Origin of the sequence: Pseudomonas sp. ANT_H12B, assembly GCF_008369325.1 — a bacterium.
Taxonomy (GTDB): Bacteria; Pseudomonadota; Gammaproteobacteria; order Pseudomonadales; family Pseudomonadaceae; genus Aquipseudomonas.
The window spans coordinates 169,834-227,504 of record NZ_VOBI01000006.1 but is presented as its reverse complement, the minus strand read 5'-3'; the positions used below and the strand labels follow the sequence as shown (position 1 = coordinate 227,504).

The 57,671-nt window shown below is 56.3% G+C and carries 46 protein-coding genes and 2 pseudogenes (1 of these 48 running past the window's edge); 31 read left to right on the top strand and 17 right to left on the bottom strand.

What is annotated here, in order from left to right; translation table 11 throughout:
- Window positions 1-116: 116 nt before the first annotated feature.
- The 3 genes from ngg to mnmC all read right to left on the bottom strand — a co-directional run bounded on the left by ngg (window position 117) and on the right by mnmC (window position 5,744).
- A complete protein-coding gene (ngg, locus tag FQ185_RS12130) occupies window positions 117-1,862 on the bottom strand; it encodes an N-acetylglutaminylglutamine synthetase (protein ID WP_149417645.1) in 1,746 nt (581 codons plus the stop codon).
- A gap of 3 nt (window positions 1,863-1,865) precedes the next feature.
- Complete coding sequence (locus tag FQ185_RS12125; RefSeq protein WP_149417644.1) at window positions 1,866-3,638, bottom strand: N-acetylglutaminylglutamine amidotransferase; 1,773 nt, start codon at window positions 3,636-3,638, stop codon at window positions 1,866-1,868.
- Between the two features lie 123 nt (window positions 3,639-3,761).
- The gene (mnmC, locus tag FQ185_RS12120; RefSeq protein WP_149417643.1) at window positions 3,762-5,744 is read right to left on the bottom strand and encodes a bifunctional tRNA (5-methylaminomethyl-2-thiouridine)(34)-methyltransferase MnmD/FAD-dependent 5-carboxymethylaminomethyl-2-thiouridine(34) oxidoreductase MnmC; all 1,983 of its coding nucleotides are present in this window, start codon (window positions 5,742-5,744) and stop codon (window positions 3,762-3,764) included.
- Between the two features lie 131 nt (window positions 5,745-5,875).
- On the opposite strand from mnmC, the gene pap reads away from it, so the two are divergent.
- Both pap and FQ185_RS12110 read left to right on the top strand, forming a co-directional pair.
- Window positions 5,876-7,396 (top strand): polyphosphate:AMP phosphotransferase, encoded by a 1,521-nt coding sequence (gene pap / locus FQ185_RS12115; RefSeq protein ID WP_149417642.1) that lies wholly within the window; start codon window positions 5,876-5,878, stop codon window positions 7,394-7,396.
- A 105-nt stretch (window positions 7,397-7,501) separates the two neighbouring features.
- Complete coding sequence (locus FQ185_RS12110) at window positions 7,502-8,686, top strand: thiolase family protein (RefSeq protein WP_149417641.1); 1,185 nt, start codon at window positions 7,502-7,504, stop codon at window positions 8,684-8,686.
- 139 nt (window positions 8,687-8,825) lie between these two features.
- Here the strand turns inward: FQ185_RS12110 and FQ185_RS12105 are convergent, their stop codons facing one another.
- Window positions 8,826-9,020 carry a DUF6316 family protein gene (locus FQ185_RS12105; protein ID WP_149417640.1) on the bottom strand — a complete coding sequence of 65 codons (195 nt, stop codon included), beginning with the start codon at window positions 9,018-9,020 and terminating at the stop codon, window positions 8,826-8,828.
- A 211-nt stretch (window positions 9,021-9,231) separates the two neighbouring features.
- Here FQ185_RS12105 and FQ185_RS12100 point away from each other — a divergent pair, with 211 nt between their 5' ends.
- Complete coding sequence (locus FQ185_RS12100) at window positions 9,232-10,191, top strand: DMT family transporter (RefSeq protein ID WP_149417639.1); 960 nt, start codon at window positions 9,232-9,234, stop codon at window positions 10,189-10,191.
- A gap of 119 nt (window positions 10,192-10,310) precedes the next feature.
- Here the strand turns inward: FQ185_RS12100 and FQ185_RS12095 are convergent, their stop codons facing one another.
- Window positions 10,311-11,705: a class II fumarate hydratase gene (locus tag FQ185_RS12095; RefSeq protein WP_149417638.1), complete on the bottom strand. Its 1,395-nt coding sequence runs from the start codon at window positions 11,703-11,705 to the stop codon at window positions 10,311-10,313.
- A gap of 191 nt (window positions 11,706-11,896) precedes the next feature.
- On the opposite strand from FQ185_RS12095, the gene FQ185_RS12090 reads away from it, so the two are divergent.
- The 7 genes from FQ185_RS12090 (at window position 11,897) to FQ185_RS12060 (ending at window position 19,650) form a co-directional block, all read left to right on the top strand.
- Complete coding sequence (locus FQ185_RS12090; RefSeq protein WP_064676461.1) at window positions 11,897-12,418, top strand: DUF2059 domain-containing protein; 522 nt, start codon at window positions 11,897-11,899, stop codon at window positions 12,416-12,418.
- 12 nt (window positions 12,419-12,430) lie between these two features.
- Window positions 12,431-12,730 (top strand): BolA family transcriptional regulator, encoded by a 300-nt coding sequence (locus FQ185_RS12085; protein WP_149417637.1) that lies wholly within the window; start codon window positions 12,431-12,433, stop codon window positions 12,728-12,730.
- Window positions 12,731-12,832: 102 nt separating this feature from the next.
- Complete coding sequence (locus FQ185_RS12080) at window positions 12,833-13,774, top strand: rhodanese-related sulfurtransferase (protein WP_149417636.1); 942 nt, start codon at window positions 12,833-12,835, stop codon at window positions 13,772-13,774.
- A 39-nt stretch (window positions 13,775-13,813) separates the two neighbouring features.
- On the top strand, window positions 13,814-14,416 hold the full coding sequence (locus FQ185_RS12075) for a DsbA family protein (RefSeq protein WP_178113530.1): 603 nt from the start codon (window positions 13,814-13,816) through the stop codon (window positions 14,414-14,416).
- Window positions 14,409-16,226 carry an ABC transporter ATP-binding protein gene (locus FQ185_RS12070; protein WP_149417634.1) on the top strand — a complete coding sequence of 606 codons (1,818 nt, stop codon included), beginning with the start codon at window positions 14,409-14,411 and terminating at the stop codon, window positions 16,224-16,226. Before FQ185_RS12075 ends, FQ185_RS12070 begins: the two co-directional genes overlap by 8 nt.
- 124 nt (window positions 16,227-16,350) lie before the next feature.
- Window positions 16,351-18,810, top strand: coding sequence for an EAL domain-containing protein (locus FQ185_RS12065; protein WP_149417633.1), 2,460 nt, complete (start codon window positions 16,351-16,353; stop codon window positions 18,808-18,810).
- 78 nt (window positions 18,811-18,888) lie between these two features.
- Window positions 18,889-19,650, top strand: a complete 762-nt coding sequence (locus FQ185_RS12060) for a TenA family transcriptional regulator (RefSeq protein ID WP_371926613.1) — start codon at window positions 18,889-18,891, stop codon at window positions 19,648-19,650.
- A gap of 595 nt (window positions 19,651-20,245) precedes the next feature.
- Here FQ185_RS12060 and FQ185_RS12055 read toward each other — a convergent pair.
- The 4 genes from FQ185_RS12055 to FQ185_RS12040 all read right to left on the bottom strand — a co-directional run bounded on the left by FQ185_RS12055 (window position 20,246) and on the right by FQ185_RS12040 (window position 23,857).
- The gene (locus tag FQ185_RS12055) at window positions 20,246-20,986 is read right to left on the bottom strand and encodes a YciK family oxidoreductase (RefSeq protein WP_149417631.1); all 741 of its coding nucleotides are present in this window, start codon (window positions 20,984-20,986) and stop codon (window positions 20,246-20,248) included.
- 105 nt (window positions 20,987-21,091) lie between these two features.
- Window positions 21,092-21,763 carry an N-acetylmuramic acid 6-phosphate phosphatase MupP gene (gene mupP / locus FQ185_RS12050; RefSeq protein ID WP_149417630.1) on the bottom strand — a complete coding sequence of 224 codons (672 nt, stop codon included), beginning with the start codon at window positions 21,761-21,763 and terminating at the stop codon, window positions 21,092-21,094.
- A 4-nt stretch (window positions 21,764-21,767) separates the two neighbouring features.
- The gene (ubiG, locus tag FQ185_RS12045) at window positions 21,768-22,466 is read right to left on the bottom strand and encodes a bifunctional 2-polyprenyl-6-hydroxyphenol methylase/3-demethylubiquinol 3-O-methyltransferase UbiG (protein WP_033055822.1); all 699 of its coding nucleotides are present in this window, start codon (window positions 22,464-22,466) and stop codon (window positions 21,768-21,770) included.
- A gap of 56 nt (window positions 22,467-22,522) precedes the next feature.
- Window positions 22,523-23,857 (bottom strand): TRZ/ATZ family hydrolase, encoded by a 1,335-nt coding sequence (locus tag FQ185_RS12040; RefSeq protein ID WP_149417629.1) that lies wholly within the window; start codon window positions 23,855-23,857, stop codon window positions 22,523-22,525.
- Window positions 23,858-23,965: 108 nt separating this feature from the next.
- Here FQ185_RS12040 and mtnA point away from each other — a divergent pair, with 108 nt between their 5' ends.
- The 21 genes from mtnA (at window position 23,966) to FQ185_RS11930 (ending at window position 48,158) form a co-directional block, all read left to right on the top strand.
- Window positions 23,966-25,042 carry an S-methyl-5-thioribose-1-phosphate isomerase gene (mtnA, locus tag FQ185_RS12035; protein ID WP_149417628.1) on the top strand — a complete coding sequence of 359 codons (1,077 nt, stop codon included), beginning with the start codon at window positions 23,966-23,968 and terminating at the stop codon, window positions 25,040-25,042.
- 425 nt (window positions 25,043-25,467) lie between these two features.
- A complete protein-coding gene (gyrA, locus tag FQ185_RS12030) occupies window positions 25,468-28,125 on the top strand; it encodes a DNA gyrase subunit A (protein WP_149417627.1) in 2,658 nt (885 codons plus the stop codon).
- A gap of 248 nt (window positions 28,126-28,373) precedes the next feature.
- On the top strand, window positions 28,374-29,459 hold the full coding sequence (gene serC / locus FQ185_RS12020) for a 3-phosphoserine/phosphohydroxythreonine transaminase (RefSeq protein WP_149417626.1): 1,086 nt from the start codon (window positions 28,374-28,376) through the stop codon (window positions 29,457-29,459).
- Window positions 29,459-30,553 carry a prephenate dehydratase gene (pheA, locus tag FQ185_RS12015; protein WP_029298704.1) on the top strand — a complete coding sequence of 365 codons (1,095 nt, stop codon included), beginning with the start codon at window positions 29,459-29,461 and terminating at the stop codon, window positions 30,551-30,553. The genes serC and pheA overlap by 1 nt, the downstream gene beginning before the upstream one ends.
- 12 nt (window positions 30,554-30,565) lie before the next feature.
- Window positions 30,566-31,678 carry a histidinol-phosphate transaminase gene (gene hisC / locus FQ185_RS12010; RefSeq protein WP_149417625.1) on the top strand — a complete coding sequence of 371 codons (1,113 nt, stop codon included), beginning with the start codon at window positions 30,566-30,568 and terminating at the stop codon, window positions 31,676-31,678.
- Window positions 31,679-31,706: 28 nt separating this feature from the next.
- Window positions 31,707-33,914 carry a bifunctional prephenate dehydrogenase/3-phosphoshikimate 1-carboxyvinyltransferase gene (locus FQ185_RS12005; protein ID WP_256730404.1) on the top strand — a complete coding sequence of 736 codons (2,208 nt, stop codon included), beginning with the start codon at window positions 31,707-31,709 and terminating at the stop codon, window positions 33,912-33,914.
- The gene (gene cmk / locus FQ185_RS12000; protein WP_149417623.1) at window positions 33,911-34,600 is read left to right on the top strand and encodes a (d)CMP kinase; all 690 of its coding nucleotides are present in this window, start codon (window positions 33,911-33,913) and stop codon (window positions 34,598-34,600) included. The genes FQ185_RS12005 and cmk overlap by 4 nt, the downstream gene beginning before the upstream one ends.
- A 120-nt stretch (window positions 34,601-34,720) precedes the next feature.
- Complete coding sequence (rpsA, locus tag FQ185_RS11995) at window positions 34,721-36,415, top strand: 30S ribosomal protein S1 (RefSeq protein WP_059406800.1); 1,695 nt, start codon at window positions 34,721-34,723, stop codon at window positions 36,413-36,415.
- A 218-nt stretch (window positions 36,416-36,633) separates the two neighbouring features.
- A complete protein-coding gene (locus FQ185_RS11990) occupies window positions 36,634-36,912 on the top strand; it encodes a hypothetical protein (RefSeq protein WP_149417622.1) in 279 nt (92 codons plus the stop codon).
- Window positions 36,913-37,066: 154 nt separating this feature from the next.
- On the top strand, window positions 37,067-37,363 hold the full coding sequence (ihfB, locus tag FQ185_RS11985; RefSeq protein ID WP_003369729.1) for an integration host factor subunit beta: 297 nt from the start codon (window positions 37,067-37,069) through the stop codon (window positions 37,361-37,363).
- Between the two features lie 27 nt (window positions 37,364-37,390).
- On the top strand, window positions 37,391-37,630 hold the full coding sequence (locus tag FQ185_RS11980; protein ID WP_149417621.1) for a LapA family protein: 240 nt from the start codon (window positions 37,391-37,393) through the stop codon (window positions 37,628-37,630).
- Window positions 37,631-37,860: 230 nt separating this feature from the next.
- A complete protein-coding gene (gene rfbB / locus FQ185_RS11975; RefSeq protein ID WP_149417620.1) occupies window positions 37,861-38,937 on the top strand; it encodes a dTDP-glucose 4,6-dehydratase in 1,077 nt (358 codons plus the stop codon).
- Window positions 38,934-39,827 carry a dTDP-4-dehydrorhamnose reductase gene (gene rfbD, locus FQ185_RS11970; protein ID WP_149417619.1) on the top strand — a complete coding sequence of 298 codons (894 nt, stop codon included), beginning with the start codon at window positions 38,934-38,936 and terminating at the stop codon, window positions 39,825-39,827. Before rfbB ends, rfbD begins: the two co-directional genes overlap by 4 nt.
- Entirely contained in the window at window positions 39,824-40,702 is an 879-nt protein-coding gene (gene rfbA / locus FQ185_RS11965; RefSeq protein ID WP_149417618.1) for a glucose-1-phosphate thymidylyltransferase RfbA, read from the top strand. The genes rfbD and rfbA overlap by 4 nt, the downstream gene beginning before the upstream one ends.
- 68 nt (window positions 40,703-40,770) lie before the next feature.
- The gene (locus tag FQ185_RS11960; protein WP_149417617.1) at window positions 40,771-41,694 is read left to right on the top strand and encodes a glycosyltransferase; all 924 of its coding nucleotides are present in this window, start codon (window positions 40,771-40,773) and stop codon (window positions 41,692-41,694) included.
- Entirely contained in the window at window positions 41,691-42,653 is a 963-nt protein-coding gene (locus tag FQ185_RS11955) for an SDR family oxidoreductase (RefSeq protein ID WP_149417616.1), read from the top strand. Before FQ185_RS11960 ends, FQ185_RS11955 begins: the two co-directional genes overlap by 4 nt.
- Window positions 42,650-43,675: a glycosyltransferase family 4 protein gene (locus FQ185_RS11950; RefSeq protein WP_149417615.1), complete on the top strand. Its 1,026-nt coding sequence runs from the start codon at window positions 42,650-42,652 to the stop codon at window positions 43,673-43,675. The genes FQ185_RS11955 and FQ185_RS11950 overlap by 4 nt, the downstream gene beginning before the upstream one ends.
- 499 nt (window positions 43,676-44,174) lie before the next feature.
- Window positions 44,175-46,130: a hypothetical protein gene (locus FQ185_RS11945; RefSeq protein WP_149417614.1), complete on the top strand. Its 1,956-nt coding sequence runs from the start codon at window positions 44,175-44,177 to the stop codon at window positions 46,128-46,130.
- Window positions 46,114-47,115, top strand: a complete 1,002-nt coding sequence (locus FQ185_RS11940) for a glycosyltransferase family 2 protein (protein ID WP_149417613.1) — start codon at window positions 46,114-46,116, stop codon at window positions 47,113-47,115. Before FQ185_RS11945 ends, FQ185_RS11940 begins: the two co-directional genes overlap by 17 nt.
- Window positions 47,105-47,818, top strand: coding sequence for a class I SAM-dependent methyltransferase (locus FQ185_RS11935; protein ID WP_149417612.1), 714 nt, complete (start codon window positions 47,105-47,107; stop codon window positions 47,816-47,818). Before FQ185_RS11940 ends, FQ185_RS11935 begins: the two co-directional genes overlap by 11 nt.
- Window position 47,819: 1 nt before the next feature.
- The gene (locus tag FQ185_RS11930; protein WP_149417611.1) at window positions 47,820-48,158 is read left to right on the top strand and encodes an EamA family transporter; all 339 of its coding nucleotides are present in this window, start codon (window positions 47,820-47,822) and stop codon (window positions 48,156-48,158) included.
- A gap of 56 nt (window positions 48,159-48,214) precedes the next feature.
- Here the strand turns inward: FQ185_RS11930 and FQ185_RS11925 are convergent.
- The 8 genes and pseudogenes from FQ185_RS11925 to FQ185_RS11880 form a co-directional block, all read right to left on the bottom strand.
- Window positions 48,215-48,364, bottom strand: a pseudogene (locus FQ185_RS11925) (transposase domain-containing protein); the annotation flags it as partial.
- A 697-nt stretch (window positions 48,365-49,061) separates the two neighbouring features.
- A pseudogene (locus FQ185_RS11915) lies at window positions 49,062-49,658 on the bottom strand (IS66 family transposase); the annotation flags it as partial.
- On the bottom strand, window positions 49,544-49,783 hold the full coding sequence (gene tnpB, locus FQ185_RS30550) for an IS66 family insertion sequence element accessory protein TnpB (RefSeq protein ID WP_256730403.1): 240 nt from the start codon (window positions 49,781-49,783) through the stop codon (window positions 49,544-49,546). The gene tnpB and the pseudogene FQ185_RS11915, both read right to left, overlap by 115 nt.
- A gap of 756 nt (window positions 49,784-50,539) precedes the next feature.
- Window positions 50,540-52,573, bottom strand: coding sequence for an HAD family hydrolase (locus FQ185_RS11900; protein WP_149417610.1), 2,034 nt, complete (start codon window positions 52,571-52,573; stop codon window positions 50,540-50,542).
- Window positions 52,570-53,766 (bottom strand): glycosyltransferase, encoded by a 1,197-nt coding sequence (locus tag FQ185_RS11895; protein ID WP_149417609.1) that lies wholly within the window; start codon window positions 53,764-53,766, stop codon window positions 52,570-52,572. The genes FQ185_RS11900 and FQ185_RS11895 overlap by 4 nt, the downstream gene beginning before the upstream one ends.
- 43 nt (window positions 53,767-53,809) lie before the next feature.
- Window positions 53,810-55,105, bottom strand: a complete 1,296-nt coding sequence (locus FQ185_RS11890) for a hypothetical protein (RefSeq protein ID WP_256730401.1) — start codon at window positions 55,103-55,105, stop codon at window positions 53,810-53,812.
- A 170-nt stretch (window positions 55,106-55,275) separates the two neighbouring features.
- Complete coding sequence (locus FQ185_RS11885) at window positions 55,276-57,321, bottom strand: glycosyltransferase (protein WP_149417608.1); 2,046 nt, start codon at window positions 57,319-57,321, stop codon at window positions 55,276-55,278.
- On the bottom strand, window positions 57,321-57,671 hold the 3' end of the coding sequence (locus FQ185_RS11880; RefSeq protein WP_149417607.1) for a bifunctional 2-polyprenyl-6-hydroxyphenol methylase/3-demethylubiquinol 3-O-methyltransferase UbiG. 726 nt of this gene lie beyond the right edge of the window; the window shows 351 of its 1,077 coding nt (coding positions 727-1,077); its start codon lies off the right edge, out of view; the stop codon is at window positions 57,321-57,323. Before FQ185_RS11880 ends, FQ185_RS11885 begins: the two co-directional genes overlap by 1 nt.

Genomic DNA, 57,671 nt, shown 5'->3' with positions numbered 1-57,671 from the left:
ATCGTTCCCACGCTCTGCGTGGGAATGCAGCCGGGGACGCTCTGCGTCCCAAGAACGAACGCAGAGCGTCCGGTGAGGCATTCCCACGCAGAGCGCGGGAACGATCATGAAGGGGGTTAAACCGCCGGCTGACTATGCGGAAACAACAAGTCCACAAACCGTTCGGCCGTCGGCTGCGGTTCGTGGTTGGCCAGTCCCGCGCGCTCATTGGCTTCGATAAACACATACTCCGGCTGATCCGCGGCAGACACCATCAGGTCAAGTCCCACCATCGGAATATCCAGCGCCCGCGCCGCGCGTACCGCCGCATCTACCAGGGTTGGATGCAGGATCGCCGTGACGTCTTCGAGAATGCCGCCGGTATGAAGATTCGCCGTACGCCGTACGAACAAATGCTCGCCGGCCGGCAGAATGCTGCTGTAGTCATGACCTGCCGCTTTCAAGGTGCGCTCGGTCTCATGATCGAGCGGGATTTTGCTTTCACCGCTGGTGGCTGCCTGACGACGCCGGCTCTGGGCTTCGATCAACTCACCGATCGAATGCTGACCATCACCGACCACTTCTGCCGGTCGGCGAATGGCCGCGGCAACCACCTCGAAACCGATCACCACAATCCGCAGATCCAGGCCTTCATGGAAGCTTTCCAACAACACTCGACTGTCGAACTGGCGCGCTGATTCGATGGCTTGCTGGACATCTTCGATGGTCCGCAAATCTACCGCCACGCCGTGGCCCTGTTCGCCATCCAGCGGTTTGACCACCACCCGCTCGTGCTCGTCGAGAAACGCCAGGTTGTCATCGGCGTTCCCGGCCAGTTGTTGCGACGGCAGGTTCAGGCCGGCAGCCTTGAGCACTTTGTGCGTCAGGCTTTTGTCCTGGCAGAGGCTCATGCTGATGGCGCTGGTCAGATCGCTGAGGGATTCGCGGCAACGCACCCGACGCCCGCCAAGGCTGAGGGTAAACATCCCGGCATCGGCGTCATCCACTTGCACGTCGATGCCGCGACGGTGGGCTTCCTCGACGATGATTCGCGCATACGGATTGAACTCGGCTTCGGGGCCCGGGCCGAGAAACAACGGCTGATTGATGCAGTTTTTGCGCTTGATCGCGAAGGTCGACAAGTTGCGAAAACCGAGCTTGGCGTAAAGACTTTTCGCTTGCCGGTTGTCGTGCAGCACTGACAAGTCCAGGTAACTCAGCCCACGGCTCATGAAATGTTCGATCAGATGCCGCACCAGCACTTCACCGACACCCGGTCGCGAACATTGCGGGTCTACCGCCAGGCACCACAGGCTGCTGCCGTTCTCCGGATCGTTGAACGCCTTGTGATGATCCAGACCCATGACGCTGCCTATGATTGCGCCGCTGTCCTCATCTTCCGCCAGCCAATACACCGGGCCGCCCTGATGGCGCGGGGTCAGCAGACTCGCGTCGATCGGCAGCATGCCGCGCAATTGATAGAGCTGATTGACCGCCTGCCAGTCCGTCTCGCTCTGGGCGCGGCGGATGCGAAACCCGCGAAATACACGGGTGGATTGGCGGTAATCACTGAACCACAGGCGCAAGGTGTCGGACGGGTCGAGAAACAGCTGGGCCGGCTCTAGCCCCAGGACTTGCTGGGGCGCGGCGACATACAAAGCAATATCGCGCTCGCCGGGTTGCTCGTTGAGCAATTCCTGGGCGAGGCTCGCCGCATCGGGAAAGGTGTGGCCGATCAGCAATCGGCCCCAACCACAATGCACGGCAATCGGTGCCGCGCCCAGTTTGCTGCCATCTTCGGCCAGGCGCGCCTGCAAGCGTTCGTAAGAGGGCGCCTGACCGCGCAACAAGCGTTGGCTGTAAGCCGTGGCGTGAGGTTTCATCGATCAGATTCCTTGTTCACTGAGCCACAGGTTCAGCGCCGCCAATTGCCACAGCTTGGAGCCGCGCAACGGGGTCAATTGACCCTGTGGATCGGTCAGCAGGCGATCAAGCATGGCCGGCTTGAACAAGCCGCGATCCTGACTCGGATCCAGCAGCAGTTCGCGCACCCAGTTCAGCGTGTCGCCCTGCAAATGCTTGAGGCCCGGCACCGGGAAGTAACCTTTCTTGCGATCGATCACTTCACTCGGAATCACCAGCCGCGCCGCTTCTTTCAAAACCTGTTTACCACCATCCGGCAGTTTGAATTTGCCCGGCACGCGGGCCGACAATTCCACCAGGCGATAGTCCAGAAACGGCGTGCGCGCTTCCAGACCCCAGGCCATGGTCATGTTGTCGACGCGTTTGACCGGGTCGTCTACGAGCATCACCGTGCTGTCCAGACGCAAGGCTTTATCCACTGCAGCATCGGCGCCGGGCTGTGCGAAATGTTCTTTGACGAAGTCGCCGGCGGCGTCATTCGCCGTCAGCCATTTCGGCTGCACAGTGGCGGCATAGTCGTCATAACTGCGGTCGAAAAACGCATCGCGATAGGCCGCGTACGGGTCGCTGGCGCCATCCACCTGCGGATACCAGTGATAACCGGCGAACAACTCGTCGGCGCCCTGGCCGCTCTGCACAACCTTGCAGTGCTTGGCCACTTCTCGCGACAACAGATAGAAAGCGATGCAGTCATGGCTGACCATCGGCTCGCTCATGGCGCGGAACGCTGCGGGCAATTGTTCGATGATCTCTTTTTCATCGATGCGCAGTTGATGGTGCTGCGTGCCGTAGTGCTTGGCGATCAGGTCCGAATACTGAAACTCGTCGCCGCGCTCGCCGCCGGCATCCTGGAAACCGATGGAGAACGTCGACAGGTTTTCAACACCGACTTCACGCAACAGTCCCACCAGCATGCTCGAATCGACACCACCCGAAAGCAGCACACCGACGTCGACTGCCGCACGTTGACGGATGGCCACCGCGTCGCGGGTGCTGTCGAGCACACGGTCGCGCCAGTCTTCGAGGCTCAGATTCATTTCGTCGGCGTGTGGGCCGTAGGGCAGGGTCCACCAGGTTTTCTGCTCGGTGCTGCCGTCCGCTTCGATGCGCATCCAGGTCGCTGGCGGCAGCTTTTCGATGCCCGCGAGCAAGGTGCGCGGTGCCGGAACCACGGCGTGGAAATTCAAGTAGTGATTGAGTGCCACCGGATCGAGGATCGGGTTGATGTCGCCGCCCTTGAGCAACGCCGGCAGGGACGAGGCAAAACGCAGGCGCTGGCCGGTGCGCGACAGGTACAGCGGTTTCACGCCGAGGCGGTCGCGGGCGATAAACAGGCGTTTGGCGTCGCGTTCCCAAATGGCGAAGGCGAACATGCCGTTGAGTTTGGGCAGCAGTGCTTCGCCCCAGGCGTGATAGCCCTTGAGCAGCACTTCGGTGTCACCGCCGGAATAGAAGGCGTAACCGAGTTCTTCAAGCTCGGCGCGCAGTTCCGGAAAGTTGTAGATCGCGCCGTTGAAGGCCAGGGTCAGGCCCAGTTGGTTGTCGACCATCGGCTGCGCCGAGCCGTCCGACAAGTCCATGATTTTCAGGCGGCGATGGCCCAGGGCAATCGGTCCTTGGGCTTGAAAGCCCCACGCGTCAGGGCCACGAGGTGCCAGGTGATGGGTGATTCGCTCAATGGCTGCAAGGTCTGCAGGTTGATGATCAAAACGTAACTCGCCAGCTAATCCGCACATAAAGTCCTTACCGGTTTTTCCGTTGGGGAGGGTCAATCGATACGCGCCAAAAACGGCGGGTACTCAGAAACTGACCCGGCTCAATCCCCGGAGTTTTAGACCGATAAGTTATAAGGCGCGGTGTCAGACTTTTCCGCGGATCAGTTGGCGCACGGCAAAACGGTTGGGATGGCAGGCCTCGGCGACAGCTTTTGGCAACGGCAGAGGCTCATTATCCAGCCATGCCGCCAGCAGCTCTCCCGCCAATGGCGCGGTGATCAGGCCGCGAGAACCATGGCCGCTGTTGACGTAAAACCCCTCCAGCCACGGGCAGGGAATGTCCGGCACTTGTCGGGCGTCTTTACTCAGTGCGGCGTAGGCGTCGGCGAAGGCCACTTGTTCGGCCAATGGACCGACGATTGGCAGGTAATCCGGACTCGTGCAACGGAAGGCTGCGCGCCCTTCAAGTTGTTGCGGGTCAAGATCCCGAGCGTGCAGGCGAGCGGCCAGGTCGGGGGATATTTCCTCGAGCAAGGCCAGATTGCCCAGGTGTTCGGACACGGTTGGGGTCAGGTTATCGCTCTTGAAATCAAAACTGGCGCCGAACGTGTGTTCGCCCAGTCGAGCCGGCGCCACATAGCCTTCGGCACAAACGACAGTGGTCAGGCTCTGGCTTTCAGGCGTTTGTGCCAGGCGGGTAATCTGCCCGCGAATACGTTTGAGGGGCAGCTCGGCGCTTTGCGGGAAACGCTTGATTTCGGCGGCGCCCGCCAGAATCACCACGGCGGCGCTGGCGAGCAGAACATCACCGTCCCAGGCTTGCCACTGATCATCGACTTTGCGCAATTCCAGTACTTCGCGATGGGGCAGCCATTGAATAAGGGGCGAAGACGCCTGCCACTGACACAGCGCTGGCGGGTGAACCCAGCCGCCTTCGGGGAAGAACAATCCGCCGTACTCCAACGCGATACCGGCTTGCGCCTGTGCCTGCGATTGATCGAGCAAGTGCACCAGGTCAGGCGAAAAGGCTGAGGCCAATTGCGTCTGACGCTCGGCTTCCTTGGCATTGAACGCCAGTTGCAAGACCCCGCAATCGTCCCAGTCGACGCCGCGCTGCAACTGTTCCAGCAGACGTCGGGTGTAACCGAAACCGCTGACAATCAATTGCGACAACGCGGTGCCGTGCGCCGAAAGCTTGAGGTACAACACGCCCTGAGGATTGCCCGAGGCTTCCTGTGCCAGCGCGTCGTGACGCTCCAGCAGACTGACTTGCCAGCCCCGCGCCGCCAGGCTGGCGGCCGTAGCACAACCGGCCAGGCCAGCGCCAATCACCAGGGCATGTCGTTCGCCGGTCAGCGGCGCAGGGCGCGCAAACCACGGTTTTGTCGTTGCTGGCGCCGTAACCTCTTCGGGCCAGCCGAGAAACACGCCCCGCAGGATCTCCCATTTATGGCCGATGCCTGGCGTGCGTTTCATTTTGAAACCTGCGGCATTGAGCAGGCGCCGGACCCAACCGGTGCTGGTAAAGGTGCTGATGGTCGAGCCGGGTGCCGCCAGGCGAGCCAGTTCGGCGAACAGTTCAGCTGTCCACATGTCGGGGTTTTTCGCGGGGGCGAAACCGTCGAGAAACCACGCGTCGATCTGCGCATCCAGTTGCGGCAATTGCTCCAGTGCATCGCCGATCAGCAACGTCAGCGTGACGCGGCCGTTATCCAGCACCAGCCGTTGGAAGCCCTGATGGATCGCCACGTATTGCGCCAGCAGTTGATCGGCAAATGGCTTGAGCTCCGGCCACAAGGCCAGGGCCCGGCGCAGATCGGACAGGCTCAACGGGTACTTTTCGACACTGACAAAATGCAGTCGCGCACCGGCCACCGCGTGTTGTTCGAACAGCTGCCAGGCGCAAAGGAAATTCAACCCGGTACCGAAACCGGTCTCGCCAATCACCAATCGTCCGCCTGCCGGCAACGCGGCGAAGCGTTCACCCAATGCGTTTTGTTCGAGGAACACGTAACGGGTTTCATCAAGACCCGAGAGATCGGAAAAATACACATCGTCGAACACCCGCGAGCGCGGGAGCCCTTGGTCGTCCCAGTCGAGCTGGGCGTGGGGCAATACAGGTTTCATGGCAGGCTCGGCAACGGCAAGGCGGCCATTCTATCTGCTACACGAAGGCATCGTTGTGACGAAAAAGGGATTTCTCCCGCGGTAAACGAGTCAATCCGCTAGTCTTGCTCAATCCTGGAAGGAGCCGTCCCATGTTCGAATCTGCCGAAATCGTTCACGCGATCGACAAAGAAACCTACGAAGCCGAAGTGCCAGCCCTGCGTGAAGCCTTGCTCGAAGCTCAGTTCGAACTTCACCAGCAACGCCGCTTTCCGGTGATCATTCTGATCAACGGCATTGAAGGCGCCGGCAAGGGCGAGACTGTCAAGTTGCTCAATGAATGGATGGACCCGCGCTTGATCGAGGTCCGCACGTTCGACCAGCAAACCGACGAAGAGCTGGCGCGACCTCCGGCCTGGCGCTACTGGCGAATGCTCCCCGCCACGGGGCGCACGGGGGTTTTCTTTGGCAGTTGGTACAGCCAGATGCTGCAAGGCCGGGTTCATGGCCTGTTCAAGGACCCTAGACTTGATCAAGGCATTAACGCAGCCGAGCGGCTGGAGAAGATGCTGTGCGACGAGGGGGCGCTGATCTTCAAGTTCTGGTTCCATCTTTCCAAGAAACAAATGAAGGCACGGCTCAAGGCGCTGGCGGACGACCCGCTGCACAGCTGGCGTATCAGTCCGCTGGACTGGCAACAATCCCAGACCTACGACAAGTTTGTGAAATACGGCGAACGCATCCTGCGTCGTACCAGCCGCGACTATGCGCCGTGGCATGTGATCGCCGGGATGGACCCGCGTTATCGGAGTCTGGTGGTGGGCAAGATTTTGCTCGAGGGTCTGCAAAGCGCTCTGAAACGGCCGAAAATCCACCCGGAAAAAGTCAGCGCAGCGCCAGTGTCCCCCAGCGTCGATCAGGTGAACCTGCTCGACAGCCTCGACTTGACCTTGCGCCTGGATAAGGACGATTACGAAGAACAGCTGATCACCGAGCAGGCGCGGTTTTCCGGATTGATGCGCGACAAACGCATGCGTCGGCACGCCTTGATCGCGGTGTTTGAAGGCAACGATGCGGCGGGCAAGGGCGGGGCGATCCGACGGGTTGCCGCTGCGCTGGACCCGCGCCAGTACAGTATCGTGCCGATCGCCGCGCCCACCGAGGAGGAGCGGGCGCACCCGTATCTGTGGCGCTTCTGGCGACATATTCCGGCGCGAGGAAAATTCACTGTGTTCGACCGGTCCTGGTATGGCCGGGTGCTGGTGGAGCGCATCGAAGGCTTTTGCAGCTCGGCCGACTGGTTGCGCGCCTACAGTGAGATCAACGATTTCGAAGAGCAGATCGCCGACGCCGGGGTCATCGTGGTCAAGTTCTGGCTGGCCATCGACAAGCAGACGCAACTGGAGCGATTCGAAGAGCGCGAACAGATCCCCTTCAAGCGCTTCAAGATCACCGAAGACGACTGGCGCAACCGCGATAAGTGGGAGGCCTACCGGGCCGCTGTCGGTGACATGGTCGACCGTACCAGCACCGAAATCTCGCCCTGGACCCTGGTGGAAGCCAATGACAAGCGTTGGGCGCGCGTCAAGGTTTTGCGCACCATCAACCAGGCGCTGGAAGAAGCGTTCGAAAAGTCCGACAAACAGGCCAGGAAGGCCAAAAAGAACAAATAGCGAGCCGATGGTTGCGCATACGCGGGGTGAATGATTGTCGCGGTCGGTAATTGGGTGGGCTTATGCTCGGTCCACTCTCAACCGACAACAACAATGAGGTATGCCATGCGTGAAGTGGTGATCGTCGACAGCGTGCGGACCGGCCTGGCCAAATCCTTTCGCGGCAAATTCAACATGACCCGTCCGGACGATATGGCGGCGCATTGTGTCGACGCATTGTTGGCGCGCACGGGCATCGACCCGGCCAGCGTTGAGGATTGCATCGTCGGCGCCGGCTCCAACGAAGGCGCACAGGGATTCAACATCGGTCGCAACGTCGCGGTGCTGTCGCGTTTGGGCATCGGCGCCTCTGGCATGACCCTCAACCGGTTCTGCTCGTCGGGCTTGCAGGCCATTGCAATCGCCGCCAACCAGATCGCTTCGGGTTGCAGCGACATCATCGTCGCCGGTGGCGTCGAGTCCATCAGCCTGACCATGAAAAGCGTCAACACCGACAACCTGATCAATCCACTGCTGAAAGAGCAGGTGCCAGGCATTTATTTCCCGATGGGACAGACCGCTGAAATTGTCGCTCGTCGTTACAGCGTCAGCCGCGAAGAACAGGATCTGTACGCGCTGCAAAGCCAGCAACGTACCGCTCAGGCTCAGGCCGCTGGATTGTTCGATGATGAAATCGTGCCGATGGCGGTGAAGTATCGGGTTGAAGACAAAGCCACGGGTCAGGTGCAGATTCTCGACGGCATCGTCGATCGCGACGACTGCAACCGTCCTGATACCACGCTGCAAAGTCTGGCCGGGTTGAAACCGGTGTTTGCCGAAGACGGTTCGGTGACGGCGGGCAATTCGTCGCAACTGTCCGACGGCGCTTCCATGACCCTGGTGATGAGCCTGGAAAAAGCCCTGGAGCTGGGGTTGAAGCCCAAAGCCTTCTTCCGCGGCTTTGCGGTGGCGGGGTGTGCGCCGGATGAAATGGGCATCGGCCCGGTGTTTTCGGTGCCAAAGCTGCTCAAGGCCAAAGGCCTGCGGGTTGCCGACATCGATCTGTGGGAGCTCAACGAAGCGTTCGCCTCGCAGTGCTTGTACAGCCGTAATCGGCTGGAGATCGATAACGAGAAGTACAACGTCAACGGCGGCTCTATTTCCATAGGCCACCCGTTTGGCATGACCGGTTCGCGTCAGGTCGGGCATATCGTGCGTGAATTGCAGCGGCGTAATGTGCGCTACGGCATCGTCACCATGTGTGTTGGGGGCGGGATGGGGGCGACCGGGTTGTTCGAAGCGGTGCGCTAAATATCTCGGAATTTTGTAGTGACTGTTAAATAGCTATCGCGGGCAAGCCCGCTCCCACAGTGAATGGCTGCGCTCACAAATATTGCGCACGCCATAGAACCTGTGGGAGCGGGCTTGCCCGCGATGCAGGCGCTGCGGTCTATCGGTTCGTACCCAAAACCTGCACCCGCGCGATATAAGCCTGAATCTCTTGCGCAGCCTTTTCCGGGTTTTCAAACGGCCCCTCCAGGGTGTTTTCCCGGGTGCTGAAATACAACTCCCCATTCACACGACACAACCGGTCGCAGCGAAAGTGCGTGGCGGGGGCGTTGTCCTGGGCGCGCATGCCGTACATGGTGATCTCCTGAAGGGGTGTTCCGAGGGATGGATCCAATGAGCTTATGCATGAACCGCTTACAGCGCCTGGCGAACCGATCGACGGCACACCGCCAATATAATGATGCGACCTGCACAGTTTCATTCGCGGCCAGTCGCCAACTGTCCCTGTGTGCCGAGCGACTGTGAGCCTAGAATGGTGGTTCTCGCCAATTGGCTTCGGGGTACGCATGCACATTTCATCGGGTCGCTGGGTTTACGGTCTGCTCCTGGCCCTGGTGACCGCATTCTTGTGGGGAATCCTGCCGATCAAACTCAAGCAAGTGCTGCTGGTGATGGATCCGGTGACGGTGACCTGGTTTCGACTTCTGGTGTCCGGGGGGTGCCTGTTCATTTACCTGGCGGCGACCAAGCGCCTGCCGAGTCGCAAAGTCCTCGGCCCGCGCGGCGGGTGGCTGGTGTTGATGGCGGTGTGCGGTCTGGTGGGTAACTACGTTTTGTACCTGATGGGCCTGAACCTGCTCAGCCCCGGCACCGCGCAACTGGTGGTGCAGATGGGGCCGATCATGTTGCTGATCGCCAGCCTGTTTGTGTTCAAGGAACGGTTCAGCGTGGGGCAGGGGATTGGTCTGCTGGTGCTGTTGATCGGCTTCACGCTGTTTTTCAATCAGCGCCTGAGTGAGTTGCTCACTTCGCTGACCGATTACACCGCCGGTGTATTGATGGTGCTGTTGGCTTCGACGGTCTGGACGTTCTACGCCCTGGGCCAGAAGCAATTGCTCACCGTGTGGAATTCCTTGCAGGTGATGATGGTGATCTACCTGTTCTGCGCGCTGTTGTTGACCCCGTGGGCGCATCCGCTCGAAGCGTTGCAACTGAGCCCGCTGCAAGGCTGGCTGCTACTGGCGTGCTGCATGAACACCCTGATTGGGTATGGCGCGTTCGCCGAGGCCCTGGCCCATTGGGAAGCCTCGCGGGTGAGTGCGACCCTGGCAATTACGCCGCTGGTGACGTTCGTGGCCGTGGCGATGGCCGCATGGTTGTGGCCGGAGTATGTGCATGCCGAGACGATCAATGGCCTGGGGTATGGCGGAGCGGTGTTGGTGGTAATGGGGTCGGCGCTGGTGGCGTTGGGGCCGTCGCTGATTGCCGGGCTCAAGGCCAGGAAGGCCAGAATAGTAGTCGGATGATCGTTCCCACGCTCTGCGTGGGAATGCAGCCCGGGACGCTCCGCGTCCCTACAGCGGACGCAAAGCGTCCATTAGAGGCATTCCCACGCAGAGCGTGGGAACGATCAGGTGCGCAGATCTCAGCCCTTGGCACCCGCCTCCAGCATATTCTCCGGCCTTACCCACGCATCAAACTCTTCATCGGTCAGATACCCGAGTTGCAACGCCGCCTCACGCAGGGTCAGCCCTTCGCCATAAGCCTTCTTGGCAATCTCCGCCGATTTGTCGTAACCGATGTGCGGATTCAGCGCCGTCACCAGCATCAACCCACGTTCCAGGTGTTCAGCCATTTTCTGCGCATCCGGCTCCAGACCAGCGATGCAATGCTGCTGGAAGTTGCTGCAGCCATCGCCCAGAAGACGGATCGATTGCAGCAGGTTGTGGATGATCACCGGTTTGAACACGTTCAGTTGCAAGTGACCCTGACTTGCCGCAAAACCGATCGCAACGTCGTTGCCCATGACCTGGCACGCGAGCATCGACAGCGCTTCGCACTGGGTCGGGTTGACTTTGCCAGGCATGATCGAGCTGCCCGGCTCGTTGGCCGGCAGTTTGACTTCGGCGAAACCGGCGCGCGGCCCGGAACCCAGCAGACGTAAATCGTTGGCGATTTTCATCAGGGTCACGGCGAGGGTTTTCAACGCACCCGACAGCGTCGTCAGCGGCTCGTGGCCGGCGAGGGCGGCGAATTTGTTCGGCGCAGTGACGAACGGCAGACCGGAAAGGGCTGCGAGTTCGGCAGCGATCGCTTCGCCAAAACCGTGCGGCGAATTCAACCCGGTGCCGACCGCGGTGCCGCCCTGGGCCAGTTCACAAACCGCCGGCAGCGAGCTGCGGATCGCCCGTTCGGCGTAATCCAGTTGCGCGATAAACGCCGAGAGTTCCTGCCCGAAGGTGATCGGCGTGGCGTCCATCATGTGCGTACGACCGGTCTTGACCAGTTTCATGTGCCGTGCAGACAGTTCGGCCAGCCCGCCCGACAGTTCGCTGATCGCCGGCAGCAAGTGCTGCTGCACTGCCTGGGCTGCAGCGATGTGCATAGCGGTGGGGAAACAGTCGTTGGAGCTCTGGGAGCGATTGACGTGATCGTTGGGATGCACCGGCGTCTTGCCGCCACGCGGGTTGCCGGCCAGTTCGTTGGCACGCCCGGCGATCACTTCGTTGACGTTCATGTTGCTCTGGGTGCCGCTGCCGGTCTGCCAGACCACCAGCGGGAACTGGTCGTCGTGGCTGCCATCGAGCACTTCGTCGGCGGCTTGCTCGATCAGCCGGGCGATGTCGGCGGGCAGGTCACCATTGCGATCGTTGACCCGGGCCGCGGCTTTCTTGATCAGCGCCAGGGCATGCAGCACCGCCAGCGGCATGCGTTCGTTGCCGATGGCAAAGTTAATCAGCGAGCGTTGCGTCTGAGCGCCCCAGTAGGCTTCATCCGGGACTTCAACCTGGCCAAGGCTGTCGGTTTCGATACGGCTCATCATGCACACTCCTGTAAGTCTGATAGCGAGTTTAGGCCGTGATCACCGGCCGTGGTTCCGTCAGTCTGTAATTTGACCATTCAACCCCTCTAAATCAGACCCGACAAGGCTTGGGGTTGAGTGACACACTTTTTTAGGCGCAGAATGGTCGTCCTTGGGGTTTGACCTCGCCTGCTAGAAAAGGAAACTCGATGACTCGTCTTCGTGCCATCTGTACCGCGGTTGCACTGGTTTGCGCCAGCGGCCCTGTTTTTGCCGATACCGCCAGCCACAACGCCAGTGCCGAAGCTTTCCTGACCCTGGCGCACGCTGACAAATTGGGCACTCCGGTGTACATGCAAGTGCAGCAAATGTTCGCTCAGCGCTTTGAACAAACCAAAGCCCCTGAATCGAAAAAAGCCTTGCTGGAAACCTACCAGGCCAAAGCCAACGCCGCTCTGGACCAGGCCATTGGCTGGAACAAGCTGAAGCCGGACATGGTTAAGCTGTACACCACCAACTTCAGCGAATCCGAGCTGAAAGACCTGGTCGCGTTCTACAAGTCGCCACTGGGCAAGAAAGTCCTGGAAAAAATGCCGCAGCTGACTCAGCAATCGGCCCAGATGACTCAAGCCAAGCTGGAAAGCGCGGTGCCTGTGGTCAACAAACTGCTGGCTGACATGACGGCCGAGCTGGAGCCTAAAGGCGCCGCTCCTGCCAAGAAAAAGCCTTAAGCGGAGTTCGGTATGACCATGCAACAACGCATCGAATCGACGCTTGGCCTGCTGCAGCCAGAGCACCTGCAAGTGCTGGATGAAAGCCACATGCACAGTCGTGGGTTGCAGACCCATTTCAAAGCCGTGGTGGTCAGCCAGCACTTCGAAGGGCTCAACCGCGTCAAGCGTCACCAGAAAGTCTACGGCACGCTCGGCGAGTTGATGGGCGAGTTCCATGCGTTGGCGCTGCACACTTACACGCCAGAAGAATGGGCACAGATGGACGCGGCTCCGTCCTCGCCAACCTGTGCTGGCGGCAGCAAGCATTAAGCATCGGTTTTTTGTTAGAATCCGCAACGCGCCGCTCACCCGGCGCGTTTTTTTTAGCATCCGGTTCACCCCTTACGAGGGTAGCCACCTGGAGAATCACCCATGACACAACAGATTGTCGTGGCGGCACTGTATAAGTTCGTCACCCTGGAAGATTACGTCGCCCTACGCGAACCATTGCTGCAAGCGATGGTCGACAACGGCATCAAAGGCACGTTGCTGATCGCCGAAGAAGGCATCAACGGCACCGTGTCCGGCAGCCGAGAAGGCATTGACGGGCTGATGGCCTGGCTCAAAAACGACCCGCGCATGGACGACATCGACCATAAAGAGTCGTACTGCGACGACCAGCCGTTCTATCGCACCAAAGTCAAACTCAAGAAAGAAATCGTCACCCTCGGCGTTGAAGGCGTGGACCCGAACAAAAAGGTCGGCACCTACGTCGATCCAGAGAACTGGAACGCCCTGATCAGCGATCCGGAAGTGCTGTTGATCGACACCCGCAACGACTATGAAGTCTCGATCGGCACCTTCGAAGGCGCCATTGATCCGAAGACTACAAGCTTTCGCGAATTCCCCGACTACATCAAAGCCAACTTCGACCCGGCCGTGCACAAGAAAGTCGCGATGTTCTGCACCGGCGGTATCCGCTGCGAAAAGGCTTCGAGCTATATGCTCAGCCAGGGCTTCGATGAGGTTTATCACCTCAAGGGCGGCATTCTGAAGTACCTCGAAGCGGTGCCGCAGGAAGAGACCAAATGGCAGGGCGACTGCTTTGTGTTTGATAACCGCGTGACGGTTCGCCATGACCTCAGCGAAGGCGACTACGATCAATGTCATGCCTGTCGTACGCCTGTCAGCGTGGAAGACCGCGCATCCGAGCACTACATGGCTGGCATCAGTTGCCCGCATTGCTGGGATACGCTGAGCGAGAAAACCCGTCGCAGCGCCATCGATCGGCAGAAGCAGATCGAACTGGCCAAGGCTCGCAACATGCCTCACCCGATCGGCTACAACTACAAGCAAACTCCTTCCGAGGCTTGAACCATGTCTGTGCGCCGCCTGCTCTATGTGATGGATCCGATGTGTTCCTGGTGCTGGGGCTTTGCGCCAGTGGCTAACGCGCTGGTCAAGCAGGCGCAAGCAGCGGGTGTGGACGTGCATCTGGTGGTGGGCGGTTTGCGTACCGGCAGCGGTTCCGCTCTGGAGCCGACCACCCGGCGCTACATCCTTGAGCATTGGCAGGCGGTCACCGAGGCCACTGGTCAGCCGTTCAAGCGGGACGGCGCGTTGCCCGACGGCTTTGTCTACGACACTGAGCCCGCCTGTCGGGCGCTGGTGACGGCACGCAGCCTGGCGCCGGATTGCGCGTGGAAACTGCTCGGGCTGATTCAGCACGCGTTTTACGCCGAAGGTCGCGACGTCACCCACGCCAGCGTTCTGGTGGAGTTGGCGGAGCAGGCCGGTCTGCCGCGCATCGAGTTCGCCGCTGCATTCGACCGTGCCGATCAGCACGCCGCTACCGCTGCCGATTTTACTTGGGTGCAGGACCTTGGCATCGCCGGTTTCCCTACCTTGCTGGCGGAGCGTGATGGTCAATTGGCGCTGCTGACCAATGGCTATCAACCGCTTAGCGTGCTATCCCCGCTGCTCGGCCGCTGGCTGGAGCGCGCTGCCTGTGCATGATCTGCCTGACGACGCACCGGCGTCCAAACGTGTCGACCGCCTGAGCTGGGCGGAAATCCGTCGTCTGGCCCTTCATCACAAAAAACCCCTGTGGATCGCCAACGGCGTGGCCGTGTTGGCGACCCTGTGCAGCGTGCCGATTCCCTTGCTGTTACCGTTGCTGGTGGACGAAGTACTGCTGGGCCACGGCGATTCCGCGCTGAAGATCATGAACCACGCATTGCCCGAAGGCTGGCAGAAAGCGGCGGGCTACATTGGTCTGATGCTGCTGGTGACCTTGTTGCTGCGCTGTGGCGCCTTGTTCTTCAACGTGGTGCAGGCAAAGTTGTTTGCAGCACTGGCCAAAGACATCGTGTATCGCATTCGCACACGGCTGATCGAACGGCTCAAGCGTATTTCCCTGGGCGAATACGAAAGCCTGGGCAGCGGCACGGTGACCACGCACCTGGTCACCGACCTGGACACCGTGGACAAATTCGTCGGCGAAACCCTCAGCCGTTTCCTCGTGGCGATGCTGACCCTGGTCGGCACCGCGAGCATTCTGATGTGGATGCACTGGAAGCTGGCGCTGTTGATCATGTTGTTCAATCCGCTGGTGATCTACGCCACGGTGCTGCTGGGCAAGCGCGTCAAACACTTGAAAAAACTCGAGAACGACAGCACCTCGCGCTTCACCCAGGCACTGACCGAAACCCTCGACTCGATTCAGGAAGTACGCGCCGGCAACCGTCAGGGTTTTTTCCTCGGGCGCCTCGGTCAGCGCGCGCGGGAAGTACGCGATTACGCGGTGAACTCCCAGTGGAAAACCGATGCGTCGAACCGTGCCAGCGGCTTGCTGTTCCAGTTTGGCATCGATATTTTCCGCGCCGCGGCGATGCTCACCGTGCTGTTTTCCGACTTGTCCATTGGCCAGATGCTGGCGGTGTTCAGCTACCTGTGGTTCATGATCGGTCCGGTGGAGCAGCTGCTGAATCTGCAATACGCCTACTATGCTGCTGGCGGCGCACTGTCACGCATCAACGAATTGCTCGCCCGGGACGATGAGCCCGAATACCCAGGGGGTGTCGACCCGTTCAATGGTCGTGAGACCGTGGGGATCGAAGTCCAGGGATTGAGTTTTGGTTATGGCGACGAACTGGTGTTGAGCCAGATGAACCTCTCGATTGCCCCCGGTGAAAAAGTCGCGATTGTCGGCGCCAGCGGTGGTGGCAAGAGCACGCTGGTGCAGTTGCTGCTGGGCTTGTACACACCGCTTGCCGGGACCATCCGCTTCGGCGGTTCGACCCAGCAGGAGATCGGCCTGGAAACCGTGCGCGAGAATGTCGCCGTGGTCCTGCAACATCCGGCGCTGTTCAATGACACCGTACGCGCGAACCTGACCATGGGCCGCGAGCGTAGCGACGAGGCTTGCTGGCAAGCACTGGAAATCGCGCAATTACAGGCCACGATTCGGGAGTTGCCCAATGGCCTGGACAGTATTGTCGGGCGCTCCGGCGTGCGTTTGTCCGGTGGTCAGCGCCAACGCCTGGCCATTGCACGAATGGTGCTGGCCGAACCGAAAGTGGTGATCCTCGACGAAGCCACCTCGGCACTCGACGCGGCCACCGAGTACAACCTGCACCAGGCGCTGGCGCGGTTCCTGAGCAACCGCACCACGCTGATCATTGCGCACCGGTTGTCGGCCGTGAAGCAGGCCGACAGGGTGCTGGTGTTCGACGGCGGGCAAATCGCCGAGGATGGTGATCACCAGCAATTGATTGCCGATGGTGGTTTGTACGCCAAGTTGTATGGGCATTTGCAGCAGTTGTAGCAACATGAGGCGCTTTACGTCTGTGGGCGAGGTTTGCCGCTTGCCGGGAGCTGGATCGCCACCTAGTCTAGCGGTAGCGATTTCGTCCGGAAGACGATCAAGCAGTGCTAATGCAAGGGACCTCATGAATCAAACGCGGACTCTCGGAACGCCACGGTTGTTGGGCATCGTCTGGCCATTCATCGCCGTTGTGTTATTTCAAGCCCTGTTGGGGGGTGGCAGCCTTTACGTTCTATCGGCGGTTCGCGGCTATGTCGCCGGTGAAAGCCTGTGGTCCAAGGGCCAGAAAGACGCCATCTATTACCTCAATCTCTACACCGACAGCCGCGACGAGACAATTTTCCAAAAATATCAGAACGCTATTGCCGTACCTCAGGGCGGACACGAATTACGTGTGGCGCTGGATCATCAGCCGCCGAATATCGAGGCCGCACGCCTGGCCATCCTCAAGGGTGGTAACCATCCGGATGACATTCCCAGCGTGATCTGGCTGTACCTCAATTTCCGGCATTTCAGTTACCTCGAAAAAGCCATCGACCTCTGGACGGTAGGTGACGCGTATTTGGTCAAGCTCGATGACGTTGCGCGGGAAATGCACCAGCACATCACCGCCAGCCCGGCCTCCGACACCGACATCCAGCGCTGGAAGGAGCAGATATTCGCGATCAATGATGAGGTGACGCCGGCAGCGAAAGCCTTCAGCGATGCCTTGGGTGAGGGGTCGCGGGTCATTCTGCGCCTGTTGCTGGTGACTAATCTGGCCACCGCGCTGGGCCTGATTGCATTGGCCCTGATGCGCACCCGTAAGCTGCTCAAGCAGCGTCACGCGTTCGCCGATGCGCTGCAGCTGGAGAAAGACCGGGCGCAGATCACCCTGCAATCGATTGGCGATGGTGTCATCACGACGGATGTCGGTGGCGCGATCGCCTACATGAATCCGGCCGCGGAGGCGTTGACCCACTGGAAGGCCGAGCAGGCGATGGGTTTGCCCCTGGCAGCGTTGTTCAATCTGCTTGACGAGAATGCTCAGGCCGACGGCTTTACGCTGATCGAGCGCATCTTGAGCGGTCAGCTCAGCGGTGGCAGCGAACATTCAAAATTGATCCAGCGTCTGGATGGCAGCACGGTGTCGGTCACCCTGGTGGGTGCGCCAATCCGCAACGCCGGCAAGGTCAGCGGCACCGTGCTGGTGCTGCACGACATGACCCAGGAGCGGCAATACATTGCCAACCTGTCCTGGCAGGCGACCCATGACGCCTTGACCGGACTCGCCAACCGCCGCGAGTTCGAGTATCGCCTCGAGCAGGCGCTGCATAACCTGACACGGCACTCGTGTCGCCATGCCCTGATGTTCCTCGATCTGGATCAGTTCAAACTGGTCAACGACACCTGCGGCCACGCGGCGGGTGACGAGTTGCTTCGGCATATCTGCGCATTGTTGCAATCGGGTTTGCGCGAAGGCGATACCCTGGCCCGGCTGGGTGGCGACGAGTTCGGCATCTTGCTGGAGAACTGTGCGCCGGAAGCGGCAGAGAAAATTGCCGAGGGCTTGCGCCAGACCGTGCAGAACCTGCACTTCGTCTGGAAAGGTCGCCCGTTTGTGACCACCGTGAGCATCGGGCTGGTTCATGTCACTCAAAACCCGACCACTCTCGAAGCCTCACTGCGCGCTGCCGACATGGCCTGCTATATGGCCAAGGAAAAGGGCCGCAACCGGGTTCAGGTTTATCACGCCGATGATTCGGAACTGTCCTTGCGTTTCGGCGAGATGGCGTGGGTGCAGCGCTTGCACATGGCGCTGGAAGAAGACCGCTTCTGCCTGTACTCCCAGGAAATCGCCGCCCTTGGTCATATAGAACAGGGCGGCGGACATATCGAAATCCTGCTGCGCCTGCATGACGAAGCCGGACGGATGATTCTGCCCGACAGTTTTATTCCGGCTGCAGAGCGTTATGGTCTGATGACTTCCCTCGACCGCTGGGTCGTGCAGAATGTTTTCAAGATCATTGCCCAGTGCATGGCTGAAAAGCGTAAAGGTCCGTTGGCCATGTGTGCGATTAATCTGTCAGGCACAACTATCGGAGATGAGGCGTTTCTGGGCTTCCTGCGTGAACAGTTTGTTACTTACTCCATACCTCCGGAAATGATTTGTTTTGAAATCACTGAGACCAGCGCAATTTCCAATCTCGGAAGTGCAATCAGATTTATCAATGAGCTCAAAGGGTTAGGTTGCCATTTTTCGCTTGATGACTTTTGCGCCGGTATGTCCTCATTCGCTTACTTGAAACATTTGCCTGTAGACTTCTTGAAGATCGACGGGAGTTTCGTAAAGGATATGCTGGACGACCCGATTAACCGCGCCATGGTCGAAGTGATCAATCACATCGGTCATGTCATGGGTAAGCGTACGATTGCCGAGTTTGTTGAAACACCCCAGATCGAGCAGGCATTGCTGGAGATCGGGGTCGATTACGCTCAAGGGTATCTTATTGAACGCCCGCATCTGTTTACCTGCGATAGTCTGCAAAGTCGTCCTGCCAGGCCTCAGCCTTTGTTATTCAAGGCGCCTGGCACATTCCGTTGAAATCTCTTGCTGATCCTTATAATCACAATCAAAAGGAGCCCGACAGTGATCGACACATTCAACCGAACCGGACCACTCATGGAAGCTGCAAGTTATCCCGCCTGGGCTCAGCGCCTGATCCAGGATTGCAGCGAGAGCAAACGCCGGGTTGTCGAACACGAACTGTATCAGCGTATGCGAGATAACAAACTCAGCGCAAAGACCATGCGCCAGTACCTTATCGGTGGCTGGCCGGTGGTCGAACAGTTCGCGTTATATATGGCACAGAACCTGACCAAGACCCGTTTTGCCCGCCATCCCGGCGAAGGCATGGCGCGTCGCTGGTTGATGCGCAACATTCGCGTCGAATTGAACCACGCCGATTACTGGGTGCACTGGAGTCGAGCTCACGGTGTCAGCCTGGAAGATCTGCAAGCGCAACAGGTTGCCCCTGAACTTCATGCCTTGAGCCACTGGTGCTGGCACACCAGTTCGGCGGATTCGCTGATCGTCGCCATTGCCGCCACCAACTACGCCATTGAGGGCGCGACTGGTGAGTGGTCGGCGCTGGTCTGTTCCAGTGGCGTCTACGCTGCAGCGTTTGCGGAAGAAGATCGCAAGCGGGCGATGAAGTGGTTGAAGATGCACGCCCAGTATGACGATGCCCATCCGTGGGAAGCGCTGGAAATCATCTGCACGCTGGCGGGCATGAACCCGAGCAAGTCCCTGCGAGCGGAGTTGCGTCAGGCGGTCTGCAAGAGCTATGACTACATGTTCCTGTTTCTGGAGCGCTGCATGCAGCAGGAGCACGCAGAAAGAACGCCGGTAGCCCGTGAGCGAATGGTGTTGGCCGAAAGCTGATTTCCAGGCAACACATCCAAACCTGTGGGAGCGAGCTTGCTCGCGATGGCTGCCTGACATTCAACAGAGAGACTGAATGTTAGAAAGTCTTCGCGAGCAGGCTCGCTCCCACATTGTTTTGTGCTGTTGCCAACGGCTCAGCCCGCCATCGCCAGCCGGTTTCGCTCCTCACGCTTGGCCACATACAACGCGCTATCAGCCCGTCGCAACAGACTTTCAGAAGACTCACCGGGCAACAGGGTCGGGCGTTGCGCATTGGATAGAGCAACGCGGACAGCAATGACTCGAGGTTGCCCTGCTCCTGTTCGTGCGCCCCTGAGCAGTAAGGCTGTCTTACAGGCTGGGTGAGAGCGGCTTTGGGCTGCGCGTCATACTGGTCCGTCAGCCCCGTAGGACATTTGGCTGGAGTTTAATCCGCTTTACCGAAGCTTAATAACCTATTGACTCAAGGGCTGCCCGTTTGCTTTCACACTGCGTGTCCGAGCAAATGTAGAGCGAAACTCGTGCCATTCGGTGTTTGACTGGAAACAGGTGCAGTTACGCACTTTGAGTGCCGCGACGGGAAATCGCCGCGGCACAACACGACGCACGGACGTTACTGAGCGTTGAACGCCTGGCCGTTGATGCCGGTGCTGTCCGGACCCATCAGGTAGAGATAGACCGGCATGATCTCCTCAGGTGTCGGGTTGTTCAGCGGGTTTTCACCCGGGTAAGCCTGGGCGCGCATGCTGGTGCGGGTGCCACCCGGGTTGATGCTGTTGGAACGCACCGGTGCCACGGTATCGACTTCGTCGGCCAGGGTTTGCATCAAACCTTCGGTGGCGAACTTGGAGACGCCGTAAGCGCCCCAATACGCACGCCCCTTGCGGCCGACGCTGCTGGAGGTGAACACCACCGAGGCGTCCTGAGACAGCTTGAGCAGCGGCAACAAAGTACTGGTGAGCATGAACATGGCGTTGACGTTGACATGCATGACGCGCATGAAGTTTTCGCCAGACAACTGCTCGATCGGCGTACGCGGACCAATGATCGACGCGTTGTGCAGCAATCCGTCGAGATGGCCGAATTCGGTTTCGATCATCGCTGCCAGTTCATCGTATTGATGGGGCAGGGCGGTTTCCAGATTGAACGGGATCACGGCCGGTTGTGGATGGCCGGCGGCTTCGATTTCGTCGTAGACCTGAGTCAGATTGGCTTCGGTCTTGCCCAGCAACAGCACGGTGGCGCCATGCGCCGCATAGGTTTTAGCGGCTGCAGCACCAATGCCCCGGCCTGCGCCGGTAACCAGGATGACCCGGTCCTTGAGCAATTCAGGGCGTGCGGAATAATCAAACATAAAAAACCTCACACATCAGAAGACAGTTCGCGGCGCGGCCATTCGCGGGCAAGCCCGCGAAGGCGTCAGCATTCACGCCTCATTTCCAGAACCTGAAACCGGCACTCAGCAGCTACAGAGGGCGCTATCCAAAACCTTACGCAACTCCAGCGGATGATCGACCACCACATCCGCGCCCCAATGCCGCGGATTATCGTCCGGATGAATGTAGCCATAGGTCACGGCGGCCGTCTTGGTGCCGGCATCTCGGCCCGACTCGATATCGCGCAGGTCATCACCCACGAACAGCACGCTGGCCGGGTCCAGGTCGAGCATCTTGCACGCGAGAATCAACGGCTCCGGGTCCGGTTTGCTGTTCTTCACATGGTCCGGGCAGATCAACAGTGCCGAACGTTCGGCCAGTCCCAGCTGCTGCATGATCGGCTCGGCGAATCGCAGAGGTTTGTTGGTGACCACACCCCAGATCAGATTGGCTTTCTCGATATCAGCCAATAGTTCACTCATGCCGTCAAACAGCTTGCTGTGAACGGCGCAACCTTTGAGGTAACGCTCCAGGAACTCCAGGCGCAACGCCTCGAACCCTGGCGATTCCGGGTCCATGGAGAAAGTCACCGCGACCATCGCCTTGGCGCCGCCAGAGATCTCGTCGCGAATGTGTTTATCGTTTATTGGCGGCAAGCCGCGATCAGCACGCATCGCCTGGCAGATGGCAATGAAGTCCGGCGCGGTGTCGAGCAGGGTGCCGTCCATGTCGAAAAGGACTGCTCTGATACGCATCGGCTTACTCCTCGCGCAGGGTCTGGATCATATAGTTGACGTCAACATCGGACGCCAGTTTGTAGTGCTTGGTCAGCGGGTTGTAGGTCAGCCCGATGATGTCCTTGACGGTCAGGCCCGCCATGCGGCTCCACGCACCCAGCTCGGACGGGCGGATGAATTTCTTGAAGTCGTGGGTGCCGCGCGGCAGCAACTTCATGATGTATTCGGCGCCCACGATGGCGAACAGATACGCCTTCGGATTGCGGTTGATGGTGGAGAAGAACACTTGGCCACCCGGCTTGACCATGCGAAAGCAGGCGCGGATCACCGAGGACGGATCCGGTACGTGCTCGAGCATTTCCAGGCAGGTGACCACGTCGAACTGCTCGGGCATTTCTTCTGCCAGGGCTTCGGCGGTGATCTGCCGGTACTCGACACTCACGCCCGACTCCAGTTGATGCAGTTGCGCGACCGCCAGCGGCGCTTCGCCCATGTCGATGCCCATTACGGTCGCGCCGCGTTGGGCCATGGCTTCGCTGAGGATGCCGCCGCCGCAGCCAACGTCCAGGACCTTCTTGCCGGCCAGGTTGACCCGTTCGTCAATCCAGTTGACCCGAAGCGGGTTGATGTCGTGCAGCGGTTTGAACTCGCTTTCGCGGTCCCACCAGCGATGGGCCAGGGCCTCGAATTTGGCGATTTCGGCGTAGTCGACGTTGCTCATGGTTAAGTCCTCTAAAACTTGAAAAATCCTGTTGCCCCGGTGTTCGGCCGGGGGGCTTACGATTCGGTATGGCCGCTGATGCGTCGGCCCCAGGCCTTGGCCGTGGCGCAGAGTTGTTCTTCATCCAGGCGCGTCAGGCGCTTGTCGTCGAGCAGTTGCTTGCCGGCGACCCACAGGTGTTTCACGCAGTCCCGACCGGTGGCGTATATAAGTTGCGAAACCGGGTCGTAGATCGGTTGCTGTGCCAGACCCGACAGATCGAAAGCCACGATGTCTGCCGCTTTGCCGACTTCCAGCGAACCGACTTCAGCTTCGATCCCCAGCGCGCGGGCACCGTTGAGCGTGGCCATGCGCAAGGCGCTATGGGCGCCCAGCGCAGTGGCCGAGCCGGCGACAGCCTTGGCCAGCAACGCGGCGGTACGGGTTTCGCCGAGCAGGTCCAGGTCATTATTGCTGGCCGCGCCATCGGTGCCGATGGCCACATTGACGCCAGCCTGCCACAAACGCTCCACGGGGCAGAAGCCGCCGGCCAGCTTCAGGTTCGATTCCGGGCAATGAATCACATTGGTGTTGCTTTCTACCAGCAACACCAGGTCTTCATCGCTGATCTGAGTCATATGAACGGCCTGGAAGCGCGGCCCCAAAAGGCCCAGGCGCCCGAGACGGGCTAGCGGGCGTTCGCCGCGCTGCTCGATGGACTGCTGCACTTCATAAGCGGTTTCATGCACGTGCATGTGAATCGAGGCGTCCAGTTCTTCGGCAATCACCCGGATTTTCTCCAGGTTTTCGTCGCCCACGGTGTAGGGTGCATGGGGGCCGAAGGTGACTTTGATGCGCTCGTGGTGCTTGAGATCGTTGAACAGTTCGACGCCCTGACGAATGGCATCGTCCGCCGTACTGGCGCCCGGGATCGGGAAATCGAGGATCGGAATGGCGATTTGCGCGCGAATGCCACTGTTGTGGGCGCGTTCGCTGGCAACCTTCGGGAAGAAATACATGTCAGAGAAGCAGGTGATACCACCTTTGATCTGTTCGGCAATCGCCAAATCAGTGCCATCACGCACGAACGCCTCGTCGACCCACTTGGCTTCGGCCGGCCAGATGTGGTTTTCCAGCCAGGTCATCAGGGGGAGGTCATCTGCCAGGCCGCGGAACAGTGTCATCGCCGCATGCCCGTGGGCGTTGATCAAGCCAGGACAGAGCAACATGTCCGGCAGTTCGCGGATTTCGGTTGCGTCAAGCTTCAGCGCAGCCGACCGTGGGCCGATAAAGACAATGCGCCCGTCGCGGATGCCCAGGCCATGCTCTTTGAGGACAACGCCAGCGGGTTCGACGGGTACCAGCCAGGTCGGCAGCAACAACAAGTCGAGCGCAACGGCAGTGTTCGGCATCGAGAGTCGGTTCCAGAGCTTTTGTAAAGGATGGCGAAGTATACCCGAGCGTCTTCGCGGGGGGATCGCTATAATCGACGGCTTTTGTTCATGAGTGCGGGGTGAGGGATGCGCGATCGACTGTTGGCTGCGGAGAAGGTGAAGGCCATCGATTGGCGCGATGGCGCTCTGTACCTGTTGGATCAGCGTATTTTGCCGTTCGAGGAAACGTGGATCGCCTACACCAGCGCCGCTGGCGTGGCCGAGGCCATTCGTTCGATGGTGGTGCGCGGCGCGCCGGCCATTGGCATCAGTGCCGCCTATGGCGTCGTGCTGGCGGCCCGCGCCCGGTTTGCCGAGGGTGACAACTGGCAAGCGGCGCTGGAAGAGGATTTCGCGCTGCTCGCCGACTCACGTCCGACCGCGGTCAACCTGTTCTGGGCCCTGGGCCGCATGCGCGACCGGCTGGAGCGCCTGAAACATCACGCCGATCCGCTGGCGGTGCTGGAAGCCGAAGCCATCGCCATTCATGAAAGCGATCGCGAAGCCAACCTGACCATGGCGCAGTTGGGCGTGGACCTGATCCGCAAGCATCAGGGCAATGCTCAGGCAATCCTGACCCACTGCAACACTGGCGCGCTGGCCACCGGCGGCTTCGGTACGGCGCTGGGGGTGATTCGCGGGGCGTTCATCGAAGGCATGGTCGAGCGCGTCTACGCCGACGAAACCCGCCCCTGGCTGCAAGGTTCACGCTTGACCGCGTGGGAGTTGGCCAACGAAGGCATTCCCGTGACCATCAATGTCGATGCCGCCGCTGCCCACATCATGAAAACCAAGGGCATTACCTGGGTGATCGTCGGCGCCGACCGGATCACCGCCAATGGCGACGTGGCCAACAAGATCGGGACCTATCAACTGGCGGTGAACGCCATGCACCACGGCGTGCGCTTCATGGTGGTCGCGCCGAGTTCGACCATCGACATGAACCTGGCCAGTGGCGACGACATTCCCCTCGAAGAGCGTGACGGTCGCGAACTGCTGGAAGTCGGCGGCAAGCGTGTGGGGGCGGATGTCGATGCGTTCAACCCGGTGTTCGACGTGACCCCGGCAGATTTGATCGATGTGATCGTCACTGAAAAGGGCATCGTCGAGCGTCCGGATACCACGAAAATGGCGCAGTTGATGTGTCGTAAGCGGCTGCATTGATGATCGCTGGCGTCTGATCAATTGCTATCGCGGGCAAGCCCGCTTCCACAGGTTTTGTGAGTGCAACAGAACCTTGTGGGAGCGGGCTTGCCCGCAAATAGGCCCTGAAAGTCAATGAAGCAGTCAGAATCAGACTGAATTCTTCATTCAACATGTCTCTAAGCCTCTCTCGTCCCCTTCAAGCCTGTCACCGGTCAACTAACTATGCTCCATGCGCATCTGGGGGATAGGTGCGTGGCGGCTCTTGTGATAACATCCGGCGTTTTCCGAGGCACTCCCACGGGGTTGTCTTTACTGCGCAAATCCATGGCATAACTCGTTGATTTGTCGTAAGTCGGTGCATGGCACTCAGCCTGCAGCGGCGAGCTTCGTTCGTCCCAAATGGATGTGACGAAGTTTCACCAGAAAAAGGAATCAGGCTTCTCATGGGCGAACTGGCCAAAGAAATCCTCCCGGTCAATATCGAAGACGAGCTGAAGCAGTCCTACCTCGACTACGCGATGAGCGTAATTGTCGGGCGGGCACTGCCGGATGCGCGCGATGGCTTGAAGCCCGTGCACCGGCGTGTGCTGTTCGCGATGAGCGAGCTGGGCAACGACTTCAACAAGCCGTACAAGAAATCTGCCCGTGTTGTCGGTGACGTGATCGGTAAGTATCACCCTCACGGTGATACCGCGGTGTACGACACCATCGTTCGGATGGCGCAGCCATTCTCGCTGCGTTACCTGCTGGTAGACGGTCAGGGCAACTTCGGTTCCGTGGACGGCGACAACGCCGCGGCCATGCGATACACCGAAGTGCGCATGACCAAGCTGGCGCACGAGCTGCTGGCTGACCTGCACAAAGAAACCGTGGACTGGGTGCCGAACTACGACGGCACCGAAATGATCCCCGCGGTCATGCCGACCCGTATTCCCAACCTGTTGGTCAACGGCTCCAGCGGTATCGCCGTGGGCATGGCGACCAACATCCCGCCACACAACCTCGGTGAAGTCATCGACGGTTGCCTGGCGCTCATCGACAACCCAGAGTTGACCATCGATGAGCTGATGCAATACATCCCGGGTCCGGACTTCCCGACCGCCGCGATCATCAACGGTCGCGCCGGCATCATCGAAGCCTACCGCACCGGTCGCGGGCGCATTTACATGCGCGCCCGCTCGATGATCGAAGACATCGACAAGGTCGGTGGCCGTCAGCAGATCGTCATCACCGAACTCCCCTACCAGCTGAACAAGGCGCGTCTGATCGAGAAGATCGCCGAGCTGGTTAAAGAGAAGAAGCTCGAAGGCATCACCGAACTGCGCGACGAGTCCGACAAGGACGGTATGCGCGTCGTGATCGAGCTGCGTCGCGGTGAAGTGCCTGAGGTGATCCTCAATAACCTCTACGCCCAGACCCAGCTGCAAGCGGTGTTCGGCATCAACATCGTCGCGCTGATCGACGGCCGTCCGCGGATCCTGAACCTCAAGGACCTGCTGGAAGCCTTCGTTCGTCACCGTCGTGAAGTCGTTACCCGTCGTACCGTGTTCGAACTGCGTAAAGCCCGCGAACGTGGTCACATTCTGGAAGGTCAAGCGGTTGCCCTGTCGAACATCGACCCGGTCATCGCCCTGATCAAAGCCTCGCCAACGCCGTCGGAAGCCAAGGAAGCGCTGATCAAGACGGCGTGGGAATCTTCTGCCGTGGTCGCGATGGTCGAACGTGCCGGTGCCGATTCGTGCCGTCCAGAGACCCTGGACCCGCAATACGGTCTGCGCGAAGGCAAGTACTTCCTGTCGCCGGAACAGGCGCAAGCCATTCTGGAACTGCGTCTGCACCGTCTGACCGGTCTGGAGCACGAAAAGCTGCTGGCCGAGTATCAAGAGATCCTCAACCAGATCGGCGAACTGATCCGCATCCTCAGCAGCGCTACGCGCCTGATGGAAGTGATCCGCGAAGAGCTGGAAGTGATCCGCGCCGAATACGGCGACGTACGCCGCACCGAGATTCTCGATGCCCGTCTCGACCTGACCCTGGGTGACATGATCCCGGAAGAAGAGCGCGTCGTGACCATTTCCCACGGTGGCTACGCCAAGACCCAGCCATTGGCTGCGTACCAGGCGCAGCGTCGCGGTGGTAAAGGAAAATCGGCGACCGGCGTCAAGGATGAGGACTACATCGCTCACCTGCTGGTTGCCAACAGCCACACCACGCTGCTGCTGTTCTCCAGCAAAGGCAAAGTGTACTGGCTGAAAACCTACGAAATCCCGGAAGCCTCCCGCGCTGCCCGTGGTCGTCCGTTGGTCAACCTGCTGCCGCTGGGCGATGGTGAGTACATCACCACCATGCTGCCGGTCGAGGAATACACCGAAGGTCACTACATCTTCATGGCCACCGCTAACGGCACCGTGAAGAAGACCCCGCTGGAATCCTTCAGCCGTCAACGCAGCGTCGGTCTGATCGCGCTGGAACTGGACGAAGGTGACGTGCTGATTTCTGCCTCCATTACCGATGGCGCGCGCGAAGTCATGCTGTTCTCCGATGGCGGCAAGGTGACTCGCTTCAAGGAAACCGACGTTCGCGCCATGGGCCGTACCGCTCGCGGTGTGCGCGGCATGCGCCTGCCGGAAGGCCAGAAGCTGATTTCCATGCTGATCCCGGAAGAAGGCAGCCAGATCCTCACGGCTTCGGCCCGTGGTTTCGGCAAGCGCACGGCGATCACCGAGTTCCCTGAGTACAAACGTGGTGGTCAAGGCGTTATCGCCATGGTCAGCAACGACCGCAACGGCCGTCTGGTCGGTGCAGTCCAGGTGCTCGACGGCGAGGAAATCATGCTGATTTCCGACCAGGGCACCCTGGTTCGTACGCGTGTTGATGAAGTCTCCAGCCTGGGCCGTAACACCCAGGGCGTGACCTTGATCAAACTGGCCAGCGATGAAAAGCTGGTAGGTCTGGAACGGGTTCAGGAACCGTCGGAAGTCGAAGGTGAAGAGCTGGAAGAAGGTGAAGAGGGTGCAGTGTTCGACGGTGAAGTCGTGATTGACGACGTTGTCGAAGATCAGCAACTCGACGCCGCAGCCGACGAAGAACCGCAGGAATAAGCGGGCAAGCGGGGGGCGGATGAGAATTCGCCCCCTTGTTGTTTGTCCATAATGAAATATCGACACCTTTTGGAAATCCCTTGTGGGAGCGAGCCTGCTCGCGATGCAGGCGCCGCGATACGTCCGAAGCACCGCGGTGATGCAATCGCGAGCAGGCTCGCTCCCACAAATGTTTGCTTCAGCAGGGACCCGTGTCGATTGATGTTGTGATTTATTGCGTGAACCACCAAATCAGAGCGAGATTGGATGTGAGCAAGAGAGCCTATAACTTCTGTGCCGGTCCTGCGGCACTTCCCGAAGCTGTCCTGCGGCGCGCTCAGGGTGAACTCCTCGATTGGCACGGCAAAGGCCTGTCGGTCATGGAAATGAGCCATCGCAGTGATGAGTTCGTGTCCATCGCCACCAAGGCCGAGCAGGATCTGCGTGATCTGCTGAATATCCCCTCGAACTATAAAGTGCTGTTTCTGCAAGGTGGCGCCAGCCAGCAATTTGCTCAGATCCCTCTGAACCTGTTGCCTGAAGGCGGCACTGCCGACTATATCGACACCGGTATCTGGTCGCAGAAAGCCATCGAAGAAGCCTCGCGCTACGGCCACGTCAACGTTGCCGCTACCGCCAAGCCTTACGACTATTTCGCTATTCCCGGTCAGAACGAATGGACGCTCTCTGCAGACGCGGCCTACGTTCACTACGCGCCGAACGAAACCATTGGTGGTCTGGAATTCAACTGGGTTCCGCAAACCGGTGATGTTCCGTTGGTCGCCGACATGTCTTCGGACATCCTCTCGCGTCCGATCGATGTTTCGCGCTTCGGCATGATCTACGCCGGCGCCCAGAAAAACATCGGCCCGAGCGGCGTCGTCGTGAACATCATTCGCGAAGACCTGCTGGGGCACGCCCGTTCCTTGTGCCCGACCATGCTCAACTACAAGGTCGCGGCGGATAACGGCTCGATGTACAACACCCCGCCAACCCTGGCCTGGTACCTCTCGGGTCTGGTATTCGAGTGGCTGAAAGAGCAGGGTGGTGTTGAAGCCATCGGCAAGCTCAACGAAGTGAAACAGCGCACGCTGTACGACTTCATCGACGCCAGCGGCTTGTACAGCAACCCGATCAACAAGTCGGACCGCTCGTGGATGAACGTGCCGTTCCGTCTGGCTGACGATCGTCTGGACAAACCATTCCTGACCGGTGCCGAAGAGCGTGGTCTGTTGAACCTCAAGGGCCACCGTTCCGTGGGCGGCATGCGTGCCTCCATCTATAACGCCGTCGACATCGTTGCGGTCAACGCACTGGTTTCGTACATGGCAGAGTTCGAGAAGGAACACGGCTAATGTCTGAGCAAGAACTCAAGGCACTGCGCGTTCGCATTGATGCCCTGGACACCAAGGTCCTGGAGCTGATCAGCGAGCGAGCACGCTGCGCCCAGGAAGTTGCGCGAGTAAAGATGGCCTCGCTGGCCGAAGGCGAAGTGCCGGTGTTCTATCGTCCTGAGCGCGAAGCTCAGGTGCTCAAACGTGTCATGGAACGCAATCAGGGGCCGCTGGGCAACGAAGAGATGGCGCGGCTGTTCCGCGAAATCATGTCCTCGTGCCTGGCCCTCGAACAGCCGCTGAAAGTGGCTTACCTCGGCCCTGAAGGCACCTTCACCCAGGCCGCGGCCATGAAACACTTCGGCCACGCCGTGATCAGCAAGCCGATGGCGGCGATCGACGAAGTGTTCCGTGAAGTGGCAGCCGGTGCGGTGAACTTTGGCGTGGTCCCGGTGGAAAACTCCACCGAAGGCGCGGTCAACCACACCCTCGACAGCTTCCTCGAACACGACATGGTCATCTGTGGCGAAGTCGAGCTGCGGATTCACCACCACTTGCTGGTCGGTGAAAACACCAAGACCGACAGCATCAGCCGCATCTATTCCCACGCCCAGTCGCTGGCCCAGTGCCGCAAGTGGCTGGACGCACACTACCCGAATGTCGAGCGCGTGGCAGTCTCCAGCAACGCCGAGGCTGCCAAGCGGGTCAAAGGTGAGTGGAACTCGGCGGCGATTGCCGGCGACATGGCCGCTGGCTTGTACGGGCTGACCCGTCTGGCCGAGAAAATCGAGGATCGCCCGGACAACTCCACGCGATTCCTGATGATCGGCAGCCAGGAAGTGCCGCCGACCGGCGACGACAAGACCTCGATCATCGTCTCCATGAGCAACAAACCCGGCGCGCTTCACGAGTTGCTGGTGCCGTTCCACGACAACGGCATCGACCTGACACGAATCGAGACCCGTCCGTCGCGCAGCGGTAAATGGACCTACGTGTTCTTCATCGACTTCGTCGGCCACCACCGCGACCCGCTGGTCAAAGGTGTGCTGGAAAAGATCAGTCAGGAAGCAGTAGCACTCAAAGTGCTGGGTTCCTACCCGAAAGCAGTTCTCTAAGGGCGGTAGCAAATGAGTGGCAACTTCCTCGCTCTGGCACAGCCGGGCGTGCAACAACTTTCGCCTTATGTTCCGGGCAAACCCGTGGACGAACTGGCGCGTGAGCTGAACATCGATCCGTCCAGCATCGTCAAACTGGCCAGCAACGAAAACCCGTTGGGCGCCAGTCCCAAGGCGTTGGCGGCGATTCACGAAGCATTGGCCGAACTGACCCGTTATCCGGACGGCAACGGTTTTGCGCTCAAGACCTTGCTGGCCGATCAGTGCCGCGTCGAGCTCAATCAGGTGACGCTGGGCAACGGTTCCAACGACATTCTGGAGCTGGTCGCCCGTGCCTATCTGGCGCCAGGCCTGAACGCAGTGTTCAGCGAGCACGCGTTCGCGGTCTACCCGATCGTCACTCAAGCCGTCGGCGCTCAGGCCAGAGTGATCCCGGCAAAAGACTGGGGCCATGATCTGTCGGCCATGCTGGCAGCAATCGATGCCGATACCCGCGTGGTGTTCATCGCCAATCCGAACAACCCGACCGGGACCTGGTTCGGCGCCGAGGCGCTGGACGAATTCCTGCAGGACGTGCCGGAACACGTGCTGGTGGTGCTGGACGAGGCCTACATCGAATACGCCGAAGGCAGCGACTTGCCGGATGGCCTGGACTTCCTTGCGGCTTATCCGAACCTGCTGGTGTCACGCACGTTCTCCAAGGCCTATGGCCTGGCGGCATTGCGGGTCGGCTATGGCTTGTCCACCGCCGTGGTCGCCGATGTGCTGAACCGTGTGCGTCAGCCATTCAACGTCAACAGCCTGGCCCTCGCCGCTGCTTGCGCTGCGCTGCAAGATGCCGAGTATCTGGCTGAAAGCCGTCGCCTGAACGAATCCGGCATGCAGCAACTGCAAGCGGGTTTCCGTGAGCTGGGGCTGAGCTGGATTCCGTCGAAAGGCAACTTTATTTGCGTCGACGTTGGTCGTGTCGCCATGCCTGTGTTCGAGGGCTTGCTGCGCGAAGGTGTGATCGTGCGTCCGGTGGCCAATTACGGCATGCCGAACCACTTGCGCATCACTATCGGTCTGCCGGCAGAAAACAGCCGCTTCCTTGAGGCACTGACCAAGGTTCTGGCTCGTGGTTGATGTCACTGCACTGCAATCTGCTGAACCTATGATCGGTCGCCTGGTGGTGGTCGGTCTGGGGTTGATCGGCGGTTCGTTTGCCAAGGGATTGCGTGAAAGCGGGTTGTGTCGCGAAGTGGTCGGTGTCGATCTCGACCCGCAGTCGCGCAAGCTCGCGGTCGAGTTGGGTGTGGTCGATCGCTGCGAAGAAGACCTGACTGTTGCTTGTCAGGGTGCAGATGTTATCCAGTTGGCCGTGCCGATCCTTGCCATGGAAAAAATGCTCGGCCGGTTGGCTGGCATGAACCTGGGGAAAGCGATCCTGACCGATGTTGGCAGCGCCAAAGGCAATGTGGTGCGCGCCGCAACCGAAGCGTTTGGCGGCATGCCGGCGCGTTTCGTGCCGGGGCATCCGATTGCCGGTTCCGAGCAGAGCGGGGTGGAAGCTTCCAATGCCGAACTGTTCCGTCGCCATAAAGTGATTCTGACACCGCTGGATCAAACCGATCCGGCAGCCCTGGCAGTGGTCGACCGGTTGTGGCGCGAATTGGGCGCCGATGTCGAGCACATGCAGGTCGAGCGTCATGACGAAGTGTTGGCGGCGACCAGTCATTTACCGCACTTGCTGGCGTTCGGTTTGGTCGATTCGCTGGCCAAGCGCAATGAAAACCTAGAGATATTCCGTTACGCTGCCGGCGGTTTCCGCGATTTCACAAGAATCGCGGGTAGCGATCCGGTCATGTGGCACGACATCTTCCTCGCCAACCGCGAAGCTGTCCTGCGCACACTCGATACATTTCGCAGCGACCTCGACGCCTTGCGCGACGCGGTCGATGCAGGGGATGGGCACCAATTGTTGGGCGTATTCACTCGCGCCCGGGTTGCCCGCGAACATTTCAGTAAAATCCTGGCCCGCCGGGCTTATGTGGACGCTATGAACTCCAACGACCTGATTTTCCTGGCACAACCTGGTGGCCGCCTGACTGGGCGGATTCGTGTACCGGGCGATAAATCGATTTCCCACCGTTCGATCATGCTCGGCTCCCTGGCCGAAGGCGTCACCGAAGTGGAAGGTTTCCTTGAGGGCGAAGACGCCTTGGCGACCTTGCAGGCCTTCCGTGACATGGGTGTTGTGATCGAAGGTCCGCACCACGGCCGCGTGACCATTCACGGCGTCGGCCTGCATGGCCTGAAGCCTGCGCCGGGCCCGATCTATCTGGGCAACTCCGGCACCTCGATGCGTCTGCTGTCTGGCCTGTTGGCTGCGCAGAGCTTCGACAGCACCCTGACCGGTGACGCTTCGCTGTCCAAGCGGCCGATGAATCGCGTGGCCAACCCATTGCGGGAAATGGGCGCCGTGATCGAAACCGCCGCTGAAGGTCGTCCACCGATGATCATCCGTGGTGGCAACAAGCTCAAAGGCCTGACCTACACCATGCCGATGGCCAGTGCCCAGGTTAAATCCTGCCTGCTGCTGGCGGGTTTGTACGCCGAAGACAAGACCACCGTCACCGAGCCTGCGCCGACCCGCGACCACACCGAGCGCATGCTGCGTGGCTTCGGCTACCCGGTCACCGTCAACGGTGCGACAGCTTCGGTCGAATCCGGCCACAAGTTGACCGCCACCCACATTGAAGTGCCGGGCGACATCTCGTCTTCCGCGTTCTTTCTGGTGGCTGCGTCGATCGCCGAAGGTTCGGAGTTGGTGCTTGAGCACGTTGGCATCAACCCGACCCGTACCGGCGTGATCGACATCCTGCGTCTGATGGGCGCTGACATCACCCTGGAAAACCAGCGTGAAGTCGGCGGCGAGCCGGTCGCTGATCTGCGCGTACGTGCAGCTAAACTCAAAGGTATCGAGATTCCCGAAGCGCTGGTTCCGCTGGCCATCGACGAATTCCCGGTGCTGTTCGTGGCCGCCGCCTGTGCCGAAGGGCGCACCATCCTGCGTGGCGCCGAAGAGCTGCGGGTTAAAGAGTCGGACCGAATTCAGGTCATGGCCGATGGCTTGCTGGCGCTGGGCGTCAAATGCGAACCGACCCCGGACGGCATCATTATCGACGGCGGCCAGATCGGCGGCGGCGAAGTGCACGGCCACGGCGATCACCGGATTGCCATGGCCTTCAGCGTGGCTTCGCTGCGTGCCACCGCACCGATCCGAATTCATGATTGTGCCAACGTCGCGACGTCGTTCCCGAACTTCCTCGCGCTGTGCGCGCAGGTCGGTATCCGTGTTGCACAAGAGGCTCAGTCGTGATTATCAAGCCACCGGTCATCACCATCGACGGCCCGAGCGGGTCGGGCAAGGGCACTATCGCCGGGATTCTGGCCAGGCGCCTGGGCTGGTGCCTGCTGGATTCCGGTGCGCTGTACCGTCTGCTGGCGTTCGCGGCTCGTAACCATGGCGTCGATCTGACCAATGAAGAGTCGCTGAAACTGCTGGCCGCTCATCTGGACGTGCAGTTCGTCGGCGCGACCGAGGGGCATCCGCAGCGGATCATTCTCGAAGGTGACGACGTCACTGATGATCTGCGCAACGAACAAGTTGGCGCCTGGGCTTCCCAGGTCGCTGCACTTCCGGCGGTGCGTGATGCGCTGCTCCAGCGTCAGCGGGCGTTTCAGGAACCGCCGGGTCTGGTCGCTGATGGTCGCGACATGGGCACGGTGGTTTTTCCGGACGCGCCGCTGAAGATTTTCCTCACTGCCAGTGCCGAGGAGCGTGCGCGCCGTCGATACTTGCAGTTGAAGGGCAAAGTCGATGGTGTTAGTCTGTCGAGTCTGCTAGATGAGATACGTGTCCGCGATGAGCGTGACACCCAGCGTGCGGTAGCCCCGCTCAAGCCGGCGGCTGACGCCATACAGCTGGATTCCACGGAATTATCCATCGATCAGGTGCTGGAACGCATCATGAGCGAGATCGCCATTCGCGATATCGCCGGGTGACCAAGAAACACCGTAGGGGACCAGTCATAGTCTTGCGGTGTTTCTTCTAATGAACATAACCCACGTCGTCTGGGACGTGGAGATGGGCGTATCCTTCGCCCTTATTCAACAGGAATTAAAATGAGCGAAAGCTTTGCGGAACTCTTTGAAGAAAGCCTAAAAACCCTGAACCTTCAGGCAGGCTCCATCATCACCGGTGTTATCGTTGATATCGATTACCAGGCTCGCTGGGTAACCGTTCACGCTGGTCTGAAGTCTGAAGCACTCATCCCGCTTGAGCAGTTCTACAACGATGCTGGCGAACTGACTATCAACGTCGGTGACGAAGTTCACGTTGCTCTGGACTCGGTTGAAGACGGCTTTGGTGAAACCAAGCTGTCCCGTGAAAAAGCCAAGCGCGCTGAATGCTGGATTGTTCTGGAAGCAGCCTTCGCAGCCGAAGAAGTGGTCAAGGGCGTTATTAACGGTAAGGTTAAAGGCGGCTTCACTGTCGACGTTAACGGCATCCGTGCGTTCCTGCCAGGTTCTCTGGTTGACGTTCGTCCAGTGCGCGACACCACGCACCTGGAAGGCAAAGAGCTGGAATTCAAGGTCATCAAGCTTGACCAGAAACGCAACAACGTTGTCGTTTCCCGTCGTAGCGTCCTCGAAGCCGAGAACTCCGCCGAGCGTGAAGCTCTGCTGGAATCCCTGCAGGAAGGCCAACAAGTCAAAGGTATCGTCAAAAACCTCACCGATTACGGCGCATTCGTCGATCTGGGTGGCGTCGATGGCCTGCTGCACATTACCGACATGGCTTGGAAGCGTATCAAGCATCCTTCCGAAATCGTCAACGTTGGCGACGAGATCGATGTCAAGGTTCTGAAGTACGATCGCGAACGCAATCGTGTTTCCCTGGGCCTCAAGCAACTGGGCGAAGATCCATGGGTTGCTATCAAAGCCCGTTACCCAGAAAGCACTCGCGTTACCGCTCGTGTAACCAACCTGACCGACTACGGCTGCTTCGCTGAGCTGGAAGAAGGCGTTGAAGGCCTGGTACACGTTTCCGAAATGGACTGGACCAACAAGAACATCCACCCTTCGAAAGTCGTACAAGTCGGCGACGAAGTGGAAGTTATGGTTCTGGACATCGACGAAGAGCGTCGTCGTATCTCCCTCGGCATCAAGCAGTGCAAATCTAACCCATGGGAAGATTTCTCTGGCCAGTTCAACAAGGGCGATAAAATCTCCGGCACCATCAAGTCGATCACCGATTTCGGTATCTTCATTGGTCTGGACGGCGGCATCGACGGTCTGGTTCACCTGTCCGACATCTCCTGGAACGAAGTGGGCGAAGAAGCCGTTCGCCGCTTCAAGAAGGGCGACGAGCTGGACACCGTTATCCTGTCGGTTGACCCAGAGCGCGAGCGCATCTCCCTGGGTATCAAGCAACTGGAAAGCGATCCGTTCTCCGAGTACGTTCAAGAGAACGACAAAGGCGCAATCGTTAAAGGCATCGTGAAAGAAGTTGACGCTAAAGGCGCCATCATCACTCTGGCCGACGATATCGAAGCGACTCTGAAAGCCTCCGAAATCAGCCGTGACCGCGTTGAAGACGCGCGCAACGTTCTGAAAGAAGGCGAAGAAGTAGAAGCCAAGATCATCAGCGTTGACCGTAAGAGCCGCGTAATCCAGCTCTCGATCAAGTCGAAAGACGTTGAAGACGAGAAAGAAGCAATCCAGAGCCTGCGCGACAAGCCAGCGACTTCGGAACCTGCTGCTGGTCCTACCACTCTGGGCGACCTGTTGCGTGCACAAATGGAAAAACAGAACTAAGTTCTGTCAGACCATAGAAAAAGGGCGACTTCGGTCGCCCTTTTTTGTGCCTGGGATTTGATAAGTCTGGTGATCGCTTAATCCTTTGGCGTTTGACCGTGAAACCAATGGTCCCTATAAGCTGTCTCTTTCTTTAATAGGATCAATCGTTTATTTGCAGCTAGTCTTTAGCCTGAAGCGAACGACCGTCGGGCCAGGTGCTCGACCTAAGGAAGTGAATGAACAAGCTCATTGTCGCAATAGCAGTACTGACACTGGCTGGGTGTACAACTAACGCGAAGACGCACGCGGTACGCGGGGTCAGCGGTATCGAGGTCGATTGTTCGGGGTTGGGGTCCGGATGGGAGAAATGTCAAAAGCGCGCAGCCAAGGAGTGCAAGGCAGCAGGTTACAAGGTCGTGGCAAGGTCGGATGACGCCAAAGAAGAGGATGAATTCCCATTTGGCTTCAATCCTGCGGGTTACCTGACACGCACCATGCTGGTTATCTGTAGATGAGTGAGTAATGGCTCGATCAGTGTTTCAGAGCCCTTCGTGTCAAGCATCCCGATGCTGGCAAATATACGTCATAACATGGGCTGTTCAAATTCCTCCGGGCATGCTAAAACCTTTGAAGCGATTTTCCTAGCTGCTTGAAAAAGAAGGGAAAAATATGACGAAGTCGGAGTTGATCGAACGAATTGTCACCCATCAAGGGCTGCTCTCATCCAAGGATGTGGAGCTGGCCATCAAGACCATGCTCGAACAAATGTCCCAATGCCTGGCCACCGGTGATCGCATCGAGATCCGTGGGTTTGGCAGCTTCTCACTGCACTACCGCGCTCCACGCGTAGGTCGCAATCCCAAAACCGGTCAGTCCGTCAGCCTCGACGGCAAGTTCGTGCCGCATTTCAAGCCGGGCAAAGAACTGCGCGATCGCGTGAACGAGGATGAGGAGGAAGGGCTTTGACAGGCACCGCCATTCAAGGACTCGCTCATGCGTAATCTCAAGCGCGTAATGCTCGTCGTATTTGTCCTGCTGCTGGTTTTGGCGATCCTGGCGTTTGTCCTGGAGAATCAGCAATCGGTTTCCCTGCTGTTCCTTGGCTGGGCAGGACCGCAACTTCCGGTATCGCTGGTCATGGTTCTTGCGCTGCTCATCGGCATGATAATCGGGCCGATCCTTGGCTGGTTTCTGGGGCGTACGTCCAGAGCTTCACGCAAGCGCCTTGTCTGATTGCGACATAGATGGGAAGGCGCACTAAACTTTAGCCACAGCTTGTCTATATCCATTAGTAAAACCGTCATTAAGATGTAAAATGCTGCGCTTGTCCGATAGTGGCATATTCCCATATCGGCACAGACTGACTCTGTCAGAAGCCTCAGCGAACGTGATGGCTTTTGCATTCATGGTTTAGACAGTGTTCGGTTGGCGGCCCTGTCAGTAACTCAAGGGTATGGTTTCGCGTGAAAATTCTAGTAACCGGCGGCGCCGGGTTTATCGGCTCGGCGGTCATCCGTCATATCATCTCCAACACTACCGACGCTGTCGTTAACGTGGATAAGCTTACTTACGCCGGTAACCTTGAGTCATTGGCCGAAGTTAGTCAGAACTCGCGTTATGTGTTCGAACGCGTTGATATCTGCGACCGTGATCAGATCGACCGCGTCCTGCGTGAACACCAACCGGATGCCATCATGCACCTGGCCGCAGAGTCCCACGTTGATCGCTCGATCTCGGGTCCATCTGAATTCATCCAGACCAATATCATCGGCACATACACCCTGCTGGAAGCTGCACGCCACTATTGGGCGGCGCTGGATGATGCGCGAAAAGCCAACTTCCGCTTCCACCATATTTCGACTGACGAAGTTTACGGAGACCTCGAAGGTCCGGAAGACCTCTTCACCGAAACCACGCCGTATCAGCCAAGCTCGCCGTACTCCGCCAGCAAGGCCAGCTCCGATCACCTGGTTCGCGCCTGGGCCCGTACTTACGGTTTGCCGACTCTGGTCACCAACTGCTCGAACAACTATGGCCCATGCCACTTCCCTGAGAAGTTGATCCCGCTCATCATTCTCAATGCACTGGAAGGCAAGCCGCTACCGGTCTACGGCAAAGGCAATCAGGTCCGCGACTGGCTCTACGTCGAAGACCACGCCCGCGCACTGTACAAAGTGGTAACCGAAGGTGTGATCGGCGAGACGTACAACATTGGCGGCCATAACGAGAAGCAAAACATTGAAGTGGTGCATACCCTGTGCGCACTGCTCGACGAACTGCGTCCGGACTCCGCTCATCGTCCACACGCCAGCCTGATTACCTACGTTCAGGATCGCCCAGGTCACGACCAGCGCTACGCGATTGATGCCAGCAAAATCCAGCGCGAACTGGGTTGGACGCCGGAAGAAACTTTTGAGACCGGCATCCGCAAAACGGTCGAGTGGTACCTCAACAACACTGAATGGGTTGCTCACGTAAAGAGCGGTAGCTATCAGCAGTGGATCGATCAGAACTACGCAGACCGTTCGAACAAAGCATGAAAATACTCCTACTGGGAAAAAACGGCCAGGTGGGCTGGGAGCTGCAACGCTCCCTCGCGCCGCTTGGCGAACTGATCGCGCTGGATCGTCATGTTGTCGATGGTTTGTGCGGGGATCTGTCCGACCTCGACGCCTTGCGCGCAACAATCCGCCAGGTCAAACCCGACGTCATCGTCAATGCGGCGGCCTACACCGCTGTCGATAAAGCCGAGTCCGAAACCGAGCTGGCCTACCGTGTGAACGGTCAGGCAAGCCAAGTTATCGCCGAAGAGGCCAAGACCTTGGGTGCCTGGCTGATTCACTACTCGACTGACTACGTCTTCAGCGGCCTGGGTTCAATGCCGTGGCAAGAGTCAGATGCAGTGGCCCCGGTGAATCACTACGGCGCCAGCAAACTGGCCGGTGAACAGGCGATTACCGCGTCGGGCTGCAAACACCTGATCTTCCGCACAAGCTGGGTCTATGGCGCTCGTGGTGACAACTTCGCCAAGACCATGCTGCGTCTGGCCAAGGATCGCGAAACCTTGAGCGTCATCGCCGATCAGATCGGAGCTCCGACAGGAGCGGACCTGATTGCCGACGTGACCGCGTTGGCCATTCAGCAGGTCCTGCAACGTCCCGAGCTGGCGGGCTTGTATCACTTGGCCTCAAGCGGCGAAGTGTCCTGGCATGGTTATGCCAGCCATGTGATCGAATTTGCCCAAGCCAACGGCGAGCAGCTCGCTGTAACGGCGGTTAATCCCATCGAAACGACTGCTTATCCAACACCTGCGCGCCGCCCTCTGAATTCGCGATTGAATACTCAGAAGCTGCGTGACAATTTTTTTCTACACTTGCCGGATTGGCAAAGTGGCGTAACCCGAATGCTTAGGGAAGTTCTGAACAAATGAACACGAAAAATCGTAAAGGCATCATCCTCGCCGGCGGCTCGGGCACGCGTCTGCACCCGTTGACCCTCGGTGTATCCAAGCAGATGCTGCCGATATACGACAAGCCGATGATCTTTTACCCTCTGTCGGTACTGATGCTCGCGGGAATGCGCGAAATCCTGATCATCTCCACACCGGAAGACCTGCCGTGCTTCCGCAAGTTGCTGGGTGATGGCAGTCTGTACGGCATCAAGCTGACTTATGCCGAGCAGCCAAGCCCAGACGGTCTTGCACAGGCCTTCATCATCGGCGAAGAGTTCATCGGCGAAGATACTTGCTGCCTGATCCTGGGTGACAACATCTTCTACGGTCAGCACTTCTCGGACAACCTGCGTTCTGCCAACAATCAAGAGCACGGTGCGACCGTATTCGGCTACCACGTCTCCGATCCGGAACGCTTCGGTGTTGTTGAGTTCGACACAGCCGGTCGTGCACTGAGCATTGAAGAGAAACCGCTGAAGCCAAAATCCAACTACGTGGTGACGGGCCTTTACTTTTACGATAACAAGGTCGTTGAGATTGCCAAGAGCATCAAGCCGTCCGAACGCGGCGAGCTGGAAATTACCGACGTCAACCGCACCTATCTTGAGCAGGATGCTCTGAACGTCGAAATCCTCGGTCGCGGTTTCGCCTGGCTCGACACCGGTACTCATGAATCTTTACTTGAAGCCAGTCACTTCGTGCGCACTATCGAACAACGTCAGGGACTGAAAGTGGCTTGTTTGGAAGAGATCGCTTACAACAATGGCTGGATCACCCCAGAGCAATTGGGTGCTCAAGCAGAGCGTCTCAAGAAGACTGGCTATGGTCAGTACATGCAGAGGTTGCTGGGCTAGTGTTTCCACTGGTCTGTGAGCGTCCTTTATTCGATTTGAAGTGTTAAACCAATGCAAGCAGGATTGGCATGCCAGTAAAATATCCTCAGGTAGCAGTTTTGCTGGCTGCGTACAACGGAATGCGGTGGATTGAAGAGCAGATTGCCTCGATCCTAAGTCAGTCAGCGGTAGATGTTACCGTCTATATAAGTGTTGATCCTTCGACAGACGGCACCGAAGCCTGGTGCGCTAGCTTCTTCGCTGAACGCCGCGATGTCGTGTTGCTACCGGCTGCCGGCAATTTCGGTGGCGCAGCACGCAATTTCTTCCGTCTCATCCGTGATGTCGATTTCGAGGGTTATGACTTCATCGCGTTCTCTGATCAGGATGACATTTGGCACTCAGACAAACTCGAGAGGGCCACTCAGACTTTGCTGACACGTGAATTTGATGCGTATTCCAGTAATGTAACGGCTTTCTGGCCGGACGGTAAAACACATTTGTTGGATAAGGCGCAACCGCAAGTGACCTGGGATTTTTTGTTTGAGGCTGCTGGGCCGGGTTGTACTTACGTGTTTAGCAATAGATTAGCGAACCCGTTGAAGGACTCCATGCTTGCCAATTGGCAGCAACTACAGGAAGTAAGTTTGCATGACTGGTACTGCTATGCCTTCGCCCGCAGTCACCAATACAAATGGTTCATCGATCCGGTTCCATCGATGCTGTATCGCCAGCATGATAGTAATCAAGTAGGGGCTAATACTGGATTGACTCCTTTGATTGCCCGATATAAAACGATTCATGACGGTTGGTGGTTTACTCAGGTGCAATTGATTGCTTCATTGGTGGGCCAGAGCGGAGAACCTTTTGTTGAAACTTGGCTGGAATTAGGACGCAGGCAGTTATTGAAGCTTTCCTTTAACTCCTGGATATGCCGGCGACGGTTCCGCGATAAAGTGTTCTTCTTTTTTATCTGTTGTACCACTGCAGTGATAGGAAAGAGGACTAAATGAAAGGCCCACAAATTTTGGTGACGGGGGCGAGCGGGTTCGTTGGTGAGGCTTTGGTCTTCAGACTTTTACTTGATAAAAAATTTACCCCAGTTGCCGCAGTGCGAAGTGTTACACGATTGCTTGGTTTGTGCCGGGTAGTCTCATTCGATCTTACTGACACAGTTACATTGCCAGCCCTGATTGACGTTCAGGTAGTGATCCATGCCGCAGCTCGAGTGCATGTGATGAACGAAACCTCAACGGGCTCTCTTTCGGAATTTCGTAAAATCAATGTGGACGGAACCGTTAGGCTCGCCCAGAAAGCTGCCGAGTCGGGAGTGAAACGATTCATTTTTATCAGCTCAATCAAGGTTAATGGCGAAAGCACCGCAGCACGGAAATCTTTTAAGGCTGACGATCCTCCAGCACCTGTAGATCCGTATGGAGTCTCGAAACAAGAAGCTGAAGATGCATTGAAGCAGATTGGCCTGAACACAGGAATGGAAGTTGTTATCATCAGACCGCCACTCGTGTATGGTCCTGGGGTGAAAGCCAATTTTTTATGCATGATGAGTTGGTTGCACAGAAACATACCTTTGCCATTGGGCGCCATTAATAATCAACGCAGTCTGGTGGCGCTTGAGAACCTTGTGGATCTCATCGTGACCTGTATCGATCATCCTGCGGCGGCGAATAATATCTTTCTGGTTAGTGATGGTGAGGACCTATCTACAACTTTGTTGCTTCGGCGCATGGCTCTCGCCTTAGGCACGAAAGCACGGTTGCTCCCGATACCAGGTTTTGTATTGAGTTTAAGTGCTTCACTCCTAGGTAAAAAAGCAGTTGTTCAGCGTTTGTGTAGCTCGTTGCAGGTTGATATTAGCAAGACATGTGATGTTTTGAATTGGCGTCCCTCGGTAAGTGTGGATAAAGCTTTACGCAAAACTGCCGACCATTATCTGGATAAGTTAACGAAATGATTTTTTGGTTGTTGCTATCTGCTGTGTTCGCAAGTTCCTGGTTGCTGACCTATGTCTTGCGTCGTTATGCCTTGGCCAAGAGTTTAATGGACATACCAAATGAGCGCAGTTCCCATACTGTACCTACGCCTCGCGGCGGCGGGCTGGCTATTGTGGTGGCGTTTGCAGGGGCGCTGCCGATGTTGGCTGCTCTGGGTCTGCTTGGTATGCCTTTGCTTGCAGGGTTACTAGGGGCGGGGATTTTGGTCTCGCTTATTGGCTTCGCCGATGATCATGGTCATATTGCCGCTAGATGGCGACTCTTGGGGCATTTCATTGCAGCTGGCTGGGCGCTGTACTGGTTTAATGGCCTCGCATCCATTTCATTTTTTGGTACGGCGATTGACTTGGGCTGGTTTGGCAATGTTCTCGCGCTGATTTACCTTGTCTGGATGCTTAACCTCTACAATTTTATGGACGGGATTGATGGCTTGGCCAGCGCTGAGGCTATATGTGTATGTCTGGGGGCATGTGCGTTGTATTGGCTTGGTGGTTACGCCAACCTGATGTGGGTTCCGTTCGTTTTGGGTGGTGCGGTGGCCGGGTTTCTATGCTGGAATTTTCCTCCCGCGCGTATCTTTATGGGAGATGCGGGTAGTGGATTTCTAGGCTTCATTCTCGGTGGTTTAGCGCTCCATGCGGCTTGGACAGCACCGGAGTTGCTTTGGAGTTGGTTGATTCTGCTCGGAGTTTTCATTGTTGATGCTACCTTGACGTTGCTGCGACGTTTGATGCGTGGAGACAAAGTTTCTCAGGCGCATCGCAGCCACGCTTATCAGTATGCATCCCGTCGTTTCAAGAGCCATCGAGTCGTAACGCTTGGGGTTGTCGTCATTAATCTTGTTTGGTTGGTGCCAATTTCGATTTTTGTTGGGCTGGGATTGCTGAATGAAATACTCGGAATGTTACTTGCGTACACTCCGCTCGTCTTTATAGCCTGTTTATTTGATGCGGGAGCATTGGAGGAAAAGGCTGATTCTTGAGCAGTAGTAAGGCTCCCCATGTGCCGCACCACTCAACCACCTGGTCCAGTGCGTGCACCAAATTCTCGACCGGTTACGGCAGATCAATCTTCTCGGTTGCTCGAGGGGCGGCAATGATTTATCTATCCAATAAACGTGATGTCTTCACACAAGATTCCCTTGAGCCGAACAGGAGAAAATTCTACTTCTGACGAGTGCTTTTACAGGGAGGGATTACCGTTAGGCCGCAGGACAGGCGTAATGCAATGACCTCCCCGTTTTTGAGGATGGCGTCATCGTTTTCGATTCTTCCAGCAGCCCTGTTTTGACAGCATCAATCCGTCCTGATAGCTTCTTTGCTTTCTGCTGCCTATCTCACTCTTTATCGGAAATTCGTACGCTTTGACATATCAAACCGGTTGGTCAGGTAGCCGCGAGGAAGGCATCGCGGTGTCCGCACAAAGAATAAGAGCTCTGAAAGCTGATTTTATTGGTCTGACTCAATGAGCCCACAAAAGGAATGAACAAATTGTTCGTGTTGTCTGCAGTAAAAACTGGAATTATGTCAGCACTTTTTTCGCTTCTTTTCGTCATTATGTTACCAATCTCTTTTTTTGAAGAGGAGGCGGCAACGGATCTGACGATCGTGGCCACTGGTGAGCACAATCCGGACGCAAAGTCGGCAGAGGTGTGGATACGCGCGACTGACTCTGAAAGACTAGAGGCAGAGATTGTTCGTAAGGATCCCAGTTGGGAGACTAAGTACAATTCGTTGGTTTCGTTTCGAAATCAACCCGCTGTCATACAATCAGCATTAACGCTTAAGTCGGGTAAACTACTGAGATTTGCAACGAGTGAGTACTCTGGAATAGTCGAAGTCAAGTATGGACAGGAAGGGCATCGCATTGATCTGTATTCCCCAACTCAAGGCGTGATCGAGGTCGATCTCAGCAAAATCGCTCCAATGCAGTTAAATCTGTGCGCAAACGCTATTTCTGCCGCCAAGCAGTTTGGGATTGCATTCGTCGCATTTTTCATACTCCTGCTAGTTCTCGGGCGTCGAGCAGTATCACATACCAGTAGCGCTTCATCGGGCAGTGCCTGGATGCATGCGTGGATTGTATTATCCAGCCTGACCGTATATGGCTTGGTTTTAGCTGCATATTGGCCAGGCCAAATGTCGCCGGACTCGATAAGTCAGTGGGGGCAGATTGTTTCGGGTCAGTACAACGATTCACATCCCATTCTTTCAACTCAACTGTATAAGTTGGCATTCTATGTTTATCCGCACCCGCAATCCGCGGTTATACTGCAAATATTGATATTTACCAGTGCTACATGGTTATTCTTGAAAGAGTGCTTGGCATGGGGTGCTTCTCCACGAATCATTGCTCTCGCTGCGTTGCTATTTCCTCTTTTTCCGGCAACCTTTCTTATTGTGACAACCTTATGGAAAGATGTTCCGTTTACCGCAGGTGTGATCCTTCTTAGCGCCTTGGCGGCGCGTGAAGTACGTCGTGGGCTGACGCTGAGGCTTGACTCTCTATTTCTGATGAGCATGGCGGGTGTGCTTGTTATTGCCATGCGCCATAACGGCATATTAATAAGTATTATATTTTTTGCAGCTTTGTTTTTTTTCGCGAAGACAGGTCAGGCGCGCTTCCGGGTAGGTGTTGTGTTGATTTCGCAAATCGCGATTTTTTTGATGATGAAGACCCTACTACTGACAGTTTTAAATGTATCGCCTATTTCACCACAATATCGCGCCATCGTTGCGATGCATATATTGGGTTCAATGGAAACTGCAGGGGTGGAGTGGGACTTAGGCGACAGGCAACTTCTCGAGAAACTGCTTCCAGCGCAAGAGTGGCGTGAGAATTATAAATGCGAGTCGGTTGTGCCTCTATTCTGGCACCCACAGCTTCGCAATGAATGGGATTTCTTAGGTGAGCACACTTCCGAGCTGAATTCGCTAGCTTTAAAAGCAATATGGGATTATCCGTTGGTCTTTTTAAAGCATCAGACTTGCGTCACAGGGCTAATCTGGCGAATTGGTGGGCGAGACGACGAATGGCTCAGCGTTTCGCCGGCTGAGATAACCAGCATGCCGGAGCAACGGGAGCTTGGGTTGCAATCGCATTCGCTTCTGCCTTCCTTGAAAGACCGGATAGATGAGTTAAATCAGAATTTTGTTCAACGAAGTACAGTGTATACCCGGCCTGCTTTGTACATGCTTATCGGTTTGATTTCGATGTGTATCATTGCCATTAGATCGCAACCTGCGGTGTGGTTACTGTTTGCTCCTTTATTATGTAATGTGATGAGTCTGACTCTATTAATAGGAGCGCAGGACTATCGATATCTTTGGCCTTCGGTGGTGATGTCGCTTCTCGTATTTTTTATGGCCTTGGGGCTTTCCTTCGGTCGAAACGGTACTGCAGAAAAGAATGAGTTATTAAATGCACATGTATCATAAAATTGCAGTCGTTATTCCAAGCTATAAGGTGCGGGGGCACGTGCTTGATGTGATCGGCGGTATTGGCGATGAGGTGTGCCGTATATATGTTGTTGATGACTGCTGTCCTGAACAAACCGGCTCTTTTGTTGAAAAGTTTTGCTCCGACTCTCGTGTTAGCGTTTTGCGGCATAAGACCAATCAAGGTGTAGGCGGTGCTGTCATGACCGGCTATGAGGCTGCAGTCGCCGATGGGATGGACATCATTGTCAAACTCGATGGTGATGGGCAAATGGACCCCAGCTTGATCTCCGATTTTGTCGAGCCTATATTAAATGGCGAGGCTGACTACACTAAAGGGAACCGTTTTTTTGATCTAGAGAAAGTTCAGGCGATGCCCAAAATGCGGTTATTCGGGAATGCCGTATTGTCGTTCATGGCAAAGTTATCGTCTGGATATTGGAATCTCTTTGATCCGACGAATGGCTATACCGCTATCCATCGCGATGTAGTCCGCTACCTTCCAATGAAAAAAATCAGTCGAAGGTACTTCTTCGAGACGGACATGTTGTTCAGGTTAAACACCCTGCGTGCAGTGGTTGTCGATGTGCCGATGGAAGCAAAATATGGTGATGAGGTCAGTAATTTAAAAATTTCTGCCGTTGTAGGGGAGTTTCTGATCAAACATGTTAGAAACTTCCTCAAGCGGATTTTTTATAATTACTACCTAAGGGACATGTCCTTGGCATCTATAGAACTGCCTGTTGGCTGCTCGATGCTGCTATTTGGGATTGTATTCGGAACTCATAGTTGGGTCCGGTCCGTCGATACCGGTTTGCAGTCTTCGCCTGGAACTGTAATGTTGTCCGCATTACCGTTTATTGTGGGTTTGCAATTGGTTCTTGCATTTCTAGGGCAGGATATCCGATCGGTTCCAGATAGGCCATTTCATCGTAACAAGAAGGTTACGGTGACTAAAAGTTTGGAGAAAAAAAATGCAGAATGAAGATAAAGAATGGCTCGATTACCGAGCACGGTTTGCTGATGTCTACGACGACAGTAATTATGGCAGTCCATTGCAGTCATTTGTAATGCGAGCTAGTCATAGGTTGACTGAAAGTCCATTTGGCGAGAGCGTGAAATTCAATCGGGTATTGGAAATTGGTGCGGGGACGGGAGAGCATCTTGCTTTCGTGCAGCATGATTTCGATGAGTATGTACTAACGGATATGGACGCCAAAACTCTGGAGGTCGCGTTTGGAAAGACCTCGGTCCGTCATAAGGGACGTCTGACTTTCTCTATTCAGCACGGAAGTAGAATAGATGCTGAAGATAATAGCTACGACCGGCTTATTGCGACCCACGTTCTCGAGCATATCTATTATCCTCATCTTGCACTCAAGGAATGGCGTAGAGTCTTGAAGCCGGGTGGTACGTTGTCGATATTGATTCCGACAGATCCGGGCATAGCATGGCGACTTGGCAGGACACTGGGTCCGCGCAAGAGTGCGATTGCACAGAATATTGCCTACGATTATGTGATGGCTAGAGAGCACGTCAATCCGTGCAATAACTTGGTTGCGCTAATGCGGCACTATTTCCCCAACGCACGCGAGTCATGGTGGCCGTGCAAATTGGCCTCAATGGATTTGAATCTTTTCGTCGCGTTTCATGCCATTGTTGAGAAATCGGAAGTGCCACAGGGCTGACATGCTATATATTTGGGCGGTACTTTGCGTTGTGGGCCTGGCGATTGGCCAGATTCTTTTTAAAGTCAGTGCAGCTGCGTTGGCGGCTAGCGGAACGTTGTTCACATTTCGTTCGTTAGCGGCGTTGTTCAGCGCAATGTTGCTTTATGCGATCACATCCGTAGCGTGGGTCTGGATCTTACAAAAGATTGAATTAGGCCGTGTGTATCCAGTGATGGCGCTGGCATTTGTTTTGGTGCCTATTGGCAGTCATATTGTGTTCGACGAGCGATTTAGTACCCAGTATTTTGTTGGCATTTCTCTAATCATGTTGGGAATTGCCGTCGCGAGTCGTTCGTAGGTAAGTGCTCCGGAAGTGCTCCATGAACCCCATATTTTAAAGGTGGGGATCTATGGCTATCGTGGAATTTGCGGCATGCAGTGCCACGGCAGCAAGGCCTCGAGGTCTTCTACGCTCGAGGCTTGCGGTAGGCGCTTAAGTGTGTGGCTCAGCCACGCATCGGGCTCTTGGCCGTTGGCTTTAGCCGTCTCGACCAAACTGTAAAGTATCCGCTCCATGAACCCCACATTCCAAGCGGATAGCTGACGGCTGATGCTGTGCTCCCGATTTCCATCAGGAGCCCATCACCATGATGCGTCCCAATGCCAGCGTTGAAAAAGTGTACCTCTACCCAAAGCCGGTAGATTTTCGAAAGTCCATTGATGGTAACCGCTCCATTAACCCCACATCCAACGCCGACAGCTTAGGCTGGAGCGAGAACTGTGTTCTAGCTCATCAGCCGAGCCATCCACCGTACCGAGATTTTCTACTCATGACTTAGCTAGTAGCCAGTGGACTGCCAGGCACATGTGGCACATAAATAGTCCACTTCCTATTTAGCTGGCACAAGAATGCCAAGACCAGCTATTTCAGTGGCACAAGAATGCCAACCCCGGCCATTCAGTGGCACAAGAATGCCAAACCCGGCTATTTCAGTGGCACAAGAATAGAAAATCGACCCATTTCTATGCCACATAAATACAGAATTGCGCCCTATCTCTGCCTATGGGAGCCACTTCAGATCTGTACCTGCGGTAGGACGTTTCTTGTACCGGGGGTGGGACGCTCAGTTTTACCGGGGTTTGGAAGCTCTAAAAGTGTCCGCAGTCTATTACGTGTTGGTGGATTTGGCGGTACACCAAAGGATGTCGAGGCTTGCCTAGCGTACGATTCGATCCACTCACCCCACGTTAGGGTTCAGGTTTAACGTGATATCTCTGGCGAGCAGTTCCAAGGCAACAGTGCTTCATAGTCCGCCACCGACTTCGCAAGTGGCACATGCTCCAGTACGTGGCGTAGCCACGTATAAGGCTCTCGGCCGTTGACCTTGGCGGTCTCGACCAAGCTGTAGATCTGGGCACTGGCGGTAGCGCCTTTGGGTGTATCGCTGAACAGCCATGCCTTACGTCCGATCACAAACGGCTTTATCGCACGCTCCGCCGCGTTGTTGTCGATCGGTAAAAAACCGGCCTCCACGTAACGCTCCAGCCGGCTCCAGTTGTTGGCAAGATAGTTAACCGCCTTGCCCAGCACACTTTGCGGCGTCACTTGGGACTGCGTTTTATCCAGCCAGCTTTTCAACTGCGCCAAGATCGGCAGGCTCTTTTCCTGTCTGCCGATAAATCGTTGCTCGTCACTGACGTCCTTCAGTTCACGCTCGATGCCGTACAGCTTGTTGATCATCGTCAGGGCGATATCGGCACGTCCCGCCTTGCCCTTGGGCTGTACCTTTTGAGCATCGACAAACTTGCGCCGCACATGGGCCATGCACGCCAGACGTTCCACTCCGGGCTGTAATGCACGGGGTCAAACACCGCGACCTTGATATCCAGTTCGACCAGCGCAGCTAGGCCATCAATGGACTTTCGAAAATCTACCGGCTTTGGGTAGAGGTACACTTTTTCAACGCTGGCATTGGGACGCATCATGGTGATGGGCTCCTGATGGAAATCGGGAGCACAGCATCAGCCGTCAGCTATCCGCTTGGAATGTGGGGTTCATGGAGCGGATACAGAGATAGGGCGCAATTCTGTATTTATGTGGCATAGAAATGGGTCGATTTTCTATTCTTGTGCCACTGAAATAGCCGGGTTTGGCATTCTTGTGCCACTGAATGGCCGGGGTTGGCATTCTTGTGCCACTGAAATAGCTGGTCTTGGCATTCTTGTGCCAGCCAAATAGGAAGTGGACTATTTATGTGCGACATGTGCCTGGCAGTCCACTGGCTACTAGCTAAGTCATGAGTAGAAAATCTCGGTACGGTGGATGGCTCGGCTGATGAGCTAGAACACAGTTCTCGCTCCAGCCTAAGCTGTCGGCGTTGGATGTGGGGTTAATGGAGCGGTTACGCCAGGCCGTCGATGGATTTTCGGAAGTCGACGGGCTTGGGATAGAGGTACACTTTTTCAACTTTGGCATCGGGACGCATCATGGCCGCTGGCTTCTGAAAGAGATCGAGAGCACAGCATCAGCCATCAAACCGCGGCTTTGAATGTGGGGTTCGTGGAGCGGTTACTCCTGACGGCCAGTAAAGTGCCGCTCTTCAAGGCATCGAAGTTTTCAGCGACGCCGGTAGCGGCAAGCGTTCCAGTACGTGGCACAGTGCCTTGTTGGACGCAACCTAACAATCTCGTCCTTAGGGGCGAGATTGCCGGTTACTCACTGTTGGCAAGCCTGAGCAGCTATCGTTTACGAGACTTCATCCGATAGCGTTTGACCGCGTTGGCCACTGTGAAGAGAGCAATAAGCACGGTTTTGTGCACGGGGCCAATTCCATTGAGATGCTTGATTCCGGAGGTCCATTGAACTCGACGGATGTAGTCAATCACCTGCCGACGCGCAGTGCTACTGAATGGGGAAAGAAAGATCGTAGATAATGCCGGAGCCTGATTTTTCTGGAAGATATCACCGAAACCAAAAACGTCGTGTTGAGGTGTATGGATGAAGATCTTTGCCAAGTCAGCATCCGGATTGACACTGAGTTTTTTCCAGATATGCACAGCAGAAGCACGCAGCTCCGCGGAGCCCACTACATAACGCTCCAGGTACGGTCCCCATATTTGGGCAGCCAGTGCGACGCCCTCCTGGAAGTGAACAGAAAATTCACTATGAGATCTATTTTCCTCGGCTGAGACGTTGCGATACGCAGTAACTTTTCCTTGCGACCTTACGTACCTCTCCGTGCTGCCCATGTTTGATGTGCACAGCATTTCAAGTACAGCAAACGCTTCAAACAGCTTGCCTGTATCAGCATCAACCTGCTCATCAGCACCGTAGGCACGCTTTGAAACATTCGATGTTTGGGGATTTAGCATCTTTCGCAGACCAAGATACATCCCGTGAAAGTGTGTAGCAGGCTTTATCCGCGCAAGATTGTCCTGGATTGTCCCGCGCCAGCCAATATCAACCAGGCCGACTTTGTCGTTCTGGGAAATACCTTTTTCTGTAAGGTATTCATTCAAGAGCTCACGCTGTTCCAGTATTTTTTCGTTGACGGCAGCCGTGAATGCCGGCGCCCGGATCAGCTTGCTTAATGACTCGTTTTCATCAGGACGCTCAATAACATCCGAAGCCTGTAACCCAACCTCAGATAAAAGATCAGCAAAGTCAGCGTATTCCAGACCCAGCGTTGAAAACAGCCCGGAAACCTTTTGCGAGCGGTTTAGGCGCCAAATGCGGTTGAACTCATCATTCGAGACCTCTTCCATTGAAGCGACGAACGTAGAAAGTCGACTGACCTCCAGCTCAACATGTACTGGTAACCGGTGCCCGAAAAGCTTCTGATCTGGGAAGACAATTTCGTATATACGGCGAAAAAACTCGCCTTCTCGGGTAAGAAAGAATACTTGATCCAGACGCTGAGCAATTGCCTGCTCGGCAATCCACAAGGCGAAGCCCAAGAACAGTGGAGCGGCCTCTACTCCGAAACGAAACGCTGCAGCTTCGGTCTTTTGCTGCGGAAGCATTGACGACGCAACTGCTTGGATGCTGAGCTGTCGAAGATGCTGGAACAACGCCTCACGCGAAGCAAACAGGCGCTCGCGCTCTTTCCTGGCCGCGTGAGATTTGTCCGGCACGAATGAAATGCCGGTAACGCCCAGTTGCGCCGGGGACTCTACATCCGACCACGGATGATCGCCTACATGCACATGTTCGTGAGGAGCGATCCCGTAGACCTCGTGCACATGCTTGAACAGTGTTCCTGAGCGTTTATTCAAGCCCACATCGCACGAGCTCACGCCATTCTCAAAGAGATGACTGAGCCCCTTCTGCTCGAGCAAGTGTTTGAGCATGTCAGAGGTCATGTAGAAATCAGAGAGGAATATCGTTCTTTCGGCAGAGTGCTGCTTGAGAAACTCTTCGATATCTGGATCCTGAAAAGTACGGCGCACTTCTACTGAAAGCTCATAGTCGGCAAAGCGCTGGGGGAGACTCTCATCGATGGAAGAGAGCAGAATTGTCTCCAGCCATTCCTTGAGCACATGAACGATTTCGTACTCTTCGTTCTTGTTTGCTTCTCGAGCCTTCCGCGCAAGACGGGCTTCTGTATCCACCCGTGCCTGATAGATATCCCAGTAGCCCGTGTACAGCGGTTTGAAGTGTCCAAACAGCTCGAAAAATACATGAGCAGCAGTCGCCAGCTTGATGCATTCAGGGTGGCAATCTCTTCTAAGCAAGGTATCCCAGACATCAACTGTCTTGATTTTGTAGGTCATCGTACTTTTCGCCCACCAAAAATCACTTCAGCCACTGCTTCCAGCTGTTTGATCCGAAGCTTGAGCCACGCGGGGAGTTTGGCGGCAAGTTCACTGAGTTTATGACGGCGAACGACCCAACGATTTGAATTGAGACGCTGCTTCTCCTGAACGGAGTACTCGTTGAACGCCTTTACAGTCAACTCTGTAAAAACAGATTTTTCCATGGGCGGACCTTCAAGACTCTTCTCTACCCATTCGCAGAAGTGAGTTGAAGAGTCATGCCAGGAAGGCCAAATGTCGGCCGTCTGGCGCGCTCCTTCCTGAAGCCGTGAAAGCTCAGTACGGTCGCATATGAGTTTTTTCAGGACACTGACGACGCCGTCAGTGTCACCCGTGGAGACTACGACCGCATTTTTCCCGTTAACGATATATTCGTCATGTCCGGAAACATCAAAGACTACGGCGGTGCCGCCACAGTGAAACAGCTCGAGCGGCGGACCAAACATTCCTTCAACCGTACTGAGCTTGATCAAAATATCGCAAGAGCGATAAATTTCGGCAGTCTTGACCATGGGGACCCGGGAAAACACCCGCGAGACTCCGGGAAGCCACTTGATGGGGGAGCCCGTGAGTACCCAGATGTCTTTCGCGCCGGCTTCTCTGGCTAATCGAACACCCAAGGCCGTATTTTTGAAGGAGACACCAAAATGTCCCTCCACGAGAATTCTGGGTTGCGCATCAGTAGGGCGAGGAGCGCTTGTGACACCCGTTTGTGAGTACACATCTTTGCGAACACCGTTGCGTACCAGAGTGGTATCCCGATTGAAATCGTCTTTCAGGTAATGCTGGATCCACGTAGCTTCAGTCACGTAATCGATTGGGAAGTAGTAGGTAGCGTCAACCAAAGCACGTAATGGCGCTTCCGATTCAGGATAAAACCTGGACTCGATCGACTGTACGAAATACGCATACCTTCTGGCGTCGAAATTGCCAAGCTCAAAAGCGGTTTTCCACCATGTGGCGATGACCAGGTCGAAAGACTCTTGCTTGGCCTCTTCTATGGGCAGACAACGAAGCTTCGGCGCTTCGTCATGCCAGGAAAGCGTCGCCGCCGAAAAAGGTTCTTGAACCGCCAACGTGACGTCGTATCCATGATTACGTAGGTAGCTGGCATGTTGAATGATGACATAAGTGCCACCGCTAATGGCCATCGAGCCTACGAGAAAGCAAATTCTTCTATCGTTCAATTTATGATTACTTCTGAAAATAGCGGATTAATCCATATAAGTTGGCTATTGGGCGGCCAACCCGCTCATCGAGCTTCTTCCATGGCCAGAACCCAAGCAATCCTCGTCCCCTGCGCCTCAGGACGGTGAGCATGAACTTCAACCTATCAGAAAAGCTCGGAACCTTGTGCGCGCCGGTAAAGAAAGAGCGCTCAAACACACCGTAGTTTTCAACATGAAATACTGAAGAAAACCAGTCGATCTCGAACTGTGAAGGTTGGAAAACCAAGCGCGCGTGGCTGCGAGCGATCTGCTCAAGACGTAGCGCCTGCGTACCGGGTTGCAGTGTCATAGCGTCCAGCAACTGGTTGTAACGAGCGAAGATGTGACGCTGAACAGGAAACACTAGGGCCTCCAGCATCTCTTGCTCATGGAACGTGTCATGGACGGCACTAGCCCTACCATTAGTGTCTATTTGGTAGCTGGCCGCTGAGCCATGATTTGCTGCTAGGAGAATTTCGAACAGGGCGCGATTTTCATTAAAGACATGAAACCGCGACGTACGGCCTGCAATGGAGGAAAACAGAAGGCCGTGCTTGTGATTCGCAGAACCTTCCGCCCCTGGCGCTATAAGTCCGATGTAGTAGCCCGTAACTGATTTGACTGGCGATGCCGGTCCTTTGCACAATAACGCGTAAAGGTTGTCCTGAATCGTGCCCTTCCAGCCGACGTCCACGACCACAAGCTTTTCGGGAACATCACCTTCCGAGAGGGCAGAAAGATACTGCCCAAATGCCTTTCGACGATTCAGCCGTTGCTCGTCATATACCGCAATGAATCGCGGCAACGCCTTAAGTCGCGAGAAGAGGTCGCTTTCGGGAAAGTCTTCTTGCCTTTGATTCGACTGTTCAGTCGTCAGGCCCAGCAAGGCCGACAGCTCTGTGCAGAAATCATCCAGCCCAAGGCTCGAGAGAAACTCCAGCAGCGACATTCGCTGATACTGCCTGAAAAGCGTTTCGAACCGCTCTTGGCTCAACACGTTCAGAGAAGGCAGCAGCGTTGATCTGCGAGAAACCTCCAGATAACGGCTCTGAATCGGGACACCCACGCGAACGCAATAGCAGTCGAACATTTGCTTGAGCGGTTGTCCCTCTCTGGAGAGAAAGAATACCTGCTTGACGCCGTTCTCGATGAGTTTGCGATGCAGTTCGCTCACCCAATACAGGAGCGTGTCTGCCATTTCTCCAAAAAGTTCGAACGAATCAGATCGTCCTTCAAAGCTAGCTCCTCTGATGTCACTCATCGTTGATGGAGGTTTTTTCACTGGATATATTCCGTGTAGTGGGGGCGATTTCAATTAGCGTTTTGAGGAGTGGGATGGCAGATAAGGCTGGTATGTCCGGTAGACTGCGATACCGGAATGACTGCGCCAACCATTCGCTCAAACCGTTTTGCATGCCGCAGGCTGATCCAAACCTGCGGCATCCCCTGCTCTCAAGTACGGCTGTCGATCGCTGTTAGGCTTTCAAAGTACTGACCAAACTTTGCAGCTTTTATAGACCAGTCCCACTCTTTGATTCTTTCAACGTTTTCTGTTGAAAGCCGAGTCAGCAACGCAGGCTCTTCGACAAGCTTGCGGATACTGGCCTTGAGCGCTTCGACCGTTCTCTCTGGCAAGATAAAGGCTTTCTGCAACTCTCCGAAAGCCTGCGGCACGATGCCGACATCAGTACTGATAACCGGTACCCCACAGGCCATCGCTTCCAGAACAGGGTTAGGCGTGCCTTCTATCTTCGACGTACACACATAGACGTCGATCTTTGTGTAGTAGTTAGGCATCTGATCATGGGGAATGAATTGATCCTGTCGGTCAGCGAACAGACTTTTTACAGTAATACCTTCTTGCTGAAGTTGCTCAATTGCTGGCTTGAGGATCGTATTCACGCCTTTGAAGTCTTCGAGCTCTGCCGCCCACTTACTGTTTCCAACCCAGCCAATTACCAGTTCACGCTGACCGACTTCTTTAAGGCGTTCAATATTCATGGGCATGAATTTTGTCAGGTCGACACCATCCTCAATTACGAGGGTGGGTTCCGGATAGCCGCTTACTTTGGAATAAATGCGGTTTAACTTTTCAGAGCCCACAGTGTAGCCAGCGACTATCTCGGTAAAAAGATGGGCGCGGCCACTGAGTTCGTCTTCTTCCAGAAGCAGGTGGTCGTAAACACTTGTGCTTAGCTTTTTAGTGGCAATAAAGCGCTCATGGAACAGCTCATATGGCATGCCAAGGCTTTCAACATAACTTTTGTAGTACGGCGTACCGATAAGTGTTAAGTGTTCTCTCCAGAAGAAGTGCACGATGTCGCAGTCTTCGGTCATCATGAACACTTTGTCGATGTTGTCGATGATATCCATCGGTATCACAACGAAATCAAACTGCCCACTCAAATAGCGTTCCAGTTGCCGGGCGATATTTCCAAACGCCCAGTTATCTGTATCGATGATCAGTGCGATTTTCGTCTTTTCACGTTCTACCGGTACCGCTTTTACGGGAGCGGAAATGTGTTCGGCTTCATTATTGAGACCCAGTTCATCGTGCCGTGACTGGACCCAATGGTCTACCGCATCACCCCAGATCTTGAAGCCGTGTTTTGCCTCAAGATGCATCGCAGACTTGTGAAGAACACCGCGAGAAAAACGCTCTTTTTCATAGTTGCGATCAGCGTCTGAATCAGGTGTTGGGTGGTCATGCACCAAAGCGCATACCGATGCGCAACCGACTTTGTAGCCCTGCTGGAACAGACGTACCGAAAAATCGATATCCTCGAAGCCAACAAACATACCTTCGTCATAACTACCGACACGAGCGAACGTGTCCTTGTTAACGACGCAAGCACCACCAAACAGGAAAGTCCCTAGGAACGGCTGACTGATAACGTTCTGTATTTTTGTCTGCAGGGAAGCGCTTCCAGCACCGATATGAAGTTCACCCTCTTCATAGGACACAAAAACGTGGCCGCCCCTGGCGAAGATCGTTTGACCATCTGGATCCAGCAAGGGAAGGCTCATGAAATGACAGCCAAGGACCGCTAGATCGTGCTGAATCTGCATTAGCGGATTCATCGTGAAGTAGATATCGTTGTCCAGACACATCAGCCATTCCGTCGTAACGTGTGGAATGGTTCTGTTACGGCCGCCTGAAACACCGAAATTTTGCCCAAGCTCAACAATACGTGTCCGGAAACTCAGCGTTTTGCACGCCTCGCTCATTTGCTCGATTTCGTCTGCCGAAGAGCCGTTATCGACAATCAGCACTTCACCGGCGAAGTGCGGCAAGAACTTTTCAATGGACTTGAGCAGCTTGATCGATAGCGACGAGCGGTTCATCGAAAGGAAAGAGATCGTTAGGTTCTCGCCACTACTGCCGATATTTGGCCCTGTCTCCCGACAGGCATCAGCCGCTAATAGAGCGTGTGCCTTGTCATAAACGTAGAGCCCGCGCGAAAGCCCCGGGATGATATCCAGCCCCAGAACTTTCATTAGTTAGGGCTCCTGCGAACAATTCTGAAGACCTTTTTTATCAACGCTCGAGCAGGGCGAGGAACCAGCCCTCCCAAACGGAGATAACGGTAATAACCGACTCGCATTTGATCACGCTCTGCGCTCACTCTTGCCACTTCAGCCTGAAGCGCGTGCAATCTTTCTTTTACCAGTTCGTTTTCCGTCAGCGTTGCCTGATAGTTAAGTCGTGTTTTTCTCAAGTCCGCCTTAAGCGTATCAGTTCCCATTTGAAGGGTCGTCACCTTCAATCGTTCGTCCACAAGCAATGTACCGTCCATTGCCTGAACCATGCGCGCATAAGCGTCCATACTGATTGGGAAAACAGCAGC

What these genes read in the sequence shown, in the direction of transcription:
- ngg (WP_149417645.1), bottom strand. Translation starts at nt 1,862, where the DNA reads ATGAAACCTCACGCCACGGCTTACAGCCAACGCTTGTTGCGCGGTCAG.
- FQ185_RS12125 (WP_149417644.1), bottom strand. Translation starts at nt 3,638, where the DNA reads ATGTGCGGATTAGCTGGCGAGTTACGTTTTGATCATCAACCTGCAGAC.
- mnmC (WP_149417643.1), bottom strand. Translation starts at nt 5,744, where the DNA reads ATGAAACCTGTATTGCCCCACGCCCAGCTCGACTGGGACGACCAAGGG.
- pap (WP_149417642.1), top strand. Translation starts at nt 5,876, where the DNA reads ATGTTCGAATCTGCCGAAATCGTTCACGCGATCGACAAAGAAACCTAC.
- FQ185_RS12110 (WP_149417641.1), top strand. Translation starts at nt 7,502, where the DNA reads ATGCGTGAAGTGGTGATCGTCGACAGCGTGCGGACCGGCCTGGCCAAA.
- FQ185_RS12105 (WP_149417640.1), bottom strand. Translation starts at nt 9,020, where the DNA reads ATGTACGGCATGCGCGCCCAGGACAACGCCCCCGCCACGCACTTTCGC.
- FQ185_RS12100 (WP_149417639.1), top strand. Translation starts at nt 9,232, where the DNA reads ATGCACATTTCATCGGGTCGCTGGGTTTACGGTCTGCTCCTGGCCCTG.
- FQ185_RS12095 (WP_149417638.1), bottom strand. Translation starts at nt 11,705, where the DNA reads ATGAGCCGTATCGAAACCGACAGCCTTGGCCAGGTTGAAGTCCCGGAT.
- FQ185_RS12090 (WP_064676461.1), top strand. Translation starts at nt 11,897, where the DNA reads ATGACTCGTCTTCGTGCCATCTGTACCGCGGTTGCACTGGTTTGCGCC.
- FQ185_RS12085 (WP_149417637.1), top strand. Translation starts at nt 12,431, where the DNA reads ATGACCATGCAACAACGCATCGAATCGACGCTTGGCCTGCTGCAGCCA.
- FQ185_RS12080 (WP_149417636.1), top strand. Translation starts at nt 12,833, where the DNA reads ATGACACAACAGATTGTCGTGGCGGCACTGTATAAGTTCGTCACCCTG.
- FQ185_RS12075 (WP_178113530.1), top strand. Translation starts at nt 13,814, where the DNA reads ATGTGTTCCTGGTGCTGGGGCTTTGCGCCAGTGGCTAACGCGCTGGTC.
- FQ185_RS12065 (WP_149417633.1), top strand. Translation starts at nt 16,351, where the DNA reads ATGAATCAAACGCGGACTCTCGGAACGCCACGGTTGTTGGGCATCGTC.
- FQ185_RS12060 (WP_371926613.1), top strand. Translation starts at nt 18,889, where the DNA reads ATGGAAGCTGCAAGTTATCCCGCCTGGGCTCAGCGCCTGATCCAGGAT.
- FQ185_RS12055 (WP_149417631.1), bottom strand. Translation starts at nt 20,986, where the DNA reads ATGTTTGATTATTCCGCACGCCCTGAATTGCTCAAGGACCGGGTCATC.
- mupP (WP_149417630.1), bottom strand. Translation starts at nt 21,763, where the DNA reads ATGCGTATCAGAGCAGTCCTTTTCGACATGGACGGCACCCTGCTCGAC.
- ubiG (WP_033055822.1), bottom strand. Translation starts at nt 22,466, where the DNA reads ATGAGCAACGTCGACTACGCCGAAATCGCCAAATTCGAGGCCCTGGCC.
- FQ185_RS12040 (WP_149417629.1), bottom strand. Translation starts at nt 23,857, where the DNA reads ATGCCGAACACTGCCGTTGCGCTCGACTTGTTGTTGCTGCCGACCTGG.
- mtnA (WP_149417628.1), top strand. Translation starts at nt 23,966, where the DNA reads ATGCGCGATCGACTGTTGGCTGCGGAGAAGGTGAAGGCCATCGATTGG.
- gyrA (WP_149417627.1), top strand. Translation starts at nt 25,468, where the DNA reads ATGGGCGAACTGGCCAAAGAAATCCTCCCGGTCAATATCGAAGACGAG.
- pheA (WP_029298704.1), top strand. Translation starts at nt 29,459, where the DNA reads ATGTCTGAGCAAGAACTCAAGGCACTGCGCGTTCGCATTGATGCCCTG.
- hisC (WP_149417625.1), top strand. Translation starts at nt 30,566, where the DNA reads ATGAGTGGCAACTTCCTCGCTCTGGCACAGCCGGGCGTGCAACAACTT.
- FQ185_RS12005 (WP_256730404.1), top strand. Translation starts at nt 31,707, where the DNA reads ATGATCGGTCGCCTGGTGGTGGTCGGTCTGGGGTTGATCGGCGGTTCG.
- rpsA (WP_059406800.1), top strand. Translation starts at nt 34,721, where the DNA reads ATGAGCGAAAGCTTTGCGGAACTCTTTGAAGAAAGCCTAAAAACCCTG.
- FQ185_RS11990 (WP_149417622.1), top strand. Translation starts at nt 36,634, where the DNA reads ATGAACAAGCTCATTGTCGCAATAGCAGTACTGACACTGGCTGGGTGT.
- ihfB (WP_003369729.1), top strand. Translation starts at nt 37,067, where the DNA reads ATGACGAAGTCGGAGTTGATCGAACGAATTGTCACCCATCAAGGGCTG.
- FQ185_RS11980 (WP_149417621.1), top strand. Translation starts at nt 37,391, where the DNA reads ATGCGTAATCTCAAGCGCGTAATGCTCGTCGTATTTGTCCTGCTGCTG.
- rfbD (WP_149417619.1), top strand. Translation starts at nt 38,934, where the DNA reads ATGAAAATACTCCTACTGGGAAAAAACGGCCAGGTGGGCTGGGAGCTG.
- rfbA (WP_149417618.1), top strand. Translation starts at nt 39,824, where the DNA reads ATGAACACGAAAAATCGTAAAGGCATCATCCTCGCCGGCGGCTCGGGC.
- FQ185_RS11960 (WP_149417617.1), top strand. Translation starts at nt 40,771, where the DNA reads ATGCCAGTAAAATATCCTCAGGTAGCAGTTTTGCTGGCTGCGTACAAC.
- FQ185_RS11955 (WP_149417616.1), top strand. Translation starts at nt 41,691, where the DNA reads ATGAAAGGCCCACAAATTTTGGTGACGGGGGCGAGCGGGTTCGTTGGT.
- FQ185_RS11950 (WP_149417615.1), top strand. Translation starts at nt 42,650, where the DNA reads ATGATTTTTTGGTTGTTGCTATCTGCTGTGTTCGCAAGTTCCTGGTTG.
- FQ185_RS11945 (WP_149417614.1), top strand. Translation starts at nt 44,175, where the DNA reads ATGAACAAATTGTTCGTGTTGTCTGCAGTAAAAACTGGAATTATGTCA.
- FQ185_RS11940 (WP_149417613.1), top strand. Translation starts at nt 46,114, where the DNA reads ATGCACATGTATCATAAAATTGCAGTCGTTATTCCAAGCTATAAGGTG.
- FQ185_RS11935 (WP_149417612.1), top strand. Translation starts at nt 47,105, where the DNA reads ATGCAGAATGAAGATAAAGAATGGCTCGATTACCGAGCACGGTTTGCT.
- FQ185_RS11930 (WP_149417611.1), top strand. Translation starts at nt 47,820, where the DNA reads ATGCTATATATTTGGGCGGTACTTTGCGTTGTGGGCCTGGCGATTGGC.
- tnpB (WP_256730403.1), bottom strand. Translation starts at nt 49,783, where the DNA reads ATGCGTCCCAATGCCAGCGTTGAAAAAGTGTACCTCTACCCAAAGCCG.
- FQ185_RS11900 (WP_149417610.1), bottom strand. Translation starts at nt 52,573, where the DNA reads ATGACCTACAAAATCAAGACAGTTGATGTCTGGGATACCTTGCTTAGA.
- FQ185_RS11895 (WP_149417609.1), bottom strand. Translation starts at nt 53,766, where the DNA reads ATGGCCATTAGCGGTGGCACTTATGTCATCATTCAACATGCCAGCTAC.
- FQ185_RS11885 (WP_149417608.1), bottom strand. Translation starts at nt 57,321, where the DNA reads ATGAAAGTTCTGGGGCTGGATATCATCCCGGGGCTTTCGCGCGGGCTC.